At 42.0% G+C, this 44,094-nt stretch carries 39 protein-coding genes, 2 tRNA genes and 1 pseudogene; 35 read left to right on the top strand and 7 right to left on the bottom strand.

Annotated features, from left to right (window positions below):
* Positions 1 to 227: 227 nt before the first annotated feature.
* From DW173_RS21825 to DW173_RS21770, 12 genes are all read left to right on the top strand, one after another.
* Complete coding sequence (locus DW173_RS21825; protein ID WP_049702501.1) at positions 228 to 1,433, top strand: cupin domain-containing carboxymuconolactone decarboxylase family protein; 1,206 nt, start codon at positions 228 to 230, stop codon at positions 1,431 to 1,433.
* A gap of 682 nt (positions 1,434 to 2,115) precedes the next feature.
* A complete protein-coding gene (locus DW173_RS21820; protein WP_083444196.1) occupies positions 2,116 to 3,702 on the top strand; it encodes an ATP-binding protein in 1,587 nt (528 codons plus the stop codon).
* Between the two features lie 402 nt (positions 3,703 to 4,104).
* Positions 4,105 to 5,238 carry an OmpA family protein gene (locus tag DW173_RS21815; protein WP_182019569.1) on the top strand — a complete coding sequence of 378 codons (1,134 nt, stop codon included), beginning with the start codon at positions 4,105 to 4,107 and terminating at the stop codon, positions 5,236 to 5,238.
* A 215-nt stretch (positions 5,239 to 5,453) separates the two neighbouring features.
* Positions 5,454 to 6,527, top strand: a complete 1,074-nt coding sequence (locus DW173_RS21810) for an STM4015 family protein (RefSeq protein WP_120145217.1) — start codon at positions 5,454 to 5,456, stop codon at positions 6,525 to 6,527.
* Between the two features lie 3 nt (positions 6,528 to 6,530).
* Entirely contained in the window at positions 6,531 to 7,541 is a 1,011-nt protein-coding gene (locus DW173_RS21805; RefSeq protein WP_015532891.1) for an STM4014 family protein, read from the top strand.
* Entirely contained in the window at positions 7,528 to 8,382 is an 855-nt protein-coding gene (locus DW173_RS21800) for an STM4013/SEN3800 family hydrolase (protein ID WP_015532890.1), read from the top strand. Before DW173_RS21805 ends, DW173_RS21800 begins: the two co-directional genes overlap by 14 nt.
* A complete protein-coding gene (locus DW173_RS21795; protein WP_120145216.1) occupies positions 8,379 to 9,653 on the top strand; it encodes an STM4012 family radical SAM protein in 1,275 nt (424 codons plus the stop codon). Before DW173_RS21800 ends, DW173_RS21795 begins: the two co-directional genes overlap by 4 nt.
* Before the next feature lie 11 nt (positions 9,654 to 9,664).
* Positions 9,665 to 11,194, top strand: a complete 1,530-nt coding sequence (locus DW173_RS21790) for an STM4011 family radical SAM protein (protein WP_120145219.1) — start codon at positions 9,665 to 9,667, stop codon at positions 11,192 to 11,194.
* 260 nt (positions 11,195 to 11,454) lie between these two features.
* Positions 11,455 to 12,819, top strand: coding sequence for an MATE family efflux transporter (locus DW173_RS21785; protein ID WP_120145215.1), 1,365 nt, complete (start codon positions 11,455 to 11,457; stop codon positions 12,817 to 12,819).
* 40 nt (positions 12,820 to 12,859) lie between these two features.
* On the top strand, positions 12,860 to 13,408 hold the full coding sequence (locus tag DW173_RS21780; protein ID WP_009039845.1) for a Crp/Fnr family transcriptional regulator: 549 nt from the start codon (positions 12,860 to 12,862) through the stop codon (positions 13,406 to 13,408).
* A gap of 122 nt (positions 13,409 to 13,530) precedes the next feature.
* Positions 13,531 to 14,409, top strand: a complete 879-nt coding sequence (locus tag DW173_RS21775; RefSeq protein ID WP_118219389.1) for an AraC family transcriptional regulator — start codon at positions 13,531 to 13,533, stop codon at positions 14,407 to 14,409.
* 91 nt (positions 14,410 to 14,500) lie between these two features.
* Positions 14,501 to 14,923, top strand: coding sequence for a pyridoxamine 5'-phosphate oxidase family protein (locus tag DW173_RS21770; protein ID WP_182425239.1), 423 nt, complete (start codon positions 14,501 to 14,503; stop codon positions 14,921 to 14,923).
* Positions 14,924 to 15,499: 576 nt separating this feature from the next.
* On the opposite strand, the pseudogene DW173_RS24245 reads toward DW173_RS21770, so the two are convergent.
* Positions 15,500 to 15,655 (bottom strand): annotated as a pseudogene (locus tag DW173_RS24245) (glutamine amidotransferase); the annotation flags it as partial.
* 11 nt (positions 15,656 to 15,666) lie between these two features.
* On the opposite strand from DW173_RS24245, the gene DW173_RS21755 reads away from it, so the two are divergent.
* Entirely contained in the window at positions 15,667 to 15,888 is a 222-nt protein-coding gene (locus DW173_RS21755) for a hypothetical protein (RefSeq protein WP_147402061.1), read from the top strand.
* A 105-nt stretch (positions 15,889 to 15,993) separates the two neighbouring features.
* Here DW173_RS21755 and DW173_RS21750 read toward each other — a convergent pair.
* Together DW173_RS21750 and DW173_RS21745 are read right to left on the bottom strand one after the other, a co-directional pair.
* Positions 15,994 to 16,067, bottom strand: a tRNA-Asp gene (locus tag DW173_RS21750).
* A gap of 54 nt (positions 16,068 to 16,121) precedes the next feature.
* Positions 16,122 to 16,195: transfer RNA gene (locus DW173_RS21745), tRNA-Asp, on the bottom strand.
* Between the two features lie 441 nt (positions 16,196 to 16,636).
* Between DW173_RS21745 and purU the strand changes: the two genes are divergently transcribed.
* From purU to DW173_RS21695, 10 genes are all read left to right on the top strand, one after another.
* Entirely contained in the window at positions 16,637 to 17,494 is an 858-nt protein-coding gene (purU, locus tag DW173_RS21740) for a formyltetrahydrofolate deformylase (RefSeq protein WP_120145213.1), read from the top strand.
* Positions 17,494 to 18,084: an imidazole glycerol phosphate synthase subunit HisH gene (hisH, locus tag DW173_RS21735; protein ID WP_004297048.1), complete on the top strand. Its 591-nt coding sequence runs from the start codon at positions 17,494 to 17,496 to the stop codon at positions 18,082 to 18,084. Before purU ends, hisH begins: the two co-directional genes overlap by 1 nt.
* 91 nt (positions 18,085 to 18,175) lie before the next feature.
* A complete protein-coding gene (hisA, locus tag DW173_RS21730) occupies positions 18,176 to 18,895 on the top strand; it encodes a 1-(5-phosphoribosyl)-5-[(5-phosphoribosylamino)methylideneamino]imidazole-4-carboxamide isomerase (RefSeq protein WP_004313663.1) in 720 nt (239 codons plus the stop codon).
* 124 nt (positions 18,896 to 19,019) lie between these two features.
* On the top strand, positions 19,020 to 19,772 hold the full coding sequence (hisF, locus tag DW173_RS21725; RefSeq protein ID WP_049702510.1) for an imidazole glycerol phosphate synthase subunit HisF: 753 nt from the start codon (positions 19,020 to 19,022) through the stop codon (positions 19,770 to 19,772).
* Between the two features lie 191 nt (positions 19,773 to 19,963).
* Positions 19,964 to 20,575, top strand: coding sequence for a bifunctional phosphoribosyl-AMP cyclohydrolase/phosphoribosyl-ATP diphosphatase HisIE (gene hisIE, locus DW173_RS21720; protein ID WP_004313661.1), 612 nt, complete (start codon positions 19,964 to 19,966; stop codon positions 20,573 to 20,575).
* A gap of 42 nt (positions 20,576 to 20,617) precedes the next feature.
* Complete coding sequence (locus DW173_RS21715; protein ID WP_004313660.1) at positions 20,618 to 21,346, top strand: cell division ATP-binding protein FtsE; 729 nt, start codon at positions 20,618 to 20,620, stop codon at positions 21,344 to 21,346.
* Between the two features lie 13 nt (positions 21,347 to 21,359).
* Positions 21,360 to 22,679, top strand: coding sequence for an aspartate kinase (locus DW173_RS21710; protein ID WP_004313659.1), 1,320 nt, complete (start codon positions 21,360 to 21,362; stop codon positions 22,677 to 22,679).
* Positions 22,680 to 22,757: 78 nt separating this feature from the next.
* Positions 22,758 to 23,918, top strand: coding sequence for a diaminopimelate decarboxylase (gene lysA, locus DW173_RS21705; protein WP_008643429.1), 1,161 nt, complete (start codon positions 22,758 to 22,760; stop codon positions 23,916 to 23,918).
* A 142-nt stretch (positions 23,919 to 24,060) separates the two neighbouring features.
* Complete coding sequence (locus DW173_RS21700; protein WP_004304025.1) at positions 24,061 to 24,540, top strand: ferritin; 480 nt, start codon at positions 24,061 to 24,063, stop codon at positions 24,538 to 24,540.
* 153 nt (positions 24,541 to 24,693) lie between these two features.
* Complete coding sequence (locus DW173_RS21695) at positions 24,694 to 26,958, top strand: sensor histidine kinase (RefSeq protein ID WP_120145212.1); 2,265 nt, start codon at positions 24,694 to 24,696, stop codon at positions 26,956 to 26,958.
* 33 nt (positions 26,959 to 26,991) lie between these two features.
* Here DW173_RS21695 and DW173_RS21690 read toward each other — a convergent pair whose 3' ends face one another.
* Together DW173_RS21690 and kbl are read right to left on the bottom strand one after the other, a co-directional pair.
* A complete protein-coding gene (locus DW173_RS21690; RefSeq protein ID WP_004313656.1) occupies positions 26,992 to 27,399 on the bottom strand; it encodes a DUF2721 domain-containing protein in 408 nt (135 codons plus the stop codon).
* 172 nt (positions 27,400 to 27,571) lie between these two features.
* Positions 27,572 to 28,765 carry a glycine C-acetyltransferase gene (kbl, locus tag DW173_RS21685; protein WP_120145211.1) on the bottom strand — a complete coding sequence of 398 codons (1,194 nt, stop codon included), beginning with the start codon at positions 28,763 to 28,765 and terminating at the stop codon, positions 27,572 to 27,574.
* Positions 28,766 to 28,901: 136 nt separating this feature from the next.
* On the opposite strand from kbl, the gene DW173_RS21680 reads away from it, so the two are divergent.
* From DW173_RS21680 to DW173_RS21660, 5 genes are all read left to right on the top strand, one after another.
* Positions 28,902 to 29,855, top strand: a complete 954-nt coding sequence (locus DW173_RS21680) for an NAD-dependent epimerase/dehydratase family protein (protein WP_004313654.1) — start codon at positions 28,902 to 28,904, stop codon at positions 29,853 to 29,855.
* Positions 29,855 to 30,703, top strand: a complete 849-nt coding sequence (locus DW173_RS21675) for a DUF4348 domain-containing protein (RefSeq protein ID WP_004313653.1) — start codon at positions 29,855 to 29,857, stop codon at positions 30,701 to 30,703. The genes DW173_RS21680 and DW173_RS21675 overlap by 1 nt, the downstream gene beginning before the upstream one ends.
* Before the next feature lie 101 nt (positions 30,704 to 30,804).
* Positions 30,805 to 31,797 (top strand): UDP-N-acetylmuramate dehydrogenase, encoded by a 993-nt coding sequence (gene murB / locus DW173_RS21670; protein ID WP_120145210.1) that lies wholly within the window; start codon positions 30,805 to 30,807, stop codon positions 31,795 to 31,797.
* Between the two features lie 10 nt (positions 31,798 to 31,807).
* Entirely contained in the window at positions 31,808 to 32,566 is a 759-nt protein-coding gene (locus tag DW173_RS21665; RefSeq protein WP_120145209.1) for an MBL fold metallo-hydrolase, read from the top strand.
* Between the two features lie 83 nt (positions 32,567 to 32,649).
* Complete coding sequence (locus DW173_RS21660) at positions 32,650 to 34,224, top strand: DUF3352 domain-containing protein (RefSeq protein WP_120145208.1); 1,575 nt, start codon at positions 32,650 to 32,652, stop codon at positions 34,222 to 34,224.
* Here the strand turns inward: DW173_RS21660 and DW173_RS21655 are convergent.
* Both DW173_RS21655 and DW173_RS21650 read right to left on the bottom strand, forming a co-directional pair.
* Positions 34,161 to 34,418, bottom strand: a complete 258-nt coding sequence (locus DW173_RS21655) for a hypothetical protein (protein ID WP_225450302.1) — start codon at positions 34,416 to 34,418, stop codon at positions 34,161 to 34,163. The two genes, DW173_RS21660 and DW173_RS21655, sit on opposite strands and share 64 nt — an antisense overlap.
* A gap of 301 nt (positions 34,419 to 34,719) precedes the next feature.
* Entirely contained in the window at positions 34,720 to 35,094 is a 375-nt protein-coding gene (locus DW173_RS21650) for a DUF3127 domain-containing protein (RefSeq protein WP_087318232.1), read from the bottom strand.
* Positions 35,095 to 35,248: 154 nt separating this feature from the next.
* Between DW173_RS21650 and dnaN the strand changes: the two genes are divergently transcribed.
* From dnaN to DW173_RS21615, 7 genes are all read left to right on the top strand, one after another.
* Positions 35,249 to 36,373 carry a DNA polymerase III subunit beta gene (gene dnaN / locus DW173_RS21645; RefSeq protein ID WP_004316865.1) on the top strand — a complete coding sequence of 375 codons (1,125 nt, stop codon included), beginning with the start codon at positions 35,249 to 35,251 and terminating at the stop codon, positions 36,371 to 36,373.
* A 110-nt stretch (positions 36,374 to 36,483) separates the two neighbouring features.
* Entirely contained in the window at positions 36,484 to 37,263 is a 780-nt protein-coding gene (locus DW173_RS21640) for a 3'-5' exonuclease (protein ID WP_004316864.1), read from the top strand.
* Positions 37,263 to 38,471, top strand: a complete 1,209-nt coding sequence (gene coaBC / locus DW173_RS21635; RefSeq protein WP_120145207.1) for a bifunctional phosphopantothenoylcysteine decarboxylase/phosphopantothenate--cysteine ligase CoaBC — start codon at positions 37,263 to 37,265, stop codon at positions 38,469 to 38,471. Before DW173_RS21640 ends, coaBC begins: the two co-directional genes overlap by 1 nt.
* A 26-nt stretch (positions 38,472 to 38,497) precedes the next feature.
* A complete protein-coding gene (gene recN, locus DW173_RS21630) occupies positions 38,498 to 40,159 on the top strand; it encodes a DNA repair protein RecN (RefSeq protein WP_120145206.1) in 1,662 nt (553 codons plus the stop codon).
* A 105-nt stretch (positions 40,160 to 40,264) separates the two neighbouring features.
* Complete coding sequence (gene rlmB / locus DW173_RS21625) at positions 40,265 to 41,008, top strand: 23S rRNA (guanosine(2251)-2'-O)-methyltransferase RlmB (protein WP_004316861.1); 744 nt, start codon at positions 40,265 to 40,267, stop codon at positions 41,006 to 41,008.
* Between the two features lies 1 nt (position 41,009).
* A complete protein-coding gene (locus DW173_RS21620) occupies positions 41,010 to 42,716 on the top strand; it encodes a serine protease (RefSeq protein WP_120145218.1) in 1,707 nt (568 codons plus the stop codon).
* Between the two features lie 370 nt (positions 42,717 to 43,086).
* The gene (locus tag DW173_RS21615) at positions 43,087 to 44,031 is read left to right on the top strand and encodes a tyrosine-type recombinase/integrase (protein ID WP_008643396.1); all 945 of its coding nucleotides are present in this window, start codon (positions 43,087 to 43,089) and stop codon (positions 44,029 to 44,031) included.
* The last annotated feature ends 63 nt before the right edge of the window (positions 44,032 to 44,094 follow it).

The following is a 44,094-nucleotide window of genomic DNA, read 5'->3' as shown; positions in this document are numbered from 1 at the left end:
ACAATTTAACTAACTGAATCAGCTAGTGATTTCAACTACTGATTCGCATTATTAAATAATTTACCTGTATTGTGGTAAAAACTTCTTGTTCGTAATGTGTAGAAAATACACATACTTCAAAATCTGTAATTTGGGTTTCTATATCCGTAATTTGTATCATAAAGAGTTGGAACAGAATAGCTAACTTTGCATTATCAGAGAGAAACAATAAAAACCGTACGTATTATATGAGAAAATTGTTTTTTATTATTGTAACAGCCATCGGAATGATGCAAATCCCGATGCAATCTATAAATGCACAGAATATGAAAAAAGAAGAAGTACCTCAAAACATCAGCGCATTTCCGGTAGGAAAAGCGAATACAGGATTCGAACAATATTTCACGGGTAGATCTTGGCTGGCACCGCTGACTGGTAACAAAGACTTGAATGTACCCATGTCCAACGTTACTTTTGAGCCTGGCTGTCGGAATAATTGGCACAGCCATACGGGTGGACAACTCCTGATTGCCGTCGGCGGTGTGGGATATTATCAGGAACGTGGTAAAGCGGCGCGCCGTTTACTTCCCGGTGATGTGGTTGAAATTGCTCCGAACATAGAACACTGGCATGGCGCCGCTCCCGATAGTTGGTTCTCACATCTGGCTATCGGATGCAATCCGCAGACCAACCAGAATACATGGTTGGAACGAGTGGATGACCAACAGTATGCCGAAGTAACGAAAGATAACGTAGCAATCGGACTGCAAGCTACCGATCCTGAATTGGACGATATATTTAGTAATTTTACAAAAGAAGTGCAAGAATACGGTGCACTGGACATTAAACCCCGTCTTATGGTAACATTGGCATCCAATATTGCTTCACAAGCGCAGGCCGAATACCGCATCACACTCGAAAGCGCACTTAATGAAGGCATTGCTCCGATAGAAATAAAAGAAATCCTTTACCAGTCAGTAGCCTATGCGGGCATGGCTAAGGTCAGAGATTTTATCGGTATCACCAATGATATATTGCTCGCCCGTGGCGTGCGTCTTCCTTTGGAAGGACAATCGGTTGTATCATCCGAAACACGTTTCAATAAGGGACTGGAATTGCAGAAATCCATATTTGGTGAACGGATAGAACAGATGCATAAGAACGCTCCCGACAATCAGAAGCACATCCAACGTTACCTCTCCGCCAACTGTTTCGGCGACTATCAGACACGTAGCGGACTGAATGTAAAGACCCGCGAACTGATTACATTCTCGATACTTGTTTCTTTAGGCGGCTGTGAATCGCAGGTAAAAAGTCACATACAGGGAAATGCCAACGTAGGGAATAATAAAGATACGTTGCTGGCAGTCGTAACGCAACTCTTGCCATTTATTGGTTATCCGCGCACACTCAATGCCATAGCCTGTCTGAACGAAGTGATTCCGGAAAAATAATAAAGACATTGATGCATCCCGAAAGATAACGATTAAAATCTATCCGGGACTTGACAAACGCTTTTTAATGTTATATATTTGTAGTCCGGGAAAGTATGAAACGAATGATTACTAAATGAAAAAAGAGACGGAATATGGATATGAAATGGATGGAAAATAGTATAATATTACAACGAACTTAGCTCATTCCCTTAGCTTATACTAGGGGATAAGGCAACAGATATAGCCCAAAGGCTGCGAACTTTACAGAGTTCGCAGCCTTTTTTGTAACCTATTATTGAATATATTTTTGCAAATTCAGATTTTAAAGTTTATAATAAACAGGGGGGACGTTTATAATAAACGGTCACAGTATTTATTAATAACGCTCTTTATGTTTATGTGGTAGGTTGTTATCTTTTTTGTATAACCTTTCTCTAAAGGGTAGAAACTTGTGTGGTTGTGGTAATAATAATTGATATGTTGACTGGGTAATTTAATTTTATAAAATATAGTTCCTCCACTATTCTTGTTATTGTTACTCTATGTTATCTATCAGCTTTGTTTTGAAATGCACCTTGAATACCTGTTTTTATCTGTCGGAAACTTTGCAGGACGAGATAATAAAACCTCATATTTGATGATCGATTCACTGTAAGATTTGTTATCTTTGCAAAGGTTTCATTTATAAAGAGAAGAAGTTATGGATATCATGGACCGTTTGAAAGGACCCCGGCGCAATCTGCCTATCGGAATACAAAGTTTTGAGAGACTTCGTCGCGACGGCTATTTGTATGTTGACAAAACAGCATTTGTCTACGAACTTGCCTCAACGGGCAATCCATATTTCCTTAGCCGTCCGCGTCGTTTTGGCAAAAGTCTGCTGCTTTCTACGCTGGAAGCGTATTTCTGTGGAAAGAAAGAACTTTTTGAAGGACTTGCCATTGAACAGTTTGAAACAGAATGGAACGAACACGCTGTACTGCATCTTAGCCTGAATGCCGAAGACTACTCTGAAATAGAAGGATTGAGAAACGGACTCGAATTGCAACTTCGTAGTTGGGAAAAAAACTATGGAATCAGCGAGGAAGGCTTGAGTTATTCCGGTCGTTTCATGCAAGTTATCAAAGAGGCATACCGACAGACTGGTCGTGGTGTAGTTGTTCTTATTGACGAGTACGATAAACCGCTGCTCCGCTCTATGCATAACCCGGAATTACAAAGTAAGTTCCGCGAAATGCTCACAGCTTTCTACACTGTATTGAAGGATGCAGACCCCTGGTTGCGCTTCGTCTTTATCACCGGAGTGACCAAATTTGCTCAAATGGGTATATTCAGCACTCTCAACCAACTGATCGATATCAGCTTCGACCCGCAATACAATGCTCTTTGTGGTATGACCCGCCCGGAAATTGAAGCCAATTTCGTCCCGGAACTGGAACGGTTGGCAGAAAGGAACGGTTTGACAAAAGAAGACTGTATGGCATACCTTACTCGTATGTATGACGGATATCATTTCAACTATGTCCGTAAGGAAGGTATGTACAACCCGTTCAGCATACTGAATGTGCTTAGGAGCGGGATGTTTGAGAATTACTGGTTTGCCAGCGGAACACCCACTTTCCTTGCCGAAATGCTGAAGAAGACCCATTATGATTTGCGTGAACTGGACGGATTGGAAGTAACTGCTGCCTCTCTTACCGACGACCGTGCTGACGTAAACAACCCTGTGCCGATGATTTATCAAAGCGGCTATCTGACCATTAAAGGATATGATACAGAACTGCGTCTCTACAAGCTGGGTTACCCCAATGATGAGGTGAAGTATGGCTTTCTTAATTTTATCACTCCGTTTTATACCTCATTGGATGAATCGAAAGCCCCCTTCTATATCGGACAGTTTGTAAAAGAACTAAGGGCAGGAGATGTTGAGGCTTTCCTCACCCGCCTTCGTGCGTTCTTTGCCGATTTCCCCTACGAACTGAATGATAAGACAGAGCGTCACTATCAAGTGGTATTCTATCTTGTTTTTAAACTACTGGGGCAGTTTATTAACGCCGAAGTGCAAAGTGCCCTGGGACGTGCTGACGCTGTGGTGAAAACTGCAAATGCTGTTTATGTCTTCGAATTTAAGCTAAACGGTACCGCAGAAGAAGCATTGGCGCAGATTGATAATCGCGGCTATCTCATACCTTATACTACTAATGGTTGCCGTATAGTGAAAATAGGTGCAGAGTTCAGTAAGGAAGAACGCAATTTGAGTCGATGGTTAGTAGAGGAAGAAGGATAGTAGGGAATTGATAATAAAAGTATAGTATATAATTTCAAACCCAAAAAGTAACGCCCAAACGGTAAAAACAGCATCCGTTTGAGCGTTTTTTTTTAGAAATCTTTTTGGAAGGATGAGGAAGGAAACGATAGCTTATATCTTCCATTATTCCGTTCTCTATGTGATATATACGTTGATTTTAATGTTTCCTTTGACAACTTTCGGTCGATGTTCTATTTTTCATATTTTAGATTGTTCGAAAATGTAATAGATGTTAATTGGCTACCAGGCTTGCGAACTAATTTTTGATATGATATGTTGTTTAAAGTGAATAACGAATTAAAAAATGAACTAGAAAGTTAGATATGGACAAATAAAGCATTTCTAATGATTTAGCAGATAAAACATTACATTATAAAACTTATGATTATGAGAAAATCGATTATTTTATTAGCCTTGATATTGGGTGGACTTACAGCAAATGCCCAATCAGTTGTAGAAGGTACAAAAGTAACAGACAATTGGTCTGTGGAAGTCAATGCCGGTGCAATCACTCCCCTTACTCACAGTGCTTTCTTTAAAAGTATGCGTCCTGCTTTTGGAGTGGGAGTTTCCAAGCAATTAACTCCTATCTTCGGTTTGGGATTCCAAGGAATGGGATACATTAATACTACTCCGAGTAAAACATCTTTCGATGCTTCTGACGTCAGCGTATTGGGTAAAGTCAACCTGATGAACCTGTTTGCAGGTTACAAAGGCGAACCCCGTTTGTTTGAAGTGGAAGCCGTTGCAGGAATGGGCTGGTTACATTATTATGTGAATGGTGATGGAGATCAGAACACTTGGTCTACCCGTTTGGGATTGAATTTCAACTTCAACTTGGGCGAAAGCAAAGCATGGACATTGGGTATCAAACCTGCCATTGTATATGATATGCAAGGCACTTACCCCGAAACAAAGAGCCGTTTCAATGCCAATAACGCAGGTTTCGAATTGACAGCCGGATTGACATATCACTTTAAGACAAGTAACGGAACACATCATTTTGCAAAAGTGAGAGTGTACAACCAAGCTGAAATTGACGGATTGAACTCTTCCATCAATGCGCTTCGTTCGGAAGTGAATAACAAAGACGGTCAGATCAGCAACGCCAACCAGCGCATCAACGGACTGCAAGAAGAACTTGAAGCCTGCCGTACAAAGGTTGTTCCGGTAGAGACAGTAGTGAAAACCGCCCGTGTGCCTGAATCTATCATTACTTTCAGACAAGGTAAATCATCGGTTGACGCTTCCCAACTTCCTAACGTGGAACGTGTAGCTTCCTACATGAAGAAATATGCCGATGCAAAAGTAGTTATTAAAGGATACGCTTCTCCGGAAGGTAGTGTGGAGGTCAACGCAAGAATCGCTGCTGCACGTGCAGAGGCTGTAAAAACTATCCTTGTTAATAAATACAAGATTAGTGCATCCCGCATCACTGCTGAAGGTCAGGGCGTAGGCGATATGTTTACCGAACCGGATTGGAACCGTGTAAGTATATGTACGATTGAAGATTAAACAGATAGATTACATAAATAGAATAATGAAGGCTGCCCAAAAGGCAGCCTTTGTTGTATGTACTGGTTTTATAGATAAGCGGCTTATTTTTGAATAAGCCTGAAAGATTAGTAAACAGATTTCTTTGTACATTACATAAAATAGCTATTTTTGCAAGTATTGTTCATGCGCGTTCTGTGTTGAGTGTGCAAATATCAACCATTAAAAACTGTATTATGAAGAGAGTATTCGTTTTTCAAGATTTTAAATCGCAGAAATTCTGGAGTATAGAGGTAGTCGGGACAGATGTTACTGTAAATTATGGTAAGCTGGGGACTGCCGGACAAACACAAGTGAAAAACTACGCAACTACTGAAGAAGCTGAAAAGGCTGCCGACAAACTGATTGCAGAGAAGACAAAGAAAGGTTATGTGGAAACTGCCGAAGAAACAGCACGTGAAATGAAAGTGGAAGCTAAGAAATATACATTGAGCTATGATGAGTATGAAAACGATGTGAAGCTTTTGGATAAGATATTGAAAGACAAGCATCTCTCTGAATATAAGCAAATAACGATTGGCTGTTGGGATTATGAAGGTGATGACTGTTCGGCTTTGTTACAAGGTCTCATTGAAAATAAGGACAAGTTTGCGCAGATAGAAGGCCTGTTTTGGGGTGATATTGAACAGGAAGAACAGGAGATTTCATGGATTGAACAAGCCGACCTTAGTCCGCTGCTCGATAGTATGCCTAAATTGAAGGATCTGAAAATAAAAGGAACAAACAATCTGCGCTTGGGAAGAACTTCACGTCCGGAGTTGCGGTCGCTGGAAATAATCAGTGGTGGTCTGCCTACTGAAGTGGTAGAGGACATTCTTGCTTCTGATTTTCCCAATCTGGAAAAACTGATTCTATATGTTGGTGTGGAAGATTACGGATTTGAAGGTGATATTGAGATCTTCCGTCCGCTTTTCTCCAAAGAGCGTTTCCCGAAGCTGACCTATCTGGGGCTTGTTAACTCTGAAGAACAGGACAGCATTGTAGAAATGTTCCTGGAATCGGATATTCTTCCTCAACTTGAAACCATGGATATTTCGGCCGGTACTCTGAAAGATGAAGGTGCACAGTTATTGCTGGATAATATGGATAAAATCGCTCACTTGAAGTTTATCAATATGCGCTATAATTATTTGAGTAAGGACATGAAGAAACAGTTGCAGAACCTTCCTATGAAAATAGACATTGCCGAAACCGAAGAGGCGGATGAATATGATGGTGAATTGTGGTATTACCCGATGATTACAGAATAGGAGATGCAGATAATCGTTGTCAGCAACTCTTTATCCAAACGTATAGAATACTTTGTTGAAGCAGGTAAGCACTTGCAGACAGAAGTTTGTTTTATGACTTATGAGGAACTTTTTAGCTGCTTGCCGCTATTGCGGCAGGCAGTTATCAAACTGGAACCCTGTGTAAGTGATGAAACTGATTTCCTGAAATATGCGCTGTTGAATCAGGCATATAAAGAGACATTGCAACGTTTGAGCGAGATGAGCCTGCCTGATGATGTGTGCTTTTTAAATACTCCTGATGCTTTGTTGCGTGCTCTTGATAAAAAGGAAACAAAAGAAGTCTTGATGGACAAAGGGCTGAAAGTGACTCCGATGTTACCGTCTCCACACTCTTTCGATGAGTTACGGCAGCTTCTTGCCGATTGCGGTAGAGGATGCTTTTTAAAACCCCGTTATGGTTCGGGTGCGGGAGGCATTATGGCGATTCGTTATCAGCCCAACCGGAATAAGTGGATAGTCTATACTACGCTGCGGCAAGTGGACGGAGTGATTCATAATACCAAACGAATCAATCGTTTGAGCGTGGAAAAAGAGATAATCCCGTTGGCAGAAGCTGTGATACAAACAGAAGCTATCCTCGAAGAATGGATTCCTAAAGCACAATTGCAAGGAGAAAATTACGACCTTCGGGTAGTGTGCCGGGAGTCTGAAATAGATTATATCGTTGTGAGATGCAGCAAAGGAAGCATAACGAATTTACACCTGAACAACAAGGCGCATTGGTGGAATGAATTGTCTCTATCCGAAGAGGTACGGCAACAAATCTATTTTCAATGTCAGGAAGCTGTGCAATCCTTGGATTTGCGTTATGCAGGAGTAGATGTATTGATAGAAAGAGGGACGGATATTCCTTATATAATAGAAGTCAACGGACAAGGAGACCATGTTTATCAGGATATGTTTGCTCATAATTCTATTTATACTCAACAAATAAAAAACATAAAAAAGAAATATAACCATGCAAATAGATGAACTGCCGGCTGGCGAACAGACCCGTCATCCGGATCTGGATATGAATCAGGTGGTGGGTACTCATGATATATTGATGCTTTGCTTTGACACCTTGCGGTATGATGTCAGCAAAGAGGAAGAAGCGGCCGGAAGAACGCCTGTACTGAACAGCCATGGAGGAGAATGGGAGAAAAGACATGCTCCGGGAAATTTCACTTACCCGTCTCATTTTGCCATCTTTGCCGGATTTCTGCCTTCTCCGGCAGAACCTCATTCGTTGCGTAGCCGTAACTGGTTGTTTTTCCCCGTACAGGCGGGTACAGGACGTATTCCGCCTAAAGGAAGTTATCCATTTACAGAAGCAACCTTTGTGCAGAGCCTTGCCCATACAGGCTATGAAACGATTTGTATAGGTGGCGTAAACTTCTTTAGCAAGCGTAATGAGCTGGGGCGTGTATTCCCCGGTTACTTTACTAAAAGTTATTGGTTGCCTACCTTTGGATGCACAGCGCCCGATAGCACAGAAAAACAGATTGATTTTGCATTGAAAAAACTAGAAAACTATCCGGACGACAAACGGATCTTTATGTATATCAATTTTTCTGCTATCCATTATCCGAACTGTCATTATGTGGAGGGTAAAATGAAAGATGATAAAGAATCACATGCGGCTGCCCTGCAATATATTGACAGTCAGTTACCTCGTTTGTTTCAGGCTTTTCAGAAACGGAGCAATACGCTGGTGATTGCCCTTTCCGATCATGGCACTTGTTATGGTGAAGATGGGTATGAATACCATTGCATATCTCACGAAACGGTTTATACAGTCCCTTACAAACACTTTATTTTAACGAAACAATGAATCAACCGCTACCACGATATGTAGACTATATGTATAGCTATCCACATAAAACTGCCTATCGTCCTTTTCCATCTCCGGTTTCGCTGCTTCCTTACCTGGAACAGGTGGAAGGGCAGAAGGCATCACTCTATTTTCATATTCCTTTTTGTAGTCATAAATGTGGATATTGTAACCTGTTTTCTCTACAAACCAATCGTGCGGATTATATCGCAACTTATTTGGAAACCCTTCATAAGCAGGCACAACAATTGTCACCTCTCACCACCGGACTGATATTTGATAGTTTCGCCATTGGAGGAGGCACGCCATTGCTTCTCACCGTTTCCCAACTGGAATACTTATTGGAGACGGCTGCCCTGTTCGGAGTCCATCCTTCACATGCTTTTACTTCCATAGAAACATCACCGGAGTATGCTGATCCTGCCCGTTTGACATGGTTGAAACAGGCAGGAGTGGCTCGTATAAGTATCGGTATACAAAGTTTTCTCAACGAAGAGTTAACCGCTTTGAAAAGACGTCCCCGGCAAGACACGATCAATCAGGCGTTGGAAACTATCCGGAAGATGGAATTTCCTTTTTTTAATATCGACTTGATTTACGGAATCAAAGGACAAACAGTGGATAGTTTTCTCTATTCGTTGGAGCAGGCTCTTCTGTTTCAGCCTAACGAACTCTTTATCTATCCGTTATATGTGCGACAGGGAACAGCTATCACGGAGCGGGAATCTGATGATGTCTGTTTCCGGATGTATTGTGCCGCCCGTGATCTGTTGAAAGACAGAGGCTTTCTACAAACTTCGATGCGGCGTTTTATTCATCATCCGTCTACTGATGCGGAAATTTCCTGTGGAGATGAAGTGATGCTTTCGTGTGGTTCCGGTGGACGTAGTTACTTGGGTCATTTGCATTATGCCACCCGGTATACTGTTTCTCAACACTGCATTGCCGGAGAGATAGATGACTATATGGGCACTGCTGATTTTACAGTAGCTCGCAATGGATTTATTCTCTCTCAAGAAGAACGAAGGCAACGTTTCATCATTAAAAATCTGATGTATTATATGGGGCTTGATAAAGCCGAATATGAGCGTCGTTTTGGCGAATCACCGGATGATATTCCATTATTCCGGCAACTGGCAGAACGGCAATGGATAGAAAATACAGATGATCGCATTTGTCTTACTTCCGAAGGAATGGGATACTCTGATTATATTGGTCAGTTGTTCATTACCCCTGAAATAAGAGGGCTGATGGAAACTTATTCTTATTGAACGAAATGGAAATGAAAAACGAGGGGTCTTTACTTTCCATCAAGCGTATCTATTATCGCGGTAAATTGAATAGCTGCAATTATACCTGCTCTTATTGTCCGTTCGGTAAAAAGTCACATCTGACAGCCACTACGCAGGATGAACAGGCGTGGAACCGTTTTATTACGGCTATTGAACAATGGCAAGGAGGCCCGTTGCAGTTATTTATCATTCCTTACGGTGAAGCATTGATACATCGTTATTATCGGAAAGGGATCATTCATTTAGCGGCGTTGCCACAAGTGGCTGGAATTTCCTGTCAGACTAATCTTTCTTTTTCTGCTGATGAATGGCTGGACGAATTTCCGGCTACACCGACATTGATAAGTAAGATAAAAATTTGGGCCAGCTTTCATCCGGAAATGACTTCAGTAGAAAGTTTTGTCCGGCGACTTCATACACTTTATAATGCAGGAATACAGGTCTGTGCCGGAGCGGTAGGCAATCCGATGGCAAAAAGTGTACTTAGCGATTTGCGAAATGCTCTTTTGCCGGATATTTACTTGTTTATTAATGCTATGCAAGGTTTGAAGTCTCCGTTGAGCGTAGAAGATATTCGTTTCTTTACGCAACTGGATAACCTTTTTGAGTATGATTTAAAAAACGCTTCAGCTCAATGGGATATCTGTTCGGGAGGGAGAAGTAGTTGTTTTATTGATTGGAAAGGAGATATCTTTGGCTGTCCCAGAAGTCAGGTGAAGATAGGAAATCTTTATCAGAATCAGATCTTGGACCCCTTGCTTCCTTGTCGGCGGAAGGTTTGTGACTGTTACATTGCTTTCAGTAATTTGACTAATCATCCTTTGCATCGGATAATGGGAAAAGGTGCATTTTGGCGGATCCCGGATAAGCCTTTCATTACTTCCGTGTTTTTTGATGTGGATGGAACACTTACCGATGCCCAGGGAAGGGTTTCGGAAAGTTATGCCCATGCTTTGCGGTACATAGCGCAATTTGTTCCCTTATATCTTGCTACTTCTTTATCTATGCAACAGGCGCGGAGAAAGTTAGGCAGGGCTCTTTTCAGCCTGTTTGAAGGAGGGGTGTTTGCCGACGGTGGATTACTGGTATATGGCGGGCAGAGCCAGTGTATGCCGGTTGAATTACTACTGGACATAAACGAAGAATCCGCAAAGATAACGGCGCATAGCTATGAAGGTCAAGTCTATAAATACAGCATGCTGGTTTATGATAAGGAAGAGAGAATAAATATTCTTTCTCGCTTAAAAGAGAAACCTTATCAGGTGTTTTATAAACCACCTCTTATTACGGTTATCCATAAGGAAGTTGACAAACGGAAAGGAGTGCTTCATATATGCAAGGCTTTAGCTTTTCCCCTTGACCAAGTATTGGTTGTCGGAAATTCATTGAAGGATTGGGAGATGATGTCAGTAGTATCTCATTCTTGTGCAGTGATGAACGCCGAACCACTTTTAAAAGAACGTGCCCGCTATACGCTGAATCCGGACCGATTGGCTGCTTTCTTCCGCTTCCGGGAGTAGAAAAGCGACTGCAATAAAAGCTTCACATTGATACCTGATTGTACCATTCAAAAATAAAAATCAGTTATAATTTGGTAGTTATAAAAACAAAGCCCATATTTGCAGCCCGAAAATAGGGACAGGCATAAAAATCCTCATCGGAGGGTGCTATAATAGATAATTATAGTGCTGGATAAGATGAATGGTGTAAATCATTCGCTTGTCCGGCACTATTTTTTATTGTAACAATTTAAGATAAGAGGTAAAGTAGCGGAGAAACTATGAAAGAGTTAAATTTGACACAAGGAAGTGTTCCGAAGGTATTGCTGCAATTTGCAGTGCCTTTTCTTATTGCCAATGTGCTTCAGGCACTTTATGGTGGAGCCGACTTGTTTGTTGTGGGGCAATATGATGATTCGGCAAGTGTGGCGGCTGTGGCTATCGGCAGTCAGGTGATGCAGACGATTACGGGTATTATTCTTGGCATTACGACAGGCACAACCGTGCTGATTGCTATCGCTATCGGAGCAAAAGATGACCGGAAAGTAGCTTTTACAATCGGTTCTTCCGTGTGGCTATTTTCAATCGTAGGAGTCTTGCTGACCTTGGTCATGCTGGCATTTCATGGGCAGATAACCGAACTGATGCACACGCCTGCGGAAGCGATGGCTGATACTAAAAACTATATTCTGGTATGTTCGGCTGGTATTCTGTTCATAATAGGGTATAACGTTGTATGTGGTATCCTGCGTGGATTGGGTGATTCAAAGACACCGCTTTATTTTGTAGGCTTGGCATGTGTAATCAACATAATGCTCGATTTTATACTGGTCGGCTATTTCCATTGGGGAGCTACAGGAGCGGCTATTGCTACTGTAACCGCGCAAGGCGTCAGCTTTGGAATAGCGCTTTGGTTCTTATACCGGCATGGATTCCACTTTGATTTCTCACGGAAGGATATCCGTTTGAACCGGAATCTGTCTAAAAAGATCATGGTATTGGGAGCGCCTATTGCTTTGCAAGATGCTTTAATCAATGTTTCATTTCTGATAATCACTGTCATTGTGAATCAGATGGGAGTCATTGCATCTGCTTCTTTAGGTGTTGTTGAGAAAATCATAGTGTTTGCCATGCTGCCTCCGATGGCTATATCATCGGCTGTGGCAACCATGACTGCACAAAATTACGGGGCGGGACTTATCAAGAGAATGAATAAATGTCTTGCTTCCGGAATAGGGATTGCTCTTGTTTTCGGTGTGTCGGTTTGCGTGTATTCGCAATTCCTGCCGGAGACGCTTACCGCTTTCTTTACGAAAGATGCCGCTGTGGTGGCAATGGCAGCAGAGTACCTGCGGGGATATAGCATCGACTGTATCGTAGTCAGTTTTGTGTTCTGCATCAATTCTTATTTCAGCGGACAAGGGAACTCGTTATTCCCGATGATTCACAGTCTGATAGCTACTTTCCTGTTCCGTATACCATTGTCATACTGGTTCAGTCAGATGGATAGCTCGTCGCTGTTTATCATGGGATTTGCTCCACCCATTTCAACGGCGGTTTCATTATTGATTTGTATCTGGTATTTGCGATATACGCAAAGGAAATTATACTTGAGAGGCACATTGATGCCTGCTATGTCGAATTAGGTGTTTTTAAGTGACATATATTAACTAAAATCTATTTTGTATGGAAGCTTATTTGAAGAAACTCTGTTTTGAGTATCAGGTTGATGAAAAAGAAGTGAAAGAGCTGTTGGCTCGTATGGAAATGGTGTATCTGGATAAAGGAGAAACGATTGCATCTGCCACAATGCCCGAGCAGAGCTTGTATATTATTGTTTCCGGCATTCTGCATACATACACGACCCATGAAGGAGAGGACAGAACCATCCGGTTTTTATCTGAAGGGGATGCTGTATTGTGCTATAACTCCAGTCAGTATGCTGTAAAGGCGCTGACGAAATGTGCTGCTTATTACATCAGCGAAGAGGAGATTGAAGAGTTGTGCGCAACATCTATTTCGTTTGCCAACTTGGTTCGTCAACTGATGGAATATCAGTTCTATTTTAAAGAAGAAGAGAATATGAACGTTCGCAAACTGACGGTAAGAGAGAGGTATCTTTCTTTATTGGCAGAAATCCCGGATATTCTGTACAGGGTACCTTTGAAGTATATTACTCATTATCTGGGTGCCGATGTAACCAGTTTGGGATATATGGCTGGAAGTTCTAAATAGGAAATATAACCTGGACATCTATTTTTCTATGTATTCCTTATCAGATGGTTCATTGACTATTCAAAATTGAGTTTGAAAAGTCTTTGGATTATTTGGTAAGGAATATTATTTTTGTATTCCAAATGAAAAACTCAATACCTCGATATACTTTTTATAAGAATAAGTATGGAAGCGAACTTTTGGTCGATGTGGTAGAACTGAAATATGTGAAGAAGTTCTTGGCTGAAAGTGCTATTCATACGTTGAATTATTATGATGTTACTTTTATAACAGAAGGTAAAGGGACGTTTTCAGTCGATAACCAAACCTATGAAGTAACCCCATGTGACGTTTTATTCTCTAAACCGGGAGAAATCCGGAACTGGGATACGCGTCATATCATCAATGGTTATGCGCTGATTTTCGAGGAAGAGTTCTTGTCTTCCCTTTTTAAAGATTCTTTGTTTGTACAGCATCTTTCGTTTTTTCAGCTGGAAAGCTTTTCATCAAGACTGCATTTGCCCGATGAACTTTATGCCCGTATACTCCAAATTTTGCATCATATAAAGATGGAGATCGACTCGTATCAACAAAACGATGTGCATGTATTGAGAGCGTTGCTTTATGAAGTCCTGATGTTATTGGACCGGGCTTATCTTAAAATGACTTCGATAGAGGAGGGCAGGAGCAGGGAAGCGTCTAATAACCATGTAAGTAAATTCATGAGTTTGGTAAATATCCATTCGAAAGAGCAACACTCGGTTCAGTATTATGCGGATAAACTCTGCATTACTTCAAACTATTTGAATGAGATGGTAACCTCGACAATGGGGTTCAGCGCCAAACAATATATTCAGAATAAAGTGATGGATGAGGCTAAAAGACTACTCGTTTATACAAACGTCCCCATATCGGATATTGCTTTTGAACTCTGCTTTTCAACGGTCTCTTATTTTATCCGCAGCTTCCGGCAACATACGGGAGAAACTCCATTACTTTATCGGAAAACACATAAACCGTAAAAAGTACTATTTTCCCCTTTCTTTTTATTACGTCGTGTTTCTTCTATTTCTCTACTTTCGCATCAGATAATAACTAACAATAAAAAATGAAATGATGAGAGACGCAGAAAAAACAGTAGGTGGTATGATTGATAAGTTGAAAACAGCTTTTATCGGTTCTACAGACAGGGAGGGATTTCCTAATATCAAGGCAATGTTGCAGCCAAGAAAAAGGGAAGGGATAAAAACGATTTATCTGACAACGAATACTTCATCCATGCGTGTGGCACAATACGGGGAGAACAATCATGCCTGTATTTACTTTTGTGATACAAGATTTTTTAGAGGTGCGATGCTGCGGGGTACAATGGAAGTATTGACAGACAGTGCCAGCAAAGAAATGATTTGGCAGGAGGGTGATACCATGTATTACCCGGAAGGAGTGACAGATCCCGACTATTGTGTATTGAAATTTACGGCAACTTCCGGTAGGTTTTATAGTAATTTCAAATCGGAGAGCTTTATCGTAGAATAAAACTCATAGTATATAAGAGATACTAAGAGACAGCGCTTTTATAGTCTCAATGTGCTATTTTTAAGATTGTATAAAAGAATAGCAACTTTAAAAACAATGAACCAGTGAATAAACGGCATAAAATAGTGCAATAATATGCGGAAATGCAGGTCTATTTCGCATAAAACTACATACGGTATGCATCTTTTCTTGTTGGCAAAGCGTTCGTTCCTCGGTGAGGAGCGGGGTGTTCCTCGGTGTGCGTCGCTAGCTTCCTCACCGAGGAACTTGTTTGTCATCGGTGAGGAAGCTGAAACTGGTCTTTTTGAGGGTGGTTTTTCTCTAGTTTGGCATAACTGTTAGAAAGGATAGGAATAATAAAAAGAACGGTTATCTTAATATTTTATGTTGAATGGTGAATGAATAATGGAAAATAGCTGCTATTTGGATGATATATGTCCCAAATGATAATAATAAAGAACTTTCTCCCGACAGATGCCGGGCTTTTTTCTATTTTTCTTAAATCGTTATGCTATTGTCTCTCTTCCTGATTGCTTAAATATTCCTTTTTTAAGAATGGTCATTCTTTCATTCATTTTATGTTCCCGGACAGAATCCGTTTTTATAAAACAGATAACTTTCCTCTATCGCATCGGCAGTATCAGCTTCTAATGCATATAATATTTCTTTGCAAAATTCCAGTTGCCCGGTTCCGTTGGCAGTTACAATATTCTCGTCTCTTACAGCTTGTTCATTGAGGAAAAATGAATTGGAAGGTACAATACCTTATGGGGGAGTGCGATACGCTCGGAAAAGAAATGACTCAATTAACGGAAGATAAATTTTTTGTTGTCAATACACAAACAGGTAAACTTGTCGTCGCAGGTTATTATGATACAAACAATAATAACAAGTATGACAAAACAGATAAGGATGAAATCTTAATCTATAATTTGAAAACCTTGAAGTTAGCTTCGAGAATATGACTTCCGGCTAGATAGCCAACTGTGTACAAAGTAGAAAAGTGAAATAAAAAAGCTCTGTAATCATTGAATTACAGAGCTTTTTCTTTGTTTCGCTTTCTTAAGAAGCGGTGCGTACGGGACTCGAACCCGTGACCCCATGCGTGACAGGCATGTATTCTAACCAACTGAACTAACGCACCAAATTTTATTTTGACTAACTCATTTTATTTCTTTCCGCCTCTCTATTGAAGAAGCGGTGCGTACGGGACTCGAACCCGTGACCCCATGCGTGACAGGCATGTATTCTAACCAACTGAACTAACGCACCAGAATTTCAATTTATTAATCTGCATCTCTCTCGATTGCGGGTGCAAAGGTAGTTGTTTTTTATAAATCTGCAAGCGTTTTGAGAAAAGTTTTTTTCAAGAAAAAACGATAAAAATGCTTAGTGTCTCATTTTGAGTACTTTTGTAATGAAAAAAAATATTGTTTTTTTTCTCTTCGGATAGTGACGCTATCCGGTTGTTATAGTGACGCCATCACGATAGGATAGCGTCACTATCCGAAGTTAATAGCGTCACTATCCTGAAGTTTGTCATTCTATTCATAGAAAATAACTCCCGATATCTTTCTATCTGTAAGAAATCACCGTTTTTATATCAACTTTATGCTTGAATAATTCGTAATTTTGCAATAAATCGTTATTTTTGCGGACTAAAATAAGAAAGGTGGAAAATTATCCGCCTAGAATCGTTAATTAGTAAAAAGAATGATGACAACAGCCAAACTGTTATTGCACTGTCCCGACAAACCGGGAATCCTTGCGGAAGTGACAGACTTTATTACGGTAAACAAAGGAAATATTATCTATCTGGATCAATATGTAGATCATGTAGAGAACATATTCTTCATGCGTATTGAATGGGAACTGAAAGACTTTCTGGTTCCGCAGGAGAAAATTGAAGATTATTTCAGAACTCTCTACGGGCAAAAATATGAAATGGATTTTCGTCTTTATTTCTCGGACGTAAAACCACGTATGGCTATTTTCGTTTCCAAGCTGTCACACTGTCTTTTCGATATATTGGCACGATATACAGCCGGAGAATGGAATGTAGAGATACCTCTTATTATAAGTAACCATCCAGATTTGCAGCATGTAGCAGAGCGGTTCGGAATTCCTTTCTATCTGTTTCCTATTACAAAGGAGACGAAAGAAGAACAGGAGCGTAAGGAGATGGAACTGCTTGCCAAGCATAATATTACATTTATTGTATTGGCGCGCTATATGCAGGTAATTTCCGAGCAGATGATTAATGCTTATCCGAATAAGATTATTAATATACATCACTCTTTCCTTCCTGCGTTTGTAGGGGCGAGGCCTTATCATGCGGCATTCCAGAGAGGTGTGAAAATTATCGGTGCAACCAGTCACTATGTAACGACTGAACTGGATGCAGGACCGATTATTGAACAGGACGTAGTGCGCATTACTCATAAAGACGCTATTGAAGACCTTGTAAATAAAGGAAAGGATTTGGAAAAAATCGTTCTTTCACGTGCAGTACAGAAGCACATCGAACGTAAAGTTTTGGCTTATAAAAATAAAACAGTAATATTTAGCTGATGAAAGTAGCAGTTGTAAAATACAATGCCGGCAATATTCGTTCTGTGGATTATGCTTTGAAGCGGTTGGGTGTGGAAGCGGTGATTACTGCTGATAAAGAAGAACTCCAATCGGCAGATAAAGTTATTTTCCCCGGAGTGGGAGAGGCGGAAACTACCATGAACCACTTGAAAGCAACGGGACTGGACGAACTGATAAAAAATCTCCGTCAGCCTGTATTTGGAATTTGTCTCGGTATGCAGTTGATGTGCCGGCATTCTGAAGAAGGGGAGGTCGATTGTTTGAATATCTTTGATGTGGACGTGAAGCGTTTTGTTCCGCAGAAACATGAGGATAAAGTGCCGCACATGGGATGGAATACCATTGGAAAAACGAATAGCAAATTGTTTGAAGGATTCACCGAAGAAGAGTTTGTCTATTTTGTACATAGCTTTTATGTGCCTACCTGTGACTTTACTGCTGCTACAACAGATTATATTCACCCGTTTAGTGCTGCATTGCATAAAGATAACTTTTATGCCACCCAGTTCCATCCGGAGAAAAGCGGTAAGACGGGAGAAAAGATTCTGACGAACTTTTTGAATCTATAATAAACTATGTTGCCGTTTATAATAAACTCCATCATAATTTATAATAAACTCGTTCATCGTTTATAATAAACTTTTAGCAAATAAATAATAGATGATAGAAATTATTCCAGCCATTGATATTATTGACGGAAAGTGCGTACGTCTTTCCCAGGGAGATTATGACAGTAAGAAAGTATATAACGAAAATCCGGTGGAAGTTGCCAAGGAGTTTGAAGCGAACGGTGTTCGCAGGCTTCATGTAGTAGATCTGGACGGTGCTGCTTCTCATCATGTAGTCAATTATCGGGTGTTGGAACGGATTGCTGCGCACACTTCTCTCGTTATCGATTTTGGTGGTGGAGTAAAGAGTGATGAAGATTTGAAAATTGCTTTTGAGAGTGGAGCACAGATGGTTACAGGTGGAAGCATTGCGGTGAAAGACCCGGAATTGTTCTGTCATTGGCTGGAAATATATGGCAGTGAAAAAATCATTTTGGGGGCAGATGTAAAAGATCATAAGATAGCCGTCAACGGTTGGAAAGACGAAAGTGCCTGTGAGCTTTTTCCATTTCTTGAAAATTATATGGATAAAGGTATACGCAAAGTAATCTGTACGGATATTAGCTGTGACGGAATGTTGAGTGGGCCTTCTATTGATTTATATAAGGAGATGCTGGCAAAATTCCCTGACCTCTATCTGATGGCTAGTGGCGGGGTGAGTAAGGTGGATGATATTGTTGCTTTGGATGAAGCTGGTGTTCCCGGAGTTATTTTCGGTAAGGCATTATACGAAGGACATATCACCTTAAAAGATTTGAGAATCTTTTTATAATTAGCGTACCAGAATGAAATGGCTGTTTATATTATAAATGGCTACCTTATTATAAGAGGAAACAAAGAATCAAACTTCAGGGATATAGATTATAAATTGTTGAACAATAAATAAAAGTAGGATTGTGTTAGCAAAAAGAATAGTACCTTGTCTGGATATAAAAGACGGACAAACCGTGAAAGGAACGAATTTTGTCAATTTGCGCCAAGCCGGTGATCCGGTAGAGTTAGGCCGCGCTTACAGTGAACAAGGAGCAGATGAACTTGTTTTCCTGGATATTACTGCAAGTCATGAAGGACGTAAGACTTTTACGGAATTGGTAAAACGGATTGCTGCTAATATCAATATCCCATTTACGGTAGGTGGCGGAATCAACGAATTAAGTGATGTGGACCGCCTGTTGAATGCAGGGGCGGATAAGATCTCTATCAATTCTTCCGCTATCCGTAATCCTCAATTGATTGACGAGATTGCAAAGAATTTCGGTTCGCAAGTTTGTGTGTTGGCAGTAGATGCCAAACAAACCGAAAATGGTTGGAAATGTTACTTGAATGGAGGACGTATCGAAACAGATAAAGACCTGTTCGAGTGGACAAAAGAGGCCCAGGAACGCGGAGCAGGAGAGATTCTCTTCACAAGCATGAATCACGATGGGGTAAAGGCCGGTTATGCAAATGATGCACTTGCCGCTTTGGCGGATCAGCTTTCCATTCCTATCATTGCTTCGGGAGGTGCGGGCTGTAAAGAGCACTTCCGCGATGTCTTTTTACAAGGAAAGGCAGATGCTGCATTGGCTGCCAGCGTTTTTCACTTCGGAGAAATTAAAATTCCCGAATTAAAATCGTATCTTTGCGGCGAAGGAATTACCACTAGGTAATTGCTGCGTAGCAAAAATTAGCCTTTAGGCTGCGGCGAAGGAATTACCATTAGGGGGGGAGGCACCCCGGCCGGGTTTCCATGCGGATGAATAATCTATTTAGATAAATAGAATAAGATATTTGCAAAAAAACTCCATAGGCGAATAGATCATAATTGTAATTTGGAATAGTAATTAGAACTTATATAAAAATGGAATTGGATTTCGATAAAATGAACGGACTCGTTCCGGCTATCATACAGGACAACGAGACACGTAAAGTCTTGATGCTGGGCTTCATGAATAAAGAAGCTTATGATAAAACGGTAGAAACCGGAAAAGTTACATTCTTTAGCCGTACCAAGAATCGTTTGTGGACAAAAGGCGAAGAAAGCGGTAACTTCCTTCATGTGGTATCTATAAAGGCCGATTGCGACAATGATACACTACTGATTCAGGTAAACCCGGTAGGTCCCGTGTGCCATACTGGTACAGATACTTGTTGGGGTGAGAAAAACGAAGAACCGGTTATGTTCCTGAAAGCATTGCAAGATTTCATTGACAAACGTCATGAAGAAATGCCCGAAGGCTCTTATACTACCAGTCTGTTTGAGTCGGGAATCAATAAAATAGCTCAAAAAGTAGGTGAAGAAGCTGTAGAAACAGTAATCGAAGCAACAAACGGTACTGACGAACGTTTGATCTACGAAGGAGCCGACCTTATTTATCACATGATTGTATTGCTTACTTCAAAAGGCTATCGTCTCGAAGACCTTGCACGTGAATTGCAGGAAAGACACAGCAGTACATGGAAGAAGCATTAAATAATTAAAATTTAATAATTAAAAATTAAAACGGGAGTCAGTATGGATGACGAGGCGTTGATTCAATATAAGAACGTAGAAATCCATCAACAGGAACTTTGTGTATTAAGCGATGTAAATCTGGAGCTGCACAAAGGAGAGTTCGTCTATTTGATCGGAAAAGTAGGCTCGGGAAAAACGAGTTTGCTCAAGACTCTGTATGGCGAACTGGACGTAATTGACGGTGAAGCGGAAGTGTTGGGTTATAACATGCGTTCTATCAAACGTAAGCATATCCCGCAACTGCGTCGGAAATTAGGCATTGTCTTTCAGGATTTTCAGTTGCTCACAGACCGTACTGTATATAATAATCTGGAATTTGTGCTTCGTGCCACAGGCTGGAAAAACAAACAGGAAATCCAAGACCGCATTGAAGAAGTGCTCCAATTGGTGGGAATGTCCAACAAAGGTTATAAGCTCCCGAACGAGCTTTCCGGTGGCGAGCAACAGCGCATTGTGATTGCACGTGCCGTACTCAATTCTCCTGCTATTATTCTAGCGGATGAACCGACCGGAAATCTGGACGTAGAGACCGGTAAGGCCATTGTAGAATTGTTGCACAATATCTGTGAATCCGGTTCATCCGTAGTGATGACGACGCACAATTTGCAATTGCTGAAAGAGTATCCGGGTAGGGTATATCGTTGCGCTGACCATCAGATTGTAGATGTGACAGCCGAATACATGCCCAGACAGAGAACAATAGAAATAGATTTAAATATAGATAACTAAAACAGTAACGAAAATGAAAGTTTTAAAGTTTGGAGGAACTTCCGTAGGTTCTGCTCAGCGCATGAAGGAAGTAGCCAAATTGATTACCGATGGTGAACAAAAGATTGTTGTTCTCTCTGCTATGTCAGGAACAACAAACACATTGGTGGAAATTTCGGACTATCTGTATAAGAAGAATCCGGAGGGTGCCAACGAGATTATCAATAAGCTGGAAGCAAAATATAAACAGCACATTGATGAGCTTTTTGCAACCCAGGAATATAAACAGAAAGGTCTTGAAGTTGTCAAATCCCACTTCGACTACATCCGCTCCTATACTAAAGACCTTTTCACTTTGTTCGAAGAGAAAGTGGTTTTGGCACAGGGAGAGCTTATTTCTACGGCGATGGTAAACTTCTACCTGCAGGAATGTGGCGTGAAGTCCGTGTTGCTTCCGGCTTTGGAATTCATGCGTACTGACAAGAACGCAGAACCGGATCCTGTATATATTAAGGATAAATTGCGCGCACAGCTCGATCTCTATCCGGATACAGAAATCTACATTACGCAAGGTTTCATCTGCCGCAATGCTTACGGTGAGATAGACAATCTGCAACGTGGTGGTAGTGACTACACTGCTTCTCTGATTGGAGCCGCAGTAAACGCTTCTGAAATCCAGATTTGGACAGATATCGACGGTATGCACAATAACGACCCGCGTATTGTTGACAAGACCGCTCCGGTTCGTCAGCTTCACTTCGAAGAAGCAGCCGAGTTGGCTTACTTCGGTGCAAAAATCCTGCACCCTACCTGTATCCAGCCTGCTAAATATGCCAATATCCCTGTTCGTCTGTTGAACACAATGGATCCGGAAGCTCCGGGCACACTGATTTCCAACGACACGGAAAAAGGTAAAATCAAGGCAGTAGCCGCAAAAGAAAACATTACTGCGATCAAGATCAAATCCAGCCGTATGTTATTGGCTCACGGTTTCCTGCGTAAGGTATTCGAAATCTTCGAAAGCTATCAGACGTCTATCGATATGATCTGTACTTCAGAGGTAGGTGTATCTGTAACAATCGATAACACGAAGCATCTGAACGAGATTCTGGACGACCTGAAGAAATACGGAACAGTAACCGTTGATAAAGAGATGTGTATCATCTGCGTTGTAGGTGACCTTGAATGGGAAAATGTCGGTTTTGAAGCGAAAGCTCTTGATGCGATGCGAAATATACCAGTGCGAATGATCTCGTTCGGAGGAAGTAACTACAATATCTCCTTCCTCATTCGGGAGTGCGATAAGAAAGTAGCTTTACAGTCGTTGAGTGATATGCTTTTCAACGACAAATAAATCCACAAATAACACGAGCGCTTTTACCGAACTGATAAAAGCGCTCTTTTTTAACCAACTAAACAAGTTTTTCGAATTATGAAGGGAATATTTCCAATCGATAAATTCCGCACTTTGCAGACACCTTTCTATTATTATGATACCAAAGTGCTGCGTGATACATTGTCGGCTATTAACCAGGAGGTTGCCAAATATCCTAATTATTCAGTGCATTACGCTGTTAAAGCCAATGCCAACCCGAAAGTACTTACCATTATCCGTGAGAGCGGAATGGGAGCCGATTGTGTGAGCGGCGGAGAAATCCGTGCCGCTATCCGTGCCGGATTCCCTGCCGATAAAGTTGTTTTCGCAGGAGTCGGCAAAGCAGATTGGGAAATCAATCTCGGACTGGAGTATGGCATCTTCTGTTTCAATGTCGAGTCTATCCCCGAACTGGAAGTTATCAATGAATTGGCTGCTGCTCAAAATAAGATTGCTAATGTTGCTTTCCGTATCAATCCCGATGTCGGCGCACATACACATGCCAATATAACTACCGGTTTGGCAGAAAACAAATTCGGTATCAGTATGCAGGACATGGACAAGGTGATAGACGTAGCACAAGAGATGAAAAACGTAAAGTTTATCGGTCTTCACTTCCACATTGGCTCGCAGATTCTGGATATGGGTGATTTTGTAGCCCTCTGCAATCGTGTCAATGAGTTGCAGGACAAACTGGAAGCACGAAGAATCCTGGTAGAACATATCAACGTAGGTGGTGGTTTGGGTATTGATTACGGACACCCCAACCGTCAGGCTGTTCCGAATTTCAAGGATTACTTTGCTACCTATGCCGGACAATTGAAATTGCGTCCTTATCAGACATTGCATTTTGAGCTGGGACGTGCAGTGGTAGGTCAGTGTGGTTCTTTGATATCCAAAGTCCTCTATGTAAAACAAGGAACACGGAAGAAATTTGCCATCCTTGATGCAGGTATGACCGACCTGATTCGTCCGGCTTTGTATCAGGCATTCCATAAAATGGAAAATATAACTTCTGAAGAACCATTGGAAGCCTACGATGTAGTAGGACCGATTTGTGAATCGTCAGACGTTTTCGGAAAAGCGATTGACTTGAACAAAGTGAAGCGTGGTGACTTGATCGCCCTTCGTTCTGCCGGTGCGTACGGTGAAATAATGGCTTCCGGATACAACTGTCGTGAACTGCCGAAAGGATATACTTCCGACGAATTGGTGTAAGTAAAAAATGAACTGCTATAATCAAAATGTGAATGTAGTTTAAAAATATAGGGTGCATGGAACAATTTTAACTGAAAGCGTGTTATTTTTGTAATGAGTTCAAAAAGAAACTACATTAACAACTTAATAAAAAAATACGATTATGATTTCAGAAAAATTACAGAATGCAATTAACGAACAGATTACTGCTGAAATGTGGTCTGCTAACCTGTATTTAGCAATGTCTTTCTATTTTGAGAAAGAAGGTTTCAGTGGTTTTGCTCATTGGATGAAAAAACAATCCCAGGAAGAAATGGGACATGCTTATGCAATGGCAGATTATATCATCAAACGTGGAGGAACTGCTAAAGTGGATAAAATAGATGTTGTTCCTAACGGATGGGGTACACCTCTCGAAGTATTCGAACACGTTTACAAACATGAATGTCATGTTTCTCAATTGGTAGACAAGCTGGTAGACGTAGCAGCTGCTGAAAAGGATAAAGCAACACAGGATTTCTTGTGGGGATTTGTTCGTGAACAGGTAGAAGAAGAAGCTACAGCGCAAGGCATTGTTGATAAAATCAAGAAAGCCGGTGATACTGGAATTTTCTTTGTAGATTCACAATTGGGACAGCGTTAATGATGCTACTCTGAAAAAATAGTTCTTTATATAGAAAGAAGCTACTCGAAATTTCTTCAAGTAGCTTCTTTTTTTTCACTTATTTGGCTCGTATCTGGAAATAAACTACCTTTGTATTAAGAGTCAGAGAGAAATTAATCCCGATTATTATAAATGAATGGTGTGAATAGAGGAATTTTTAGATTGCTCCCTATATTTTTATTGCTCTTTTTGGGGGTGAGCAGTTGTTCTCAAAAAGAGGAACGGCGTATTTTAGTTATCCACTCTTATGAGGAGACTTACGCGGCTTATCCGGAATTTAACCGGATGATAGCGGAGCAATTTGAGAAAGAGAAAATAGATGCTGATATCCGTACCGTTTATTTAGATTGTGAGTCCTATTGGGAAGAACCGGAGTTGGAACGAATGCGTTTTCTGGTTGATTCCGTTTCGAAAGACTGGCGGCCGGAAGTGATTCTGGTGAATGAAGACCAGGCTACCTATTCATTGATGAAATGTGGGGTGCAGTTGGGCAAAGAAGTACCTGTGGTTTTTGGTGGTGTCAATTACCCGAATTGGGGATTGCTGAAACGCCATCCTAATGTGACGGGTTTCCATGATAAGATCGCCTTTAATGAAAATGTCAGTGTGGCAAAAGAACTTTTCGGTGAACACGTCCGGTTGTTTACCATGCTCGATACCACTTATATCGATAAACAAATCAGAAGAGATGCAAAGGAACAGTTTAAAGGTCATAAAGTGACCGGATTCATTGATAACCCCGAACTTTCTCCTGAAGAACAGATACGTTTGACGCAGGAAGAAGGTTATACTCGTTTCATGGCTATTCCTTTGCGTAATGCCAGAAATCATTCGGATGCCACCTTTATGTGGGTGTTGAACAGAAGCTATCGCGATCAATGTTATATTCAGCTGAAACGTGATTATACTACCATTAATATTGGAAGCATTTGTGGTAGTCCCAGCTTGACAGCTATCAATGAAGCCTTCGGGTTTGGTGAGAAGTTGCTGGGTGGATACATCACTTCGTTGCCTATTCAGGTGGAAGAAGAGGTGAAAGCAGCCGTTCGTATATTACACGGTGCGAGTCCGGCGGACATGCCTATTGTTGAAAGCCGGAAAGAGTATGTTGTTGATTGGAATACAATGACGCAAATAGGTTTGAGTAAGGAAAGTATTCCTGCTAAATATCGTATTATCAATATTCCGTTTAGTGATAAATACCCTTTGTTGTGGGGAATTTCAGTCGCATCGTTCATTCTTGTATTAATTATTCTTTTCGCTTCTCTTTGGTGGCTATACCTTCGGGAACAGATGAGGAAAAAGCAGGCTCTTATAGCATTGGCTGATGAAAAAGAAACATTGTCATTAGCCATTGAGGGTGGAATGACGTATGCCTGGAGATTGGATAACGGTTGTTTTGTTTTTGAAGATGCATTCTGGGCGTCGCAAGGGTTAAATCCCAGACAACTTTCGTTTAAGGAATTCATGAGCTTTATCCATCCCGACCATTGGGAAGGAGTGAAGTTCAACTGGCGAAATCTGAAAAGTGCTCATAAAAAGATTGTGCAGGAGCTTTGTAACTTCGACGGCAAAGGCTATCAGTGGTGGGAGTTCCGTTATACCACCAAACAGCTACCTGGAGGCGAATATAAAACTGCAGGTTTGTTGCTTAATATACAGGATATAAAAGATCGTGAAGAAGAATTGGAAGCAGCACGCTTATTGGCTGAAAAGGCGGAATTGAAACAATCATTCCTCGCAAATATGAGCCATGAGATACGTACTCCGCTTAATTCAATCGTTGGCTTTGCCAATATACTGGCATTGGAAGATGGATTGAGTTCCGTAGAACGCGAAGAGTATATCAGTACTATTAACAAGAACAGCGAGTTATTACTCAAACTGATTAATGATATCTTGGAACTTTCCCGTATCGAATCAGGATATATGTCTTTCTCATTCAAGAGATGCAAGGTGAGAGAGTTGATTGACGATATCTATATGACACATCAGGTTCTGATTGCTTCACATTTGGATTTCCTGAAAGAAATGGATGATACACCTTTGGAAATCAATGTGGACAGGGAGCGCTTGATACAAGTTCTGACAAACTTTCTGAATAACGCCTGCAAGTTTACGGAAACCGGATATATCAAATTAGGATATAGTTATCTGCCGGATGAAGGCAATGTGCAGATTTATGTCGAAGATACTGGAAGAGGGATTCCACGAGAAGAACAACGGATGATTTTCAGCCGTTTCTACAAACAAAACGAATTCTCGCAGGGAGCAGGATTGGGACTTTCTATTTGTCAGGTGATTATAGAGAAGCTGGGTGGAAAGATCGAACTCAAATCTGAAGTAGGCAAGGGAAGCCGCTTTACGGTTATTCTTCCTTGCCGGGTGGTATCTTGATAATGATAGACTTTAACGGGAATACGAACAATCTTATTTCTTGTTTTTTCCTTTCTCCATCGTTCCCAGGTAAATCTCCAGTGAACGGGTGGAAATCTGTATTTCGCGGAAAGATACGCCTAAAGAAGCTATCAGCAGAATCAATGCCAATCCGAATACATAAGCAGAGAATAATTGAAGCCCGATATAAATAAGGAACATGCTGACTACACAGAAAAAAAGGCTTGCAATACCTAGTCCTTGCATTCTACGGGTCAGGTTCAACCGTTTCCGTAGATTCTCGATTTGCGCTTCAGTGATATCCGAAGGGTTTTCCATGTAGCGGTCACGCAGTTGGCGCACAAGTTGGGCATACGATAAGAAACGGTTGGTATAAGCCAGCAATATCAATGAAACTGCCGAGAAAAGTAGGGCAGGAGTAGTGAGAGTCAATTCTTCCATAATCTTTTTTTTATAGTCAAGTAGCGGTTCAAAATTCATTTTATAAAAGAGATTTTTTTGGCACGGGTTACATGGATTTCACGGTTTTAGAAATATGCTTGCATAAAGCAACAGCGTAATCTGTGTAATCCGTGCCTAAAAATGGATGCTGCAAGTAAACCTTGCCCCGGAGTTATTCCGTTTTCAGCACATTAAGCTCTTTGCCTACCTTGATAAAGGCAGCGATGCACTTGTCAAGATGTGCTTTCTCGTGTCCTGCAGAGATTTGCACACGGATGCGTGCCTGATCTTTCGGCACTACCGGATAATAGAAACCTGTCACATAGATGCCTTCCTCCTGCATACGTGCAGCGTAAATCTGGGACAACTTCGCGTCATACAACATAACGGCACAGATAGCGCTTTGTGTCGGTTTGATATCAAATCCGGCAGCCGTCATCTTATCACGGAAGTAGTTTACATTCTCAACGAGTTTATCATGTAATGCATTGCTCTCTTTCAGCATCTTGAAAACTTCAAGGCTGGCACCAATGATGCCCGGAGCCAAAGAATTCGAGAACAGATACGGGCGGCTGCGTTGACGAAGCAAATCGATAATCTCTTTACGACCGGTGGTGAAACCTCCCAGTGCACCGCCAAAAGCCTTACCTAATGTTCCGGTATAAATATCTACCCGTCCATGAGTCTTATACAACTCGCTTACTCCATGCCCTGTGGCACCTACCACACCGGCAGAGTGTGACTCGTCCACCATTACCAGCGCATCGTATTTCTCGGCAAGATCGCAAATCTGATCCATCGGAGCTACATTTCCGTCCATAGAGAACACACCGTCCGTCACAACAATACGGAAACGTTGTGCCTGCGCTTCTTGCAGACATCTTTCCAAGTCCTTCATGTCAGCGTTGGCATAACGGTAGCGCTTTGCCTTGCAAAGACGTACTCCGTCAATGATAGAAGCATGGTTCAGAGAATCCGAGATGATGGCATCCTCTTCAGAGAAAAGCGGTTCGAATACGCCGCCGTTGGCGTCGAAACAAGCAGCATACAAGATCGTGTCTTCCGTTTGGAAATACTCCGAGATGGCAGCTTCCAGTTCTTTGTGTATATCTTGCGTTCCACAAATGAAGCGGACGGACGACATTCCGTAGCCACGGTTGTTCATCATTTCCTGCGAAGCCTTAATCAATCGGGGGTGATTGGATAATCCTAAGTAATTATTTGCACAGAAGTTCAGCACTTCCTTACCTTTTACAGTGATGGCAGCTTGCTGCGCACTTTCAATCAGTCGTTCTTCTTTATAAAGTCCGGCTTCCTTGATTTCAGCCAATGTTTGGCAGAGATATTCTTGCATTTTACCGTACATAGTGTTTGGGTGATTAAGTTATATTGCAAAGGACACAATTTTTCTTGGAATAACAATGTCTTTTTGATTAAAATCTGAAAAAAAAGTGCTTACTTTGCGCACTATTTAAGCTTGATATTCTAAGTCAGAAGAAAAAATGGAACACATTTTGATTATTGGAGCTACCGGACAGATAGGGTCGGAGCTAACGATGGAGCTACGTAAACGTTACGGAAATGCAAATGTAGTAGCAGGTTATATTCCGGGTGCAGAGCCTAAAGGGGAATTAAAGGAGTCCGGACCGTCAGCAATTGCTGATGTAACGGATGGAGAAGCGATCGCATCTGTGGTAAAAGAGTATCACATCGATACAATTTATAATTTGGCTGCTCTGCTGTCCGTAGTTGCCGAGTCGAAGCCCAAGCTGGCCTGGAAAATAGGTATCGATGGATTATGGAATGTATTGGAAGTGGCACGCGAACAAGGATGTGCAGTGTTTACTCCGAGTTCTATCGGTTCGTTTGGCGCTAGTACGCCTCATACGAAAACACCGCAGGACACTATTCAGCGTCCGCGCACCATGTATGGAGTCACCAAGGTAACGACCGAGCTGCTAAGTGACTACTATTTTAATAAATATGGTGTCGATACACGTGCTGTCCGTTTTCCGGGCATTATTTCGAATGTGACCCCTCCGGGAGGAGGTACGACCGATTATGCTGTCGATATTTATTACTCGGCGGTGAAAGGAGAAAAATTTGTGTGCCCCATTAAGCAAGGCACTTTGATGGATATGATGTACATGCCGGATGCGCTGAACGCAGCAATTACGCTGATGGAAGCTGATCCGACAAAATTGATACACCGAAATGCTTTCAATATCGCCTCGATGAGTTTCGACCCGGAGACGATTTATCAGGCTATCAGGAAGCATGTGCCGCAGTTTGAGATGATCTATGATATAGATCCTTTGAAACAGCGCATTGCCGATAGCTGGCCCGATAGTCTGGATGACACCTGCGCTCGTGAAGAGTGGGGCTGGAAGCCGGCCTACGATTTGGAAAGCATGACGGTAGATATGCTTGAAAAGTTAAGAGAGAAACTAAAATAATGAAAAAACTAATTGTAGGGGTCATGTTGCTCGGTATACTGGGTGCTTGTGGAAACAAGAAAACAAACATTGACCCCTTCGCATCTATCACAAAAGAAGTGGATTCTATCCGGCGGGTAGCCGATTCTATTCACTGTGATGAATCGCCGGAAGATCCGCAACCTATACAGGCAGATGAATCTTTCGATGATTTTATCTACAATTTTGCTTCCGATGACGTGTTGCAGCGTCAGCGTGTGAAATTTCCGTTGCCTTACTACAATGGAGATAAAAAAACGAATATCGAGGAGCATAACTGGAAGCATGATGACTTGTTTACCAAACAGCATTATTATACGCTTCTATTTGATAGAGAAGAAGATATGGATTTAGTGGGAGATACCTCCCTCACTTCCGTACAGGTAGAATGGGTGTTTGTGAAAACACGAATGGTAAAGAAATACTATTTTGAGCGTATCAAAGGTGCATGGATGCTGGAGGCAATTAATCTGCGCCCCATTAAGCAAAATGATAATGAAAATTTCGTGGAGTTTTTCGGACACTTTGCCGCAGATAGTCTTTTTCAGAGTAAGCGTGTGTGTGAGCCTCTGGCTTTTGTAACCACCGATCCGGACGATGATTTCTCTATTCTGGAGACCACCCTCGATCTTAATCAGTGGTTCGCTTTTAAACCGGGACTTCCTGCCGATCGTCTTTCTAATATCAATTACGGGCAGCGGAATGACGATGATTCGCCAACGAAAATTCTGGCGTTGAAAGGTATCGGTAATGGTTTTTCCAATATCCTCTATTTCCGTCGCAAAGCCGGGGAATGGGAATTGTATAAGTTTGAAGATACAAGCATTTGATGCAGGTAGTAATACGCTACAAGAAATAGCCTTGCTGTTAATGATATAACAGTATTTGCCGGCTTATAACGAATAATGATATAACTTATAATTAAAAATATATGTATTCTCTTTTACCCTACAATACATTCGGTATTGATGTCAGTGCCGCTCGTTTTTTAGAGTACACTTCGGTTGAAGAACTGAAGAAGCTGATTGTGCAAGGTGCCGTTACGACACCTTTTTTGCATATTGGTGGTGGCAGTAACCTGTTGTTTACCAAAGATTACGACGGGTTGATATTGCATTCCCGCATTGCAGGAATCGAGGTGACGGAAGAAGATGCCCAATCTGTATCAGTGAGAGTGGGAGCAGGGGTGGTATGGGATGACTTTGTAGCCTATTGTGTAGAGCATGGATGGTATGGAGCGGAGAACCTGTCGCTGATTCCCGGTGAGGTGGGGGCAAGTGCAGTGCAGAATATCGGAGCCTATGGCGTTGAGGTGAAAGATCTGATAACGGCTGTGGAAACGGTGAACATTCAAGCTGAAGAACGCGTTTATTCAGTTGGTGAATGTGGATATACCTATCGCAACAGTATTTTTAAGCGTTCGGAAAACAAATCGGCTTTTGTTACTTATGTCCGTTTCCGGCTAAGTAAAGAAGAACATTATACATTAGACTATGGCACCATTCGTCAGGAGCTTGAAAAATATCCGTCGTTGACACTTTCTGTTGTCCGGAAAGTGATTATTGCTATTCGCGAGAGCAAGCTGCCCGATCCGAAAGTGATGGGTAATGCCGGCAGTTTCTTTATGAACCCCATTGTGCCGAAAGAAAAACTGGAAGCCTTGCAACAGGAATATCCCCACATACCTTACTATGAGCTGGCCGACGGCTGCGTAAAAATTCCGGCAGGGTGGATGATTGATCAATGCGGCTGGAAAGGAAAAGCCTTGGGGCCGGCTGCTGTGCATGATAAACAAGCACTGGTGCTGGTGAACCGTGGTGGAGCAAAAGGTAGTGATATTATTGCACTTTCAGATGCGGTCCGAGCCTCTGTTCGTGAGAAGTTCGGTATTGATATCCATCCGGAAGTCAACTTTATAAATTGAGAATAAACAAGTGAAAGTAAGAATTATAGGAAGTGGAACATCGACGGGAGTACCTCAAATCGGCTGTACATGTCCGGTTTGTACTTCTTCCGATCCGAAAGATAATCGATTGCGTACCTCTGCTATTGTGGAGACAGATGACGCGCGGATTCTGATAGATTGTGGTCCCGATTTCCGGACACAGGTATTACATCTCCCTTTTGAGAGGATAGATGGTGTGCTCATTACGCACGAACATTATGACCATGTGGGCGGACTGGATGATTTACGTCCGTTTTGCCGGTTCGGTTCCGTGCCTATTTATGCGGAAGATTATGTAGCGCAGGGATTGCGTTTGCGTATGCCCTATTGCTTTGTCGACCATCGTTATCCGGGTGTTCCCGATATTCCTTTACAGGAAATTTCGGTGGGGCAATCCTTTGCTGTAAACCACACGGAAGTGCTTCCTCTGCGTGTGATGCATGGCCGACTGCCGATTCTGGGGTATCGTATCGGGCAGTTGGGGTATATCACTGATATGTTGACCATGCCCGAAGAATCCTATGAACAATTGGCAGGGATAGATGTTTTGGTAATGAATGCGCTTCGGATCGCCTCGCATCCTACTCACCAAAATTTAGAAGAAGCATTGGCGGTGGCCCGGCGTATTCAGGCAAAGAAGACATACTTTATACACATGAGTCATGATATGGGCTTGCATGCGGAGGTTGAAAAGAACCTTCCGGAAAATATTCACCTGGCGTTCGACGGATTGGATATCTATGTTTGATTACCGGTGAAATTTTTAGCAAAAGTTTTGTTTTCTTTGTAGAAATTATTATTTTTGCACCTAGCCGATAAACAGCGAATATTATGAAACTTCGTACGATAGTGAAAATAGCGATCACATCTTCTGTTGTACTTTTGTGCTCAGGTTTCGCATTGTACTCTTTTTTTAGACTGTCAGCAGCTGAAGGGCAGAAAGACTTTAATCTTTATGAACTGGTGCCATCCACAACTTCAGCCGTATTCGTTACTGATGACGTGCTCGAATTTGTAGCAGAAGTCGATGAGCTGACTTGCAGTAAAAATCAGCAATATCTTTATGTATCCAAACTCTTTTCTTATCTGAAACAGAGTCTTTACGCCCTTTCAGAAGATACTCCCCACGGTTTAAGCCGGCAAATGAATCAAATGTTGATTAGTTTCCACGAGCCGGATAACGAACGTAATCAAGTGCTCTATTGTAGATTGGGAAATGGGGATAAGGAGTTGGTAAACAGATTTGTACGCAAATATATATCCTCACTTTATCCGCCGAAAACATTTATTTACAAAGGAGAAGAGATAATTATTTATCCAATGGCGGACGGTGATTTTCTTGCCTGCTATCTGACATCCGATTTTATGGCATTGAGCTTTCAGAAAAAACTGATTGAAAACGTTATTGATGCGTATAAAAGTGGAAAATCGTTGGCTGATGATTCTACCTTTACAGGAATACGTGCTCCGAAAAAAAGTGCGGCGGCCGCTACCATCTATACCCGTATGCAAGGGATGATGGGGTGGACGGAATTTGACATGAAAATGAAAGATGATTTCATCTATTTCTCCGGCATCACTCACGATGCAGACACTTGCTTTGCGTTTATAAACCAGCTTCGCCAGCAACAATCCGTCAAGGGATTTCCGGGAGAAGTGTTACCGTCTACTGCTTTCTATTTTAGCAGGCAAGGGATTACGGACTGGGTGTCTCTACTTTCTTATGGAAATGCCCAAGGACAGAGCGTGCCTGCCCGCACGAGTGAAGTGCAAAATAGGGATAAAGAGTTTTCATGCTATCTGATGGAAAATGCCGGGCAGGATTTGGTTGCCTGTCTCTTTCAGCGTGAAGATACTTTGCAGGGTGCAGCGGCAGTCTTGAGCCTGTCGGTGGCAGATGTAACGGAAGCCGAGCGAATGCTTCGTGCCCTTGTTAATGCAGCTCCGGCGGACGAAGGAAGAAGGAATCCGCGTATAACTTTTTGTTATACTGTAAATAAAGCATATCTTATCTATCGGTTGCCTCAAACAACATTGTTTGAACAACTAACCAGTTTTGCGGAACCAACCTTGGATGTATATGCAGCCTTCTATGGCGGGCGCTTGTTGCTCGCTCCTGATGCGGATGCTCTCGCGCATTATATTCGCCAACTGGATAAAGGTGAGGTGCTCAATGGAGCGATGGCCTATCAGACAGGCATGGATCATTTGTCCGATTCCTACCATTTTATGCTGATGGCGGATTTCGACCACATATTCCAACAATCAGAAAATCACGTTCGTTTTGTACCGGATTTCTTTCTGCGCAACGCCGACTTCTTCCGTCATTTCACCCTCTTTGTTCAGTTTGCCTGTGCAGACGGAATGGTATATCCTAATATTGTTTTGAAATATAAATCAGAATAAAAAATCATCGTTTGTCTGCGATCATTTTTCTGAAAACCTCCATAGCTTTTGGCTGGATTATCCATAAACTTTGCCTGCTTCCTCCATACATTTTCAAGATGCTGTTTATCGTTTTTTTTGCTCCATTGACCCATACTTTTTTGTGTGCGTTCTGCTTTTGGAGAAACGCCTTTTTGTTTTTTTTCTTTTTGCATTTTTGCCGTTTTTATATGTGTGCTTATAATAGTCCTATGGTCAGCTTATTATGAGTGATTTTAACATTTGAATCTGTAAAATATACAGAAAAATTCACAGAAAATACGTAAAATATACAGAAAAATTCATCCCCCATTATAAACAAAGAAATAAATAAAAAAACTTCTTCTTCTGAAGATGAAAAAGAAGAAGAAAAAGATTTGTTTTTTTTCGGGAGAAAAGGAGATAAAAAAACTCCCGATGGAGTTTAATCCTATCGGGAGTTTTTTATGCTTATTCATCGAACGAATGACTTTCGGTTTAGAATGGCAGATCGTCTTTGGCATCGCCCGGAGTAAATTCCGGCATAGCCGACGGAGCTGGAGGAGGAACGGGAGAACCGGAAGCCATTGGAGCACCTGCGCTAACACGCTCTACTTTCCATGCGCGGATACTATTGAACCAGCGATCATTCCACTGACGGGCGTCAACGTCGAATGATACAGTCAATTCTTCGCCCATTTGAATGTTGAACTGCTCGATTTTGTCTGCGCCAAATACGTCGAAGCACATTTTACGTGGATATTGGTCGTGGTTTTCGATAACGTACTCTTGTGATTTCCACTCGTTGCCGCTAGTTTTTGAAACTCCGCCTCTCGGGGGGAGGATAGCGATGATTTTTCCTGTAAATTCCATTGCGATAATTTTAAATTCTGCGGCGAAGTTACAATTTTTTAGTAATATCCCTCGCACAATACCTGTTTTTTTCTTTTGTTTTTATTGGGCAGCCCAAATCTTTTTTCGTAACTTTGTGCGATAGAACATTTAAAACTTAAATACACGAAAATATATGAAATTTATCGTTTCAAGTACTGCTCTTTCCAGCCATTTACAGGCCATCAGCCGTGTTATTAATTCAAAAAATGCGCTGCCAATTCTCGATTGTTTCCTCTTCGAACTGGAAGACGGAACTTTGTCTGTGACTGTATCCGACAGTGAAACAACGATGGTGACTACCGTAGAAGTGAATGAAAGCGATACGAACGGGCGTTTTGCCGTAGTAGCGAAAACATTGCTTGACGCACTGAAAGAAATTCCGGAACAACCACTCACATTCGATATCAATCCGGATAATTATGAAATAACGGTGCAGTACCAGAACGGAAAATACAGCCTGATGGGGCAGAATGCGGATGAATTCCCGCAATCGGCTACACTGGGGGATAATGCTGTCCGCGTAGAAATGGAAGCAAGCGTACTTCTGGGAGGTATCAACCGTTCGGTGTTTGCTACTGCCGATGATGAACTTCGTCCGGTGATGAACGGTATTTATTTCGATATTACAACAGAAGATATTACAATGGTTGCTTCGGACGGTCATAAACTGGTGCGTTGTAAAACGTTGGCAGCCAAAGGCAACGAGCGTGCAGCCTTCATCCTTCCAAAGAAACCGGCTACATTGCTAAAGAATCTTTTGCCGAAAGAACAAGGCGCGGTGACCATCGAATTTGACGAACGCAACGCTGTATTCATGCTTGAAAGCTACCGGATGGTTTGCCGCCTGATTGAAGGACGTTACCCGAACTACAATTCGGTAATTCCGCAAAACAATCCGCACAAAGTGACCGTAGACCGCCAACAGTTGGTAGGAGCTTTGCGCCGTGTGTCTATCTTCTCGTCACAAGCCAGCAGTTTGATTAAACTTCGTATGCAGGAAAACCAGATTGTGATTTCCGCACAAGATATTGATTTCTCTACTTCTGCCGAAGAAACACAAGTTTGCCAGTATGCAGGTGCTGCAATGAGTATCGGTTTTAAATCGACATTCCTCATCGACATACTGAACAATATTTCGGCAGATGAAGTAGTCATCGAACTTGCAGATCCTTCACGTGCCGGAGTAATCATCCCGGTAGAGCAGGAAGAAAACGAAGACTTGCTGATGCTGCTGATGCCGATGATGCTAAATGATTAATACGTTTCACCACAGATTAACACAGATTCACACAGATGTTTTTTCTTTAGAAGAAGTAAAACCTGTGTGAATCTGTGTTAATCTGTGGTGACTCAATAAAATAAACAGAAATGAAATTAAACCTGAAAAATCCCATTGTTTTTTTTGATTTAGAAACAACCGGAACCAATATCAACACAGACCGAATTGTTGAAATTTGCTATCTGAAAGTATATCCGAATGGAAATGAAGAAGCAAAGACATTACGTATCAATCCTGAAATGCATATTCCGGAAGCATCCTCTGCTATACATGGTATTTATGATGCCGACGTAGCAGATTGTCCTACTTTTAAAGAAGTAGCGAAAAACATAGCCCGAGACATTGAAGGTTGCGATTTGGCAGGATTTAATTCCAATCGTTTTGATATTCCTGTTCTTGCCGAAGAATTTCTTCGTGCCGGAGTAGATATTGATATGACAAAACGTAAATTTGTAGACGTACAGGTCATCTTCCACAAAATGGAACAACGCACCCTGTCTGCTGCCTACAAGTTCTATTGCGACAAGAATTTGGAAGATGCACACACTGCCGAAGCAGATACACGAGCTACTTACGAAGTGTTGAAAGCGCAGCTCGACCGTTACTCCGATCTTCAGAATGATATTGCGTTTCTGGCAGATTATTCAAGTTTCAGCAAGAATGTCGATTTTGCCGGACGCATGGTGTACGATGATAACGGAGTAGAAGTGTTCAACTTCGGAAAATATAAGGGAATGTCTGTAGCCGAGGTTTTGAAGAAAGATCCCGGATATTACAGTTGGATTTTGAATAGTGATTTCACGCTGAACACCAAGGCGGCATTGACAAAAATCCGCTTGCGTGAAATGAGTAATTTGATTACAAAATAATGCTAAAAGGAAAGAAAATAATTCTTGGAATTACCGGCAGTATTGCCGCGTATAAGGCGTGCTATATCATTCGCGGACTGATAAAACAAGGAGCGGAAGTGCAGGTCGTAATTACTCCGGCGGGAAAAGAATTTATTACTCCGATCACTCTTTCGGCTTTGACCAGCAAACCGGTCATCAGTGAGTTTTTTGCCCAACGTGACGGAACGTGGAATAGCCACGTTGATCTCGGTTTATGGGCGGATGCCGTATTGATTGCGCCGGCCACTGCCTCTACCATCGGTAAAATGGCCAACGGAATAGCCGACAATATGCTGATAACCACTTATCTTTCAGCAAAAGCTCCCGTGTTTGTTGCTCCGGCAATGGACCTCGATATGTTTGCTCATCCTGCCACCCTGAAAAATCTGGATATTCTGCGTTCCTATGGTAATCATATTATCGAGCCGGGGACAGGAGAACTAGCCAGCCATCTGGTAGGGAAGGGGCGAATGGAAGAGCCGGAGAATATCATCCGGGTATTGGATGAATTCTTTGCTTCGAGTGACGAACTGTCCGGAAAGAAAGTGATGATTACCGCCGGACCGACTTACGAAAAGATTGACCCGGTGCGTTTCATCGGCAATTATTCGTCTGGAAAGATGGGATTCGCGTTGGCAGAAGAATGTGCCCGTCGCGGAGCACAAGTGACCTTGATTACAGGCCCTGTGCAACTCAAAACGCAACATTCTGGTATCATCCGTGTCGATGTCGAATCTGCTGAAGAAATGTACAAAGCAGCGCAGGCTCATTTCCCGGATGCTGATGCAGGTATTCTTTGTGCGGCAGTAGCCGACTATCGTCCGGCAACGGTAGCCGATAAGAAGATTAAGCGGGAAAAAGAAGAAGAACTGACTCTGCATCTTCAGGCAACGCAAGATATTGCTGCCTCTTTAGGAGCCATAAAAAGAAAACAACAATGCCTGGTTGGCTTTGCGCTCGAAACCAATAATGAGCAGCAGAATGCCGAAGGAAAGCTCGAACGCAAGAACTTCGATTTTATTGTGCTCAACTCGTTGAATGATGCAGGAGCCGGTTTCCGCCATGATACCAATAAGATAAGTATAATCGACAGGAAAGGTCGTACAGACTATCCTCTGAAGTCGAAAACAGAAGTAGCTCAAGACATCATTGATCGTCTGGTAGCCACCCTGTCTCCCAATTTTTAATTTTCAAATTTTAATTTTTAATTAATTTGTTACGTTCACTATACATTCAGAATTACGCATTGATAGAAAAACTGGATATCAGTTTTGAAACAGGCTTTTCCGTTATAACAGGTGAAACGGGAGCCGGGAAATCAATTATTCTGGGAGCGATCGGGCTCCTGCTGGGGCAACGTGCCGATGTGAAAGCGATTCGTCGCGGAGCTTCCAAATGTATTATAGAGGCACGGTTCGATATTGCTGCCTACGGTATGCGTCCGTTTTTTGAAGAAAACGAATTGGAATATGATGAAGAGTGTATTTTGCGTCGTGAGGTACAGGCTTCCGGCAAAAGCAGGGCATTCATCAATGATACTCCCGCTTCACTGGCACAAATGAAAGAGCTGGGCGAACAGTTGATAGATGTACATTCTCAACATCAGAATCTGTTACTTAATAAAGAAGGATTCCAGTTGAACGTGCTTGATATTCTGGCACATAATGATGCAGCATTGGAGAAATACCATCTGCATTATGGCGAATGGAAGCAGACAGAACGCGAATTGGCCGAATTAATGTCACTGGCAGAAAAAAGCCGTTCCGATGAAGATTATATCCGTTTCCAACTCGAACAGCTTGAAGAGGCCCATCTTGTAGAAGGAGAGCAGGAGGAACTGGAACAGGAAGCCGAAACACTAAGTCATGCGGAGGAGATTAAAGCCGGACTTTACCGGGTAGAACAGTCATTTGTCTCGGATGAAGGCGGATTGCTTTCTTACCTGAAAGATAGTCTGAATACGCTGAATAGCCTGCAAAGAGTCTATCAGCCCGCTAAGGAACTTACCGAACGTATGGAGAGCGCCTATATCGAATTGAAAGATATTTCGCACGAAGTCTCTTCGCAAAGTGATTCCGTTGAATTTAATCCGGTCCGCCTGGAAGAAGTGAACGAACGGCTGAATCTGATTTATTCCCTGCAACAGAAACACCGGGCACAGACTCTTGACGAGTTGATAGCGTTGACGGATGAATATCGTAGCAAATTGTCCGACATTACTTCATACGATGAGCGTATTGCCGAGCTGACCGTTCGTAAAGAGGAACAATATAAGCAAGTGAAACAACAAGCAGAACTGCTCACCAAAGCCCGTACGAAAGCTGCGCGTGAAGTGGAAAAGCAATTGGCCGCCCGCTTGATTCCGTTGGGAATGCCGAATGTTCGTTTTCAGATCGAAATGGGACTGAAGAAAGAGCCGGGATTGCAAGGAGAAGATACAGTCAACTTCCTGTTTTCTGCCAATAAGAACGGTACCTTGCAAAATATCTCTTCCGTAGCTTCGGGAGGTGAAATAGCCCGTGTCATGCTTTCTATCAAAGCATTGATTGCCGGAGCCGTGAAACTGCCGACTATCGTATTTGATGAAATAGATACCGGTGTCTCCGGTGAAATAGCCGACCGCATGGCGGACATGATGCAGGAAATGGGCGACCGGAACCGTCAGGTAATCAGCATCACCCACTTGCCGCAGATTGCTGCCCGCGGACGTGCACATTATAAAGTATATAAGAAAGACAGCGATACGGAAACAAATAGTCATATCCGCCGTCTCACCGATGAAGAACGAGTAGAGGAAATAGCTCACATGCTTAGTGGCGCCACTTTGACCGAGGCCGCCCTTAGTAACGCCAAATCCCTGCTTGATGCTAAGTAATTAATGGCTAAATTGATTCATTCAAAGTAGTTGTTGAGGTAGTGAATTGTTAAGCGGTAACTGATAAGTAGTAAATTGTAAATAGTAAAATAGTAAATCAAATAGATGTTGGATAAAAGTGAAATGATTTTCGGTGTTCGTGCCGTGATAGAAGCCATTCAGGCAGGTAAAGAGATTGATAAAATTCTGGTAAAGAAAGACATTCAGAGTGATCTTTCCAAAGAACTGTTTGCTGCTTTGAAAGGGCTGATGATACCGGTTCAGCGTGTTCCGGTAGAACGTATTAACCGCATTACCCGGAAAAATCATCAGGGAGTGATTGCTTTCATTTCTTCTGTGACTTATCAGAAAACGGAAGATCTTGTTCCTTTCTTGTTCGAACAAGGGAAGAATCCGTTTTTTGTTATGCTGGACGGAGTGACCGATGTACGTAATTTCGGAGCCATTGCCCGTACCTGCGAATGTGCAGCTGTCGATGCAGTGATTATTCCTGTCCGCGGGAGTGCGTCTGTCAATGCTGATGCCGTGAAAACATCGGCAGGAGCGCTGCACACGCTGCCTGTGTGTCGTGAGCAGAACCTCCGTTCAACGCTGCAATATCTGAAAGACAGTGGTTTCCGTATTGTAGCTGCTACCGAGAAGGGAGATTACGACTATACAAAAGCCGATTATACAGGACCGCTGTGCATCATTATGGGAGCGGAGGATACGGGAGTTTCTTATGAAAACCTTGCGCTTTGCGACGAATGGGTGAAAATCCCGATGCTGGGCACCATCGAATCTCTGAATGTTTCCGTGGCTGCCGGTATCCTGGTTTACGAAGCTGTGAAACAAAGAAATAATGACTGATATGAAGAAGATTTTAATTCTACCTTTACTGCTTTTCTTCCTGATGCAGGGAAGCATGGCGCAAACTCCCAAATGGGTAGAGAAGGCAAAACGTGCAGTCTTCTCTGTGGTGACTTATGACAAGAATGATAAAATGCTGAATACCGGAAACGGATTTTTTGTATCCGAAGATGGATTGGCTTTATCAGATTATACTCTTTTTAAAGGAGCCGAACGTGCAGTGGTTATCACTTCCGAAGGCAAGCAGATGCCGGTTAGCCTGATACTTGGAGCGAATGATATGTATGATGTCATTAAGTTCCGTGTGGCTATCACCGAGAAGAAAGTGCCTGCGCTCATTGTGGCTAAAACAGCTCCGGCAGTGGGAGCCGATGCGTGGATGCTTCCTTATTCTACACAGAAAAGTATTGCTTGCGTTACTGGTAAAGTGAAAGATGTCTCCAAAGTAGCCGGAGAATATCATTACTATACATTGGGTATGCAGATGAAAGATAAGATGGTGAGCTGTCCGGTGATGAATGCCGAAGGCCAGGTATTTGGCATTGCGCAGAAGTCATCCGGCATCGATACGGTGACCACTTGCTATGCGGCAGGAGCAGCTTTTGCCATGGCACAGAAAATCAGTGCTCTTTCTTTGGGAGACGCTGCTTTGAAAAAGATTGGCATCCGGAAAGGCCTGCCCGAGACGGAAGACCAGGCATTAGTGTACTTGTTTATGGCATCTTCGAGCCTGTCGGGCGACGATTACGAAAAGCTGTTGGATGATTTCATCCGTCAGTTTCCTGCCAATGCGGATGGTTATCTTCGTCGTGCCAATTATTATGCAGCTAAAGGCAAAGACGATCACGCTTGGTATGATAAAGCAGTTGCCGACTTTAATCAAGCTTTGAAAGTAGCCCAGAAAAAAGATGATGTATATTATAATATAGGTAAGCTGATATATGCTTATCAATTGTCGAAGCCGGAAAAAACGTATAAAGACTGGACGTATGACACTGCTTTGCAGAATGTTCGTCAGGCAATCGCCATTGATCCGCTGCCTATTTATATTCAAATGGAAGGCGATATACTGTTTGCCCAGCAAGATTATGCCGGTGCTTTGGCTGCTTATGAAAAGGTAAATGCCAGTAACATTGCTTCTCCGGCCACTTTCTTTAGTGCTGCCAAGACGAAGGAACTGGCGAAAGGTGACCCGAAAGAAGTCGTAGCTTTAATGGATAGCTGTATTGCCCGTTGCCCGCAACCGATCACAGCAGATTTTGCTCCATATTTGTTGGAACGTGCACAGATGAACATGAATGCCGGCCAGCCACGGAATGCGATGCTCGATTATGATGCTTATCATACAGCAGTCAAAGGAGAAGTGAACGACGTATTCTATTACTATCGCGAACAGGCCGCTTTGAAAGCACGCCAATTCCAACGCGCCTTGGATGATATAGTTAAAGCAATCGAAATGAATCCGACAGACCTGACCTATCAGGCGGAACATGCCGTTGTAAACCTGCGTGTAGGACGTTATGAAGAAGCTATTCAGATTTTGAATAATATACTGAAGGCTGATCCTAAATATGCCGAGGCTTACCGCTTACTGGGACTTTGTCAGATACAGTTGAAGAAGACAGATGAAGCTTGCGGTAACTTTAAGAAAGCGAAAGAACTGGGTGATCCGAATGTAGATGAGCTGATTACCAAATACTGCAAGTAAGAGATTACCTCTTCGAAAAACAACATAAGTAAAAATGAATCCCTGCCAACTCGAAAATTGGCAGGGATTCCTCGTTTTTGGGGACGTTGTATAAAAAACTCTCTCTCTTTTTTTTATTTTTCCCCACTTCACTTGTTAAGCTCAGGTTGTAGGTTTTAATGATATATGGTTTGATTTCCCTTTTTCCCCTCTTTTATAAGTTAAATGCACGCTTATTGAAAATACTGCATGGCTTCACTTATTTTTTTTAGAAATTATTCGATTTTCCATCTAAAACAGTGACTAAATTTAAAAATGTGATTCATTTTATCTATAATCTTACTATATTCCGCACGTTTTTTAATAACACTTATGAGATAAGTTATAATTTATGGAAAAAAATCGATTTACTATTTGTGCAAACAATTACATCGATTGTTTGCGACAAGAGGGTCGTTATTCTACGGCCCACGTGTATAAACACGCTATTCGTTCTTTTTCGCAGTTTTGTGGGACCCAATCCATTACCTTTAGTAGGATAAACCGCGAAACTCTAAAGAGGTATAGCAACTATCTGTTGGCTTCCCGTTTGAAGCCTAATACGATTTCTACGTATATGCGTATGCTTCGTAGTATCTACAATCGCGGGGTCGATACGCATCAGGCTCCTTATGTACATGGCTTGTTCCGGGATGTATTTACCGGGGTGGACACACGTCAGAAGAAAGCCATCCCGATCGGTGAACTTCACATGCTACTAAACAAAGATCCTCAATCGGAAAAACTTCGCCGGACACAGGCTATTGCCAATCTGTTATTTCAGTTTTGTGGAATGCCTTTCTCTGATTTGGCCCATTTGGAAAAATCCAATTTGAAACAAGGTCTTTTAAAGTACAACCGTCTCAAGACCGGTACTCCTATGAGTATAGAAGTGCTGGAGTCAGCGCACAATGCAATCGGGGGATTATACAATAAAACCGATGCGCGGAGTCCCGATTATCCTGATTATCTTTTTCGGATATTAAGCGGAGCATATAAGAGAGATGAAGAGGAAGCATATCGTGAATATCAGTCAGCCTTGAGACGTTTCAATAATGACTTGAAAAGCCTGTCCAGAAAATTAAGGATATCTTCATCCGTCACGTCTTACACGCTTCGTCATTCTTGGGCTACGACTGCCAAGTACAGAGGTGTTCCTATCGAGATGATTAGCGAATCATTAGGGCACAAATCTATTAAAACAACACAGATATATTTAAAGGGTTTCGAATTGGAAGAAAGAACAAGGGTTAATAAATTGAATTATTCTTACGTATGTAGTTTTAAAATGTTCTGATTAATATTATTAAAGCATTATGGATTAGGGACTTAATGCTGGTGTTACTTCTTAGGTAACGGA

This window comes from Bacteroides sp. AM16-13 (genome assembly GCF_003602705.1).
GTDB lineage: Bacteria > Bacteroidota > Bacteroidia > Bacteroidales > Bacteroidaceae > Bacteroides > Bacteroides xylanisolvens.
This window is presented reverse-complemented; position numbering and strand designations above follow the sequence as displayed.

Excerpts from the sequence above, each read along its gene's own strand:
- DW173_RS21825 (WP_049702501.1), top strand. The coding sequence starts at position 228 with ATGAGAAAATTGTTTTTTATTATTGTAACAGCCATCGGAATGATGCAA.
- DW173_RS21820 (WP_083444196.1), top strand. The coding sequence starts at position 2,116 with ATGGATATCATGGACCGTTTGAAAGGACCCCGGCGCAATCTGCCTATC.
- DW173_RS21815 (WP_182019569.1), top strand. The coding sequence starts at position 4,105 with ATGATTATGAGAAAATCGATTATTTTATTAGCCTTGATATTGGGTGGA.
- DW173_RS21810 (WP_120145217.1), top strand. The coding sequence starts at position 5,454 with ATGAAGAGAGTATTCGTTTTTCAAGATTTTAAATCGCAGAAATTCTGG.
- DW173_RS21805 (WP_015532891.1), top strand. The coding sequence starts at position 6,531 with ATGCAGATAATCGTTGTCAGCAACTCTTTATCCAAACGTATAGAATAC.
- DW173_RS21800 (WP_015532890.1), top strand. The coding sequence starts at position 7,528 with ATGCAAATAGATGAACTGCCGGCTGGCGAACAGACCCGTCATCCGGAT.
- DW173_RS21795 (WP_120145216.1), top strand. The coding sequence starts at position 8,379 with ATGAATCAACCGCTACCACGATATGTAGACTATATGTATAGCTATCCA.
- DW173_RS21790 (WP_120145219.1), top strand. The coding sequence starts at position 9,665 with ATGAAAAACGAGGGGTCTTTACTTTCCATCAAGCGTATCTATTATCGC.
- DW173_RS21785 (WP_120145215.1), top strand. The coding sequence starts at position 11,455 with ATGAAAGAGTTAAATTTGACACAAGGAAGTGTTCCGAAGGTATTGCTG.
- DW173_RS21780 (WP_009039845.1), top strand. The coding sequence starts at position 12,860 with ATGGAAGCTTATTTGAAGAAACTCTGTTTTGAGTATCAGGTTGATGAA.
- DW173_RS21775 (WP_118219389.1), top strand. The coding sequence starts at position 13,531 with ATGAAAAACTCAATACCTCGATATACTTTTTATAAGAATAAGTATGGA.
- DW173_RS21770 (WP_182425239.1), top strand. The coding sequence starts at position 14,501 with ATGATGAGAGACGCAGAAAAAACAGTAGGTGGTATGATTGATAAGTTG.
- DW173_RS21755 (WP_147402061.1), top strand. The coding sequence starts at position 15,667 with ATGAATTGGAAGGTACAATACCTTATGGGGGAGTGCGATACGCTCGGA.
- purU (WP_120145213.1), top strand. The coding sequence starts at position 16,637 with ATGATGACAACAGCCAAACTGTTATTGCACTGTCCCGACAAACCGGGA.
- hisH (WP_004297048.1), top strand. The coding sequence starts at position 17,494 with ATGAAAGTAGCAGTTGTAAAATACAATGCCGGCAATATTCGTTCTGTG.
- hisA (WP_004313663.1), top strand. The coding sequence starts at position 18,176 with ATGATAGAAATTATTCCAGCCATTGATATTATTGACGGAAAGTGCGTA.
- hisIE (WP_004313661.1), top strand. The coding sequence starts at position 19,964 with ATGGAATTGGATTTCGATAAAATGAACGGACTCGTTCCGGCTATCATA.
- DW173_RS21715 (WP_004313660.1), top strand. The coding sequence starts at position 20,618 with ATGGATGACGAGGCGTTGATTCAATATAAGAACGTAGAAATCCATCAA.
- DW173_RS21710 (WP_004313659.1), top strand. The coding sequence starts at position 21,360 with ATGAAAGTTTTAAAGTTTGGAGGAACTTCCGTAGGTTCTGCTCAGCGC.
- lysA (WP_008643429.1), top strand. The coding sequence starts at position 22,758 with ATGAAGGGAATATTTCCAATCGATAAATTCCGCACTTTGCAGACACCT.
- DW173_RS21700 (WP_004304025.1), top strand. The coding sequence starts at position 24,061 with ATGATTTCAGAAAAATTACAGAATGCAATTAACGAACAGATTACTGCT.
- DW173_RS21695 (WP_120145212.1), top strand. The coding sequence starts at position 24,694 with ATGAATGGTGTGAATAGAGGAATTTTTAGATTGCTCCCTATATTTTTA.
- DW173_RS21690 (WP_004313656.1), bottom strand. The coding sequence starts at position 27,399 with ATGGAAGAATTGACTCTCACTACTCCTGCCCTACTTTTCTCGGCAGTT.
- kbl (WP_120145211.1), bottom strand. The coding sequence starts at position 28,765 with ATGTACGGTAAAATGCAAGAATATCTCTGCCAAACATTGGCTGAAATC.
- DW173_RS21680 (WP_004313654.1), top strand. The coding sequence starts at position 28,902 with ATGGAACACATTTTGATTATTGGAGCTACCGGACAGATAGGGTCGGAG.
- DW173_RS21675 (WP_004313653.1), top strand. The coding sequence starts at position 29,855 with ATGAAAAAACTAATTGTAGGGGTCATGTTGCTCGGTATACTGGGTGCT.
- murB (WP_120145210.1), top strand. The coding sequence starts at position 30,805 with ATGTATTCTCTTTTACCCTACAATACATTCGGTATTGATGTCAGTGCC.
- DW173_RS21660 (WP_120145208.1), top strand. The coding sequence starts at position 32,650 with ATGAAACTTCGTACGATAGTGAAAATAGCGATCACATCTTCTGTTGTA.
- DW173_RS21655 (WP_225450302.1), bottom strand. The coding sequence starts at position 34,418 with ATGCAAAAAGAAAAAAAACAAAAAGGCGTTTCTCCAAAAGCAGAACGC.
- DW173_RS21650 (WP_087318232.1), bottom strand. The coding sequence starts at position 35,094 with ATGGAATTTACAGGAAAAATCATCGCTATCCTCCCCCCGAGAGGCGGA.
- dnaN (WP_004316865.1), top strand. The coding sequence starts at position 35,249 with ATGAAATTTATCGTTTCAAGTACTGCTCTTTCCAGCCATTTACAGGCC.
- DW173_RS21640 (WP_004316864.1), top strand. The coding sequence starts at position 36,484 with ATGAAATTAAACCTGAAAAATCCCATTGTTTTTTTTGATTTAGAAACA.
- coaBC (WP_120145207.1), top strand. The coding sequence starts at position 37,263 with ATGCTAAAAGGAAAGAAAATAATTCTTGGAATTACCGGCAGTATTGCC.
- rlmB (WP_004316861.1), top strand. The coding sequence starts at position 40,265 with ATGTTGGATAAAAGTGAAATGATTTTCGGTGTTCGTGCCGTGATAGAA.
- DW173_RS21620 (WP_120145218.1), top strand. The coding sequence starts at position 41,010 with ATGAAGAAGATTTTAATTCTACCTTTACTGCTTTTCTTCCTGATGCAG.
- DW173_RS21615 (WP_008643396.1), top strand. The coding sequence starts at position 43,087 with ATGGAAAAAAATCGATTTACTATTTGTGCAAACAATTACATCGATTGT.